Here is a 49,723-nt window from a genome sequence, read left to right as displayed (position 1 = left end):
ACACCACCCAACGCACCCATCCGACAAGCACCCACTCTCCAGAAACCACCTCTGACAAGCCAAAACACCGCCCTTCCAGGCAAAAACAAGAGGACGCTCCCTTTGCATCAAAATGAGCGTCCTAGTGGTGGAGGGGGAGCATCAGTGCTGCCCGTTGCGTGATTATGCTGCTAACTCCCAATTGCACACACCGTTATCTCGTATCAATAGCGACAACCAACGTTTCGAGACGATCGCCTCGAACGGTTCGTCGTCCCAGTGCTGCGGATCGGTGAGAGTATCGCCGTGCGCAAGGTGGAAGTTCTCGTAGTTGATGTCGTGCAAGAACATATTGATGCGCGCCAGGTTGTACGTGGTCAGATTGATTTCCTGCCCATAGAACCCCTGCCGAACGTTGTCTTTACCGAGCACCTTCGCAAACTTCAACAGCAGCGAGCCCGAACCAACGGCCGGGTCGCACAACTGGTCACGTTGGATACAAGACCCCAGTGCGGAGTGGTGCTATCGGATAGCGTCATTACCGGCTATGACCTGGGAATTCGTACCGTCGCCGTCGTTTGGAGATTAGGCTGCTTAACCGTTGAGTGTCCGGCACGCCGCTACCCCCGGCTGGCGTCCGTAGAGGGGTGAACCAGTCGGGATTTCGCGCGCAGTAATTGTTACTCCTGGTTGACGTCGTCCTCTCCATCGTCGTGAGGTTGTGTACTCTTTTCAGCCTGGTGGCGGAGTTCCCAGTAAACAAGGTCGGAGATCTCTTTGATGATCTGGCCCTTGCGATGAGCGCTTTCAAAGAACTTCTCCATGATGTTTTGCTGGGAGTCCTGGTGATCGAGCACCGCGTTCGTGACGGCGGTTTCGATCGTCTGAGACTCACGAAACTGCTCCTTGGTGTTTGCGTTGACCTGATCCTTAATCTCTTCATTTTGAACGAGAATCGTGACGACCCCCCTGTACCCAGGACTCCACTGAACCAGGATCAAAATCCTCGTCCTCAAACAGGGAATTGATGTTGTTCAGGATCTCTTCCCAGGCCACCAGGTGCGGGTCGCGCGAACGTCCACCGCCAACTCCCATCGGTTTGAGCTTCTCGCCGTCACCCTCGAGTGAAATAGCCCCTTCGCTCTGGCGCGTCTGCTTGATATGGGTGAGCTCGATGTTGTTGAAGTCAAGCTCTTCTGGAGTCTTGCGACCTGTAAGTCGCGGTCGCAGCAGTCGGAGGAACAGGGCAAGCTTCTCGAGGTCGGTGTCCTGATAGTCGACCACTTGAGACAGGAAATCGTAAAGGCGCACGAACGAGCCAACGTCCTTGCGGAAGAGGTCAAGCTCCTCGATCTCGGCCTTTGCGCTGTAAGTCAAGGCTGCCTCGTAGCGGTCATTGAACCGATCAGCGGCTTGCTTCAGCGATGCAGTGTGCTTACCGTGCTTCTTCTCGATGATGAATGCCTGCGCGAAGGAATCCACGTCATCCTTCGTATAGATCCCCGCAACTTCAAGCTTCCGCGCAAGGTCATGCACGAGATCAGGGTCGGTTGTTTCAATGATTTCGGCAGTGCGGTAGTACGGCAGGAACGCGTCGAGGATCGTGTCCGTGTCGTTGACGAAGTCAAGAATGTACGTAGTGTCTTTACCCTTCGACGGCAGGGTACGGTTCAGGCGGGAAAGTGTCTGGACTGCTTCTATCCCGTCGAGGCGTTTGCCCACTTACATCGCGCACAGCAGTGGCTGATCAAAGCCCGTCTGGTACTTGTTCGCAACAATCAAAACCTGGAACTGATCACCCGCGAACGCCTGTGGAATCCCTCGACCACGCAGACCAGGGTTCATGTTCGTTTCTGTATACGGCTCCTGCACGCCAGGCACAACATCATCAATCTGCTCAGCGGTCAAGCTTCCAGAGAACGCCACCAGGGTTCCCAACGGATAGTTGTTTTTCTCAACGTAGGCGTCGATTGCCATCTTGTACTTCAGCGCAGCGGCTCGGCTCGAGGTCACCACCATCGCCTTAGCGTGCCCATCGAGGAGCTCAGCAACATTCTCGCGGAAATGCTCGACGATGATCTGAACCTTCTGAGCAATGTTGGTCGGATGCAGACTCACTCACCGCATCAGGCCTTTTTTCGCGGTGCCCTCATCGACGAGCTCGTCAGTTCCAACCGCCCCACCGGCTTTCTGGGCGAGCTGGAAAGCCGTCTTATAAGTCGTGTAGTTACGCAGCACATCAAGGATAAAACCCTCCTCGATGGCCTGCTGCATCGTGTACACGTGGAAAGGCTGTGGCAAACCATCCGCACCAGGACGACCGAACATCTCCAGCGTCTTGCCCTTCGGCGTAGCAGTAAACGCATAGAACGAAATGTTCTGGGCTGTCGCCCGCGCTGCCATCTCAGCGGCAAGCACGTCCTCGACGCTTACTTCGCCACCGTCCTCGAGGGCTTCGACCTCTGCTTGTGAAAGGACCTGTCGCAGCTTCTGAGCACTTGTACCGCTCTGAGATGAGTGCGCCTCGTCCGCGATTACCGCAAACTTGCGATCCGCGAGCCCACCTTGCTGCGCAAGCGCCTCAAGCATGAACGGGAAAGTCTGCAACGTGACGATGATGATGAGCTTGCCGCTACTCAGTTCCTTGGCTAACAGGTCCGATTTTGAGGTCGCTGACGCTTTACGAACCTCGTCAGCGTTAATCGTTCCGACTACACCCTTCGTGCCCTCAATTGCCTTGATTGCCTTCTGAAGCTGGTCATCGAGCACGGTACGATCAGTCACGACGATCACCGAATCAAAGGTCTTCGAATTATCGGCGTTGTGGAGGTTCGCGAGCCCGTGAGCCAGCCACGCGATCGAGTTCGTCTTTCCTGATCCTGCAGAGTGCTAGATCCGGTACTTACTACCCGCCCCCTCAGCGCTCGTGGTCTCGAGCAAACTAGTGACGGCCTCCCACTGGTGGAAGCGCGGGAAGATGATCTGCCTACTACGCGAGCGAACACCAGTGATTGGATCGACCTTCTCAGTGATCTGCAGGAGTATCACTAGGACTGGCTCACCGGACCCAATCCGGGCTACGGCTTTGCCGGCGGGACCTATCCGCCTTCCACGCTGACGGATGAGGACCACATCGAGGCGATCCGCGACTTCCTCGCCGAGATCGACCCGGAGACCGGTTACCTCTCAGACGACTGAAGCCTCGGCCGGCACGACTTGGCCCTGCACCCCGCCGACGGAACACGCGCAAGCGCCGGGTTCAGCGTTCACGTTCCTCCCGGTCAGGTGCAGTCGCGCTGAGAGCGGTGCTGACGACCGATTCGGGCCCCGCAGCGGCCGACTCGACCGGCAGCACGGCGCGACCGGCGCCGTGGTTGAGCGTCTGCGTCCGGTATCGCCGCTGGTGCCACACGGTCAGTGCCGCGCCGATGGCGTAGAGGATGCTCGAACCGACGAACACCGACACGTAGCCCAGCTGGCCGGCCACAGACAGGGAGACCGCGCCAGCGCCGAAGGACACGAGCATGGCGAACGAGGCGAGCGTGGTGTAGTCCGACCCAGCGCTGCCCGGACGCGAGTAGTCCATGTTGATCGAGTACACGATGATGGAGCCGGCGGTGTAGCCGAGGAAGAACACGATCGTCACCGCGACGATGTAGACCGTGGATGCTACACCCGAGATGACGGGGAGGAACGCGACCATTCCGATAACCGCCAGTGCACAGCCGACCAGCAGGACGCGCTCCCTGCCGAAGCGCTGGATCAGCACCCCTGTGCCGAGGGCGGCAGCTGTCCCGCAGACACCAGCGAGCAGCGTAGTCAGGGTGGCTGTCTCTTCGGCGCTCCAACCTTGGTCGATGAGGCTCGGGGTGATGAGACTGTAGCCTGCAGTGAGGCCCATCCACGTTATCGGCACCACAAGCAGCATCCAGATCCCCGCGCCCCGCTGGCGCACCACCGTCCAGATGGTGTTCACCGAGATCCGCGCGGCCCGCACCTCGGCGCTGGCTGGGGGTTCAGGGCTCACGGCGATCAGCAGCGTCGGCAGGAGGGTGAGCACAGCAAGAGTCGCGAGGGCGGCGAACCAGCCGCCCCACCCGTAGATCACGGTCGTGAGTCCGCCTCCGACGATGAGGCCGATGTAGCTCCCGGCAACCTGGACGCCGTTGGCGAATCCGCGTTCATCACTGCGGATCGAAGAGATCGCCAAGGCATCGGCCGCTACGTCCTGCGTCGCCGAGAGGAGGATGTAGACGGCGGCCAGCAGCAGGAAGACCCCGAACTGTGCGCGCACATCCGGCAGGCAGGCGATGACCGCAAGGACGCAGGCGAGAAGCGGCTGAAGAACGAGCAGCCAGCTGCGGTAGTGGCCCCCGGCCCGGTTGCGGCCGAATCGGTCGACCACTGGTGCCCACAGGAACTTCACCGCCCAGAGCATCCCCAGGGCACTCACGGCTGCCATCGATTCGAGTGCGACCCCTTTCTCGCGGAGGATAGCCGTAGCGCCGGTCATGAGGAACCCGATGCCGAAGTACTGGGAGGCATACAGCGCAAGAAGCAGCAGGAAGCGCCGTTCGCTGAGCCGGGTTTTCGAGGATCCGTTGCGGATTCGTGTGTCAGAGGCGCGCACGACCAACCTTCCAGAAGCCCGAGCTCATCACCTGACGGCGGGGGACATCGCATTCCTTGACCAGGAAGCGCCGTCCGAGCGCGGCAGTCTTGGCCTCGGCACACACCCATCCGTAGTCGATCCTGCCCAACTGCTGCTGGCCGAGTTCAGCGGCGAGCGCAGAACCGGGGTCGTCTCCACCGCGGCACACGACGGAGATGCCGGCTTCGCGCGTACCCGGCAGGACATGGTCCTCGCTCGGCACCTCGACGATCGCACTGAAGCGTAGCTCGGGGTCCGATTTGTGAGCGGAGAGGATTTCGAGCACACCGGGAAGACCGGTCTCATCGGCGATCAGCACGTGGTGCCCGACATCGGGAGCACTGCCGTAAGGCGCGGTCTGAAAGCGCAGGCCGACCGGATCGCCAGGTTTCACCCGTGTGATCCAGCGGGCGCCGGGACCGTCGTGTCCGCGGCTGACGATGTCGATGTCGATCTCAGCGAGCGCCGCGCGATGTTCGCGCACTGTGTACCACCGCAGATCGGGGCGGGAGGCCTCCGGAATGCGCGAGAGAGTCGATCGTGGGTTGAGACCTGCGTAGTCGGGCATCTGGAGGCCCTGCCCGGGCGGCGGCATGAAGAGACCCACATACTCATCCGGACCCATCAGCGCCACGTCTGAGATCTCCGGGGCTGTGATCGTGACGCGGCGGAACGCCGGCGTCAGGTCGGTGACGGCGGTAACGCGAGCGGAGAACTGGGGGCAGTGGTCGCGCTCCGGTGGCAGCGCCATGGACCGCGAGTAGACCGCACGGATCGTCGACTTCGCGGTGCTCTCAAGCAGATTGCCTCGTTTGGACATGTAAGCCTTTCTTAGGTTAGCCTAACCTTAAGAGGGATCGTACACCGGAACCCACGGCGATGTCGACGCGACCGCGAGCAGCTTCTGGCGCTGCCTGGACAAACGGAATCCCGGAGGCCGGCAGCCTCCGGAAGAAGCAGGAAGCGGCGAGGATGCACCTCGCCGCTTCCGCATGTCGTTCTGTTCGAGCCCCTATGCCAGCATCAGCCGTTCCCGGCCTCGGCCACCACCGCGGGATCTGTCACGATCCGGCGCAGCACCTCGGTGAGGTGGTCGAGACCGGCGAGCAGGTCGTCGTCCTTGGTGAACTCGTTGAGGTTGTGCGAGACGCCTTCGAAACTCGGCACGAACAGCATCACCGTCGGCACAAGGTCCTTCATGGTCGTCGAATCGTGACCGGCCACGGTCAGCACCTCGCCATGGGACAGGCCGAATGCCTTGGCGACGGAACGCGGTACCCTCCGGCTGGTAGGGGTTCTGGTCCCAGGCGTGCTCGTGGACGATGTCGAACTCGACAGCGACGGTCTCCTCCACCTCGGCGATGGTCGTCCGCAGCTTCGCAGCCGCGCTGTCGATGACCTCCATGCTCGGTGAACGCAGGTCGAGCAGGATGCGGGCCTCGCTGGCTCCGACCGGGGAGTTCGGGTAGACGGTGATCTCACCGACCGCGGAATGCAGAACGCCCTCTTCGTAGTCGTCGACGAGCTCGCGGGCGGCAACGATGAGCGTGGCCGCCCCGAGCAGCGCGTGACGCCGTCCTCGTCCATGCTGCGGCCCTGCTCGACGTGGATCTCGGCATACGCGGCCAGGTCGAGTTCGACCGGCCCAAACTGGTTGCCGATCTCATCGCGGACGACCTTCATGCCGTGGCGCTGCAGGAGCCCTGCGAACCATCGGCGCTGCTGGCCGTCGGGCTTGGTGGCCTCCTGCCGGTCGACCCCGTGGGTGCCGGGCACCGCACCGAAAGTGCAGTGGACGTTCCAGTCGGCGAGGAATGCCTCAGCCTGTGACGTGTGTGTCATGGTCGGTCTCCGTTCATTACCCCGGCCGGCACCTCCGGGGAGGGGGCGCGCAGCGTCGGGTCGGTGATGACGTGCAGCAGTGCACCGGTCGGGCTCATCAATGCCCGTTCGACAGTGTCGACGATCTCATCGGTCGAGCGCACGGTTTCGCCGTGCAGACCGTAGGACTGCGCCATGAGCGCGAAGTCCGGGTTCGTCAGTAGTTCGCGCGCGTTTGTATCCAGCGTTGCATGAAAGTTACAATCAGAGTGCCGTGTTTACAACAGTCCTATCTAACAGACACCCGTCGCGGCCTTGAGTGCGTCCCGGAATTCGGTCATACGGTTCTCCTGGTTGTAGAACGGCAGCCCGATAATGCGGTAATCGGTGTTGTCGACATAGACGGTGTGCGGGATCGCGTTCTGCTCGATGGCGAGTAAGAAGTCCTCCTTCCACTTGTCAGTTTCGAGCAGGTGCGTGCCCTTCGGTTCCACGTAGAGCTGTTGCTGTTTGTAGGGCTGTCCCTTCTTGCGCAAGAAGAGGAGGAAGTCGGGCTCGAATCGCTCGCCGGTCTCGAACGAGTAGATGGCCAGCGGCGCGAGCCTTTCGTTACGCACCAGATAGACCTCGTCGTAGCGCTGCTTGAGGTCGTCGACAACGGTTGAGAAGTATTTGACGAAGGACTTCTCTTCGCTAGTGCCGTAGTTGTCGTTGTAGACATACCATTCAGCGCTCTCAAGGTTGACGCGACGGCTGGAATCAGGATCGCTAATCTGGCTGGTGCCGATCCCACCTTCGACCGGATTCGCGATCTGTAGGCGCTTGTTGCGTAGCACTTCGTTCAATCGTTTGGCTTCGAACTGGTGCGTGCCTCGGTAGGTGACCTTGATGCCTGCCAAGTAGCTGGCGACGGCTAGGAACACCTTGTCCAGGCCCGCCCGCAGATCGGTCGCGGTGAGGTCTTCCGTGTCGCTTTGGAAGGTGATCTCAGTGTCGCCTAGGTAGTCGCTAGACGTGATGAACTCACGGGCCGAGTTCAGATGAGGGAAATAGTGCTTAAGCACCTCGAAACGCAGTGCGTCGTAACTTGCCAACGATCCCAAGGCCACGTTCAACGGTATCTCGCTGATCTTTCGGCGGATCGTATGAGCCTTCGGGCTCTTGGGCGCATCTGTTTCCCCGCTGTCAGTCTCGAAGAGGCTCACAAGCCGGGAAGGTGCGTGTCGGACGTCGAGCTGATAGATCGCAGACTTCACCCGGTTATCCAGCTGGGTGACCTCCTCGCGGGAGACTTCCTCGCGGTGGTTACTGAACACCATCGCTTCGTGGTAGAAGTCTGTCTGTTTGAACGCCGGTTTGAGTTCGTAGGTAACTTCGGTGACTTCGTCGGGAAGCAAGCCTGTTTCACGTAACGCGAGGCGAAGCTCGGTGATGTACTTCGAGTCTTGCTTGGAGTGGTAGAGCAGGGTTTCAAGGAGTCGGTTCGGGCTATCAAGATCCTGATCGTACTTCCGGACGAACCTGTCCTCTTGATCACGTTCGATGGACTCATTCTCGAGCATAAACGGGAAGTAGCGGGCTCCGCGTCCGATCAGTTGCGCTTCCTTGATCGTGTACGCGCCGGGTTTTCCTGCTTTGCCTCCCTGCCGTGTTTCGTAGAGACGCACGATGTCGTAGAGGTTGAGAACGTCCCAGCCTTCGTTGAGCATGTCGACTGTGAAGATGATTCGATACGGGTTGGAGTGATCTTCGAGCGAGTTCACTGCCAGTTGCTTCTCCGTTGAGTTGTCTGTGGAGCGGTTCATGATGATGGCGTTTTCTTCGGCGAACCCTTGCTGGATACTCGATCGCAGGGAGCGCAAGCTCGGGTCCTTCGCTTGGAAGTAGCTAATCGCCTCTTTCATCAGACCGTCGGTGGCCATCTCGAGGATCTCGTTCTCGGTGAGTCGTTGGAGTCGCTGGAAGAACTCGTTGTAGAACGCTTTAGAGTCATCGATCCTTTGCGATTTCAATAGCACCACGGGCTTCGAGAAGACGCCGCCGTCGGCAAGCAGCGCGCGACGATACTCCGACAAGACAAGAGCTTGAAGAGTTCTACCCCATGGGTCGAGGACAGACTGGAAGTTCTGGAAGTCCTTGGTAAACCCGGACTCGCGGAACCGTGCCAGGGGGTAGTCGAAGACGATCTTGTCTTTGTACTTCTGCAGGATGTTACGGTCACGCAGATCGACAGTCGCTGTGAACTCCAACAACACATTGTCCCGGTTGCCCAGGAAGGCTGAGCTGACCGTGTACTCCCACGAGCGGTCCTCCTCGTCTTCAGCCTTCGTTGCCCTCTTGGTGCGCGTATTCACGTGGTGCGACTCATCCGAAATCATCACCACGGGTGCATCCTCGAAGTCATCGGTTGTGAGCGCATCTTCCTTCGGGTCGAGGAAATCCAGATGCAGCTTTTGGGTCGTCGAGAAGCAGAGGTTGATTGCGTTCGGGTCGGCCGCAGCAAAGTTGCCGACCTCGTTGATGGGAACCCGCATGCCGTCGATCTCGATTGACTCCGCGAAGAGATACTTCGCTGAAGCCGAGTCCAAGAAGTTGGCTTTGGTCTTCTCGATGATGTTCGTTTGGTTCACGAAGAACAGGAAATTACGGTAGCCGAGCGAGTAGTAATGCAGGATAAGGCCAGCCATCATCACGGTCTTACCTGAACCCGTCGCCATGTGATAGAGGAGATGGGTCTGGCGGTTCTTCGACAACTTGTCATTGCTCAAATACTCGAGCGTATTTGAGAACGCATGCGCTTGGTATTCACGCAGCTCGATGTGAGGGGCGAGATTCTGCTCGATGTGTGTGGGTAGCTCATGTCGCGCCCCGAAGTCATAAAAGAGATCGAGCTGCTGGAACAGAAACATGTCTTGGGTACTGGGGACGCTCATTATTCGCCCTTCTTGTAGAAGGACTTCGTGAACGCAATGTCACCCTCTGAAAGGCCTAATTCTTCGTCGTCAACATCAGACGCATTGATGTACAAACGATTCTTATCGATCAACTCTGCTACGATCTGCCTTTGCCTCTCAACCGTGAGCGATTCAAAATCTGTAGCCGTACCTTTCAGTTCACTCGGCAGTACGGAAGGGCGAAGCAAACCACGCTCGGTTGCACGATCCAGCACTGCCGCTACGTCAGCAGTTCCATGGGCATCCTCCAGTCGTCTCATAAGCTCTTCGCCTTGTTCGGCCAGTTCCACATAAACGAACGAGCCGCCACCTTTCCAGTTGTGAGCTTTTGAAACTCCGCTCTGCTCTCCATCGATAACCGCGCGTAACCGAGGGACCGTAATAGTCTGGATATACTCCATCTGTTCAACGCCAATATAACGACGCCCCAGTTTGTGCGCGACCGCAGCTGTCGTTCCAGAGCCAAGGTGAAAATCCATAACGAGATGACCCGGCTGAGAAAACATCTCGAGGTAAAACTGGATATATGCTTCAGGCTTCTTTCCATTCCTGAACGAAACGCCACCTTCACTATTCACAATGTTGTATTCCTTCACGAAATCAACGAAATTGGGGTACGGCTTTAGCGTCACGTCGCTGCTTAGCGGTTGACCCGGGTAGTAGAAGCCATTCTTATTGTTCCCCTGAGGGAGCTCAAAGATTCTGAAGTCGCGGCCGTCATCACCCATGTTAGGTACCGCGAATACAGTTCCCTTCGGGTATTTATCAATAAATGGTTCAAGGTGTGCGACATAAAATCTCCCACTTGAATTCTTTTCGCGGATGCTCCCACGAATAGACATGGACTTAAGCCCGCCCGCATGGCCGACTGATCTTGTTTTCTGCACTCGATCCGGAAAATAGACCTTGACTGATTTTCCGGCCAGCGTGAGTTGATCATTGGGTTCACCGAGGAACTCGAAATCGTACTGATAATCATCAGTAGTCTTCTTAATCTCTCTCTTTGGAACTTCAAATGATGGTGACTTGGAATAGATCAGGGTGTACTCGACAACGTCATTGAATCTCTTATCCCCAGTCAGGCTTCTATCGGGATGCCGAACTAGCGTATTCATGTCAAACTGGTGGCACTGCTCAGAGAATATCTCGTCAGCGACTACGCGCAGATAAGGGTACTGGTGAAAGCTGCACTGAATAAGTATGACACCGTCTTGAGATAGAAGCTTTCTGGCAAGCTCCAGCCTATTTTTCATAAAGACAAGCCATGAGGAGCGACTAAACCGGTCGTTGTAACCAAAGCTGTCAGATCCGGTGTTATACGGCGGATCGATGTAGATACACTTAACCTGGCCTTCGTATCGCTCTAGCAGCGAGCTCAGTGCGAGCAGGTTGTTACCTTTGATGAGGAGGTTTTCGTTCTCATCAAACTCTGTCAGGCGTTCCTCCCCTTCTGCTGTATATCGAGTCGCATTACAGAAAGCTTTCGGTGCGAGGAGCCTGGCCACCTCGTCTGGAGCGAGAGTTTCGTTGTAGAAAACCTCGTCACGGCGCTCGTCTTCTTTGTCTTGGCCGCCTTCAAGCACGCAGTCCTTGTATGGCCACACCAGCGTAACCTCGCTCGAGGCTGAGATGAGGTCGTGGTCGTTGGCTGAGAGACCGATTTTGTTTCGGTAGGCCGTGTAGCTGTCAGGTAGGAATTCCTTAGAGTTGACCACCCACATGAATTTCTCTTGGTCGAAGATGGTGATGCCGTCGACGATTTTGAAGAAATGCTCTTTGAGAATGGGGGCTGCCGCTAGGCTGCGGATTAGCGTGGCATCGAGCTGTGAAACGGCGTCGCGAACTCGTGGTTTGAGTAGTTGGCCGTCCTGTGAAACGAAGCGCTCATCGCTCTTGAGCACAGCTTCGAGTTCTTGTAGGAAATTCATTGTTCTACCTCTTTCTTGATGGTTTCGGACGTGGTTCGCCGCTGGTTGTTTCGTGTTGAGGGAAAAGATTGGTTTGCGTGAGACATCGCAGTGAATGCCTCGTTGTATCTGGACCGGCGATCGAAGCGACTATTACTCGATTCTGAGATGGCCGCGCAATTTGCCAGCAGGCTTTCTCGGCGGCATGCAACATGCTGGCTCATGTGTCTTCTTCTCCTTTCTCTTTGTCAGCGGGCAAAACCTCGACGATGTCTGCCATTTGGCAGTCCAGCGCTCCGCATATTCGTGCGAGCACTTGTGTTGTCACTGTCTCGTCGCATCCCATCTTGGCGATAGTGGCGCTTGAGAGGCCGGTTGCTTTGCGTAGGTCTTGTTTTGTCATGTCTTTGTCGATGAGGGTTTCCGGCTCTTCGCGTTTCGGAGTGCGTAGTTGACCATGGGGTGGGGTTCGGGGTGGCACAACATATAGGGGTCCTGGCCGGTACAAGATGAGAGTTGCGAAGCTTCCATCCAACCGAACCAGGACCCTACTGTGCAGCCTACTACTGGCAACCTCGTCGCCGACACCATCTGCCGGACCGCCGAGATCGGCCTGACGATCACCGGTGCCGCCGACGCCGGAAACATCACCATCATCGACACCGCACCAGTAGCGGTGCACGATACCTGCCCCGACTGCGGGCACCCCGGCAAGCTGCGGGATCACCCCCGCCGTCGGCTCGTCGACCTGCCCGTGGTGGGGTTCCCGACCCGTCTGCACGTCCGCGTGCCCCGCTTCACCTGTACGAATGGCTTCTGTGGCAGGAAGATCTTCCAGGCCACACTCAGCTGCGCCGATGACGGAGCGAAACTCACCCACCGGGTCACCCGCTGGATCCTCCAGCGCTTGACCATTGACCGGATGAGCGTGTCTGCCACCGCCAAGGCACTCGGGGTGGGATGGGAGCTGGTCAATCAGGTCGCACTCGATGCCTGCCGCAAGCTTGTCTACGACGACCCGCACCACCTCAACGGAGTACGTGTCCTCGGTGTGGATGAGCACGTATGGAAGCACACCCGAAAGCCAGGTCAACCGTCGAACCTGGTGACGACCATTGTGGACCTCACCCCGCTGGTGGATGGGCGGGGGCCTGCCCGTCTACTGGACATGCGTCCCGGCCGCAGTGCACAGGTGCTGCGCGGCTGGCTGCAGGAACGTGACCCCGGCTTCCGCAGCCAGGTGCAGGTGGTGACCATGGACGGGTTCACCGGCTACGCCAGTGCTGTGGACCAGGTCCTCCCGGACACGACCAAGGTGATGGATCCCTTCCACGTAATCCATCTGGCAGCCGACAAACTCACCGGGTGCCGGCAACGACTCCAACGTGAGACCACCGGGCGCCGGGGCCGTAAGGATGATCCGTTGTACAAGTACCGTCGCACCCTGTTGACCAGGACGAACTACCTCACCGAGCGGCAGAAACAACGCCTGGACATGCTGTGGGCCACCGACGATGACTACGTGGCACTCGAGGTCACCTGGATGTTCTACCAGGACCTGATCACAGCATACGGGCACCCGCAGAAATCGGAAGGCAAGAAGTTGATGGAACGGATCATCACCACCCTGCGCAAGGGAGTACCGAAAGGTTTGGAGGAGCTCGCCCAACTGGGACGCACTCTGTGGCGCCGGCGTGAGGATGTCCTGGCGTACTTCGATATCGGGGCGTCCAACGGTCCGGTCGAGGCGTTCAACGGACGGCTCGAGCACCTGCGGGGAATCGCGCTGGGGTTCCGGAACCTCAACCACTACATCTTGCGGTCACTGATCCACTCCGGCCAGATACACAACCGGATCAACGCACTCTAAATCGTGAAGAGCCCGTTACGGCCTCAGTGTCGCCCGCTGGGACACCGCTGCCTATCAATTCATCGGCGGAGTCACACTCGCGGGCGCACTCGACAGCGCCGCGGCACACCTGCGCAACGCCGTTGATCCCCATCCACTCGTGGAACTCGCTCTCACCAACCAGCACCTGATCGTAGTTACCAACCTCGCCGGCTCCGCCCCCATCAACATCGAATGGTCGTGCCCGCTGAGGATCGTAGGTGGTATTCGCCACGAACCACGCTGGAACCAACGCGGCCGCATCACCATCGCATTTACCGATGGCAGCCTCGTACGTCTCATCGCCGGGTACGTATTCCCCGGCAAAGCCCGCCGCTTCGTTGAAGCCAGCCGCACCCTCGGGATTCCGTCGTAGCTACGACACTCGAGCCCAGGCCCAAGAGCCTCGGCGCACGCGGCCACACGGGTTCCCGTACACCACACAACTCCAGAAACAACTAACGCCCGGCACAAGGCCGGGCATCAATCATTCGTGGACCTGACGGGACTCGAACCCGTGACCCCCTGCATGCCATGCAGGTGCGCTACCAGCTGCGCCACAGGCCCCGAACTCACTCGCGTGAGCAACTCCCCTACTTTACGACTAACCACCTGCAGAACGCAAATCGAAACGCATCCAATTTGCCGACGCATCCAACGCGCAACAGCGCCGCAAGCAAATTAGCCATCGACCTCGGCAACAGACCGCTCAGCGCGACGCTCCCGCCAGATCCCAATCAGCATTCGAACCAGCAACACCCCCGAGAACGCCGCAAACAACATGTTCGCCACAAACGGCGACATATCGCGCAGTAACGCCACTCCAACGGGCGCCGAAACCGCCGCAATCACGCCGATCAACAGCGCGGCCCGCACATCCACGTTCTTACGTTTCGCGTTCGCAACCGTACCGCTCAGACTCGTGGCGATGATCATCAGCAACGAGGTGCCCTTCGCCATGAGGTCACTGACACCAAAGCCCATCATCATGATCGGCACAACGACCATGCCGCCGCCGATACCCAACAGTCCCCCGCAAACACCCGCAACGAAACCGGCCCCAACCAGCGCCGCAGCACCCACCGGCGTGACCTCAACGGCCCCGCCGCGCACCGGTGCTTCGAGGAACATCGACGCGATCACCGCGAGCAAGAAGACCACATAAAACCAGTGCACCGTAATCGGCCGCACCTTCGACAGCACCCACGAACCCACAGGGGCACCGACAATCGAGCCAAGTGCCAACAAACCAGCGATCAGCACGTGCACATCGCCCTGCGAACCGTACGCGATGACACCCGAAATCGACGGAATCAGAATCGCCAGCAGCGACGTACCCGAAGCGAGTTTGATGTCGTATCCGAGCAAGAACGTGAGCGCCGGCACAACCAGCACCCCACCGCCAAGACCGAACAGGCCCGAGCACAGGCCCACCAGTACGCCCACCAGCACCAACACCACGAGGTTCCGACCGGGCAGTGCTGAGGGTTTGGCAGTCATACTAAAAACCTACCTGGCTTTGGCATCGACCCGCATCTGGTGCGTGTGCAGCGAACTCAGCTACGCAACGACAGGCGGCTCCACAACAGGCGGCTCAGCGCCCCAGTGACAGGTGCCGGTGACCGCGAGCAAACTACTCGGTGGCAGGCGCCGAGTCACCGGCAGCAGCCTCGTCAAGCCCCAGCGGCACGACCGGCGCATCGCGCCACAGGCGTTCGAGGTTGTAGTACTCGCGCTCTTCTTCGTGGAAGACATGCACAACCAGGTCGCCAAAGTCCAACAACACCCAGCGGCCAAGGTCGGTGCCTTCGCGGCGCAGCGCCTTCAGGTCATATCCCTCGCGCAGCTTGTCTTCGATCTCTTCAGCGATCGACAGCACCATGCGCTCGTTGCGGCCCGATGCGATCAAGAACACATCGGCGTACGGCAACGTCTCGCTCACATCCAGGCCAACGAGGTTCGTCGCCTGGCGTTCATCCGCAGCCTTGGCTGCTACCTGGGTGAGTTCGATTGCGCGTTCAGTTGCCGTCATGCTCTACACATCTCCAAAGTTGTGGTGACAAAAAATCAAATAGTGGCGGCAGGATGCACCGCATCGGGCAGCCGTTACAGGCTGCGTTGTTGGTCGGGACGATACAGGCGATTCTTGGCAATGTACTGCACCACACCATCGGGCACGAGGTACCAGACCTGCATACCCGAGCGCACGCGGGCGCGGCAGTCGGTCGATGAAATCGCCAGCGCCGGAATCTGCAACACCGAAACCTGCTCGGGCGAAAGACCCGTCAAGTCCAAGTCGTGGCCGGGGCGAGTAACCGCCACAAAGTGCGCGATCTTGAACATCTCCTCGGCGTCTTTCCACTCGAGGATCTGCGCCATCGCATCAGCACCGGTAATGAAGTACAGGTCGGCGTCGGGCAATAAACGATGAAAGTCGCGCAGGGTATCGACCGTGTAGGTGGGCCCAGGCCGATCAATATCCACGCGGCTCGTCTTGAACCGTGGGTTTGATGCGGTTGCGACCACCGTCATGAGGTAACGGTGCTCGGCCGGCGTCACGCCCGTCTTCTTGTACGGGTTGCCGGTCGGAACGTAGTACACCTCATCGAGGTCGAAGTACTGCGCGACTTCGCTGCCGGCCACCAAGTGGCCGTTGTGAATTGGGTCGAACGTGCCACCCATAATGCCAACCCGGCGGCGACGTTCCGCCACAGGCTGTGCGTCCTCGGATGTCACGAGCGACTCAAAAGCGTCTTAGTGGCCAGCTTCGATGCTGCCAGCCGACGAGTTACCGTCGGACTCAACAATCGGGTGACCCGGGTGACCAACCGGCTCGTACTTAGCTACGGTCGGGTTAACGGGGTGGCTTTCGCTCATGTTACGGAACGAGAACGTTACTGCAAGCAGCGCGATGAAGATCACGAGGGTGATAACACCGAAAACAACCGGCGGGAACCACATGTGGCCTGGGGTGATCTCAACGATCTCGGCAGCCTGAACTACTGGAAGCAACATCATGACCACCATCCTAGCGTGCATTCTCGTCGTCGTGGCCCGCATCCGCATTCGCTGCGGCTGCGGCCTCGCGCTGTTGTTGGTCGGCAACCAAGTCGGCGTCCTGCCAAAGTCCGGCGCGACGCTCCTGCTCGAGCTGCTCACGCGCAGCCGCCTTTGCATCCATCCACTCGTGGTAGGCAGCCTTACGTTCCGCGCGGGTGGCGCGGGTGCGCTCTTCCAGACGCGGGTCGGTTCCGTGCGCCGTCATGACTTCGGCAGCGGATGCGAGGGTCGGTTCCCAGTCGAAGATCTGGCCGTTTCCGGCACCGATGACGACCATTGACCCTGCCTGCGCACCGGCCTTGACCAGCGCATCCTCGATGCCCAGCTTCGCGAGACGGTCGGAGAGGTAGCCCACAGCTTCGTCGTTAGCGAAGTCGGTCTGCGCCACCCAGCGTTCGGGTTTGCGGCCCAGGATGCGGTAGATCGTGCCGTAGGTACCGCCTTCGGTGCGGATCTCGAACGGCTTGTTGTCGACAGCGCGTGGACGCACGACGATGCGTTCACGCTGGTCGGTTTCTTCGGCACGCTCGGCACGGCCCTGCTCGACCAGATCGCCCAACGCGAAGCCAAGCTCTCGCAGGCCCTCGTGGCTGACGGTCGAGATTTCGAACACCCGGAAGCCGCGCGACTCGAGATCGGCACGAACGAAGTCTGCGAGTTCACGCGCATCCGGCACATCAACCTTGTTGAGCGCGACGAGCGCAGGACGTTCGGTAAGCGGAATCTGACCTTCGGGAACTTCGTACGAGTCGAGTTCGCGCAGGATAATGTCGAGGTCGCTGAGCGGGTCGCGCCCAGGTTCGAGCGTGGCACAGTCGAGCACGTGCAGCAGCGCTTCGCAACGCTCAACGTGGCGCAGGAACTCAAGACCGAGGCCGCGGCCTTCACTGGCGCCTTCGATGAGCCCTGGAACGTCGGCGATCGTGAAGCGGTGGTTGCCGGCTTCGACCACGCCAAGGTTTGGGTGCAGGGTCGTGAATGGGTAGTCGGCGATCTTTGGCTTTGCGGCGCTCATTGCCGCGATCAGGGAGCTCTTACCGGCGCTCGGGAAGCCTACGAGCGCGACATCGGCCACGACCTTGAGTTCGAGCACGATCTCGGCTTCGTCTCCGGGAACACCGAGCAGCGCGAAGCCTGGCGCCTTGCGCTTGCTCGTTGCAAGCGCTGCGTTCCCGAGGCCACCAACACCGCCCTGGGCGGCAACGTAGCGAAGCCCCGGGGTGTCGAGGTCAATGATGACCTCACCATCGCTGTCGCGAACGACGGTACCGACCGGCACCGGCAGCTCGAGGTCGGCCCCCTTCGAGCCGTTGCGGAAGTCGCCCATACCGAAGCCGCCGGATTCGCTGCGCTGGTGCGGCGAGTGGTGGTACGTGAGCAGCGTGGTCACGTTCGGGTCCGCAACCAGCACGATGTCACCGGCGTCGCCACCGTTACCGCCGTCGGGCCCGGCGAGCGGCTTGAACTTCTCGCGCTTGATCGACATGCAGCCGTTGCCGCCGTCACCGGCGCGCAAATACAGGCGCACCTCATCTACGAACGTGGTCATGGCGACTCCTTATTGTCGTGGGTCGAACCTAGTTTGCTTCGTGATCGTGGCAATTCACTCGAGGGTGAACGCGGGTTCGGGCAATAACTTGCACAAAAATGCGGTTATGTTGCGCTCACAGCCTCATAAACGCGATTTTGAGCAAGTTACTACCGCTTGGCTCGAACGCAGCGCTCTCACCGCACGGTTCGGCAGCGGTTCGCGAGTTATGAAACGAAAAGAGGGGCGGAGTTCCGCCCCTCTTATTCGCCAGCTTGCGCTGAGAAATATGTTCAGCAGTGTGCACTGCCGAAGTCGTGTTCAGGCTATTCAGCAGCCGAAACGATGTTGACTACCTTGCGGGTACCCTTGTTGCCGAACTCGACCGTACCGGTCGACAGAGCGAACAGGGTGTCGTCGCCGCCACGTCCAACGTTAACGCCCGGGTGGATACGGGTGCCGCGCTGACGCACGAGAATCTCGCCGGCGTTGACTTCCTGACCAGCAAAACGCTTCACACCGAGGCGCTTTGCGTTCGAGTCACGACCGTTCTTGGACGAGCTCACGCCCTTCTTTGATGCCATGAGAAAATGCTCCTCGGATTACTTGATGTCAGTGATCTTGACGCGGGTAAGCTCCTGGCGGTGGCCAATACGCTTCTTGTACCCGGTCTTGTTCTTGTACTTCTGGATACGGATCTTGGGGCCGCGGAGGTCTTCGAGGACCTCAGCCGACACGGTGACCTTGGCGAGCTTCTCAGCGTCGGTGGTGACAGTGTCACCGTCAACGAGCATCACCGCGGGCAGGGTTACCTTGCCGTTGTCGTCAGCGACGACGCGGTTCATGGTTACTACCGAACCGACCTCGACCTTCTCCTGACGACCGCCGGCGCGCACTACTGCGAATACCACTTCAGTTACCTTTTCTCTGTGCTCACTCGTGAGAGCAAGCGAACGAATTTCCCGGATTAACCGGATCTACGTGTCCCGGCACGCGGGGCAACTCGCGGCATCGGCCGCGGTGCGTCATAAACGTGCAACAGCGACCAACTTTAGCCGAATCGGTGCCACAGCGTCAAGCGCCCCGCGTGCCGAATCTGCCACGAGCTGTGCGAACGAGCTACTCGTCGTTCGTATCCGATGCCTCAGTCGAAATCGTGCCAGTCGTCACGCGACGACGGCGCGGCTTCTTCTTCGGCTGTGCGGCGACGTCAGCAGCGTCCGAAACCGCCGGCGCCACCTCCCCTGCCGCGCGAGTCTGCACCGCTGGTGCGGACTCCTTAGCGGGCGCCTGTCGCGCCGCCGAGCTTCCCTGCGAGGCATCTGCCCCGCCACCAGCAATCTGGTCCAGCGCTGCGTCAAGCGACGCGAGCGTTGCCGATGCATCGGTGTTATGACGTGCGCGGCGCTGCTTCGGCTCAGGCAGTTCCAGCCCGAGCAGGGTTGGTTCGGATGCGGTCGCGGCGTCGCCGGATCCAGCGTCGCCGGATCCAGCGTCGGCCGTCAGCATGTCCGTGCTGACACGACGGCGACGCGGCTTGCGGCCAGCCGAGCTTTCCTGCTGCTGGGCGGCAGGTGCTTCCCGCGAGCGCGACTCCGTAGTGTCGCGGTGCTGGGAGGCTTGCTTGTTCTGCGTGGCGGGTTCGTTCGTGCGGTTACCGCCTCGGACCTCAGCAGACGACTCGCTCGGCGCGGGCTCGTTGGCGTCACGGTCGGAACGCGACCCCTCGCCCTGCTCGCCGTTGCTGCGCTGCTCGTCGCGTGCATCCTGGTTCTTGCCACGACCACGACGGCCGCGACGCGAACGCTTGCGGCCACTATCGCGCGATTCCTGGTCACGCGAGTCACGCTCGTTCGATTCAGGCGCTTCGCCTGCGGCCGCGAGGACTTCGCTGCCCGACTTGCCTGCTGCAGCAACCTGAACGGCCTTCGCCAGCTTTTCGGCGGCGTCGTTCGAGTCGTTCGACTCGTCCTTTTCGGCACCGGCAAGCGTGGATGCGGCGATCTTCGTCAGCGCGCTGCGGGCATCGTCGGTGATTTCGTGGGTCGAGCTCTGCGAACGCGACTGCTTCTGGTTGTTGCGGTTGCGGCGACTCGACTTGCCCTTGCCACTGGACTGACCGCCCTGGAATACGGGCTCGCTGTGCACGTGAACACCGCGACCGAGGCAGCTGCTGCACGGTTCCGAGAACGTTTCGAGCAGGCCAAGGCCGATTTTCTTACGAGTCATCTGCACCAAACCAAGGCTGGTGACCTCGGCAACTTGGTGCTTGGTGCGGTCGCGCGAGAGACCTTCGAGCAGGCGGCGGTGAACCAGATTGCGGTTCGATTCGAGCACCATGTCGATGAAGTCGATCACGATGATGCCGCCGATGTCACGCAGGCGCAGCTGGCGGACGATCTCTTCTGCAGCTTCGAGGTTGTTTTTGGTGACGGTCTCTTCGAGGTTGCCGCCGGAGCCGACGAACTTACCCGTGTTCACGTCGATCACCGTCATGGCCTCGGTGCGGTCGATCACGAGCGAACCACCCGAAGGCAAGAACACCTTGCGTGCGAGCGCCTTTTCGATCATGTCGTTAACGCGGTGCTGCGCAAAAATGTCGTCGCCGGTATAGCGCTCGACGCGGTCGAGCAGGTCTGGCGCAACCTGGCCCAAGTAGTGCTTGATCGTGTCGCTCTCCGACTGCCCCTGAATGATCAGCTTCTGGAAGTCCTCGTTGAAGACGTCACGAATGATCTTGATGAGCATGTCGGGCTCGGCGTGCAGCGTCTGCGGCGCCTTGGCGCCAGCACCCGAACGCTTCTTGATGTCTTCCCACTGGCGCATCAGGCGCTCAACGTCGCGCTGCAGCTGTTCGTGGGTGGCGCCTTCGGCGGCCGTACGAACGATTACGCCGACGCCTTCTGGCAGCACCTCTTTAAGGATCTTCTTGAGGCGCGCACGTTCGTTCTCGGGCAGCTTGCGGCTGATGCCGTTCATCGTGTTGCCGGGAACGTACACAAGGTAGCGGCCAGGCAACGACATCTGGCTGGTCAGTCGGGCACCCTTGTGACCGACCGGATCCTTGGTGACCTGCACGAGCACGCGGTCGCCAGGCTTGAGCGCGTTCTCGATCTTGCGCGGCTGGTTCGGTCCGAGATCCGATGCGGCCCAGTCGACCTCGCCCGAGTAGAGCACAGCGTTGCGCGCCTCGCCGATGTCAACGAAGGCGGCTTCCATGCTTGGCAGCACGTTTTGCACGCGACCGAGGTACACGTTGCCGATAAGCGATACGTCTTCGTTGCGGGCAACGTAGTGCTCAACGAGCACGTTGTCCTCAAGCACACCGATCTGTACGCGGTTATTCATGGACCGCACGAGCATGGTGCGGTTGACCGCTTCGCGGCGAGCCTGGAACTCGCTTTCGGTGACGACGGTGCGGCGGCGACCAATGTCGCGGTTGTCGCGACGACGGGCACGCTTGGCAGCAAGGCGAGTCGATCCCTTTACCGCCTGTGGCTCGGTGATCTCCTCTTCTTCGTCATCGTGCTCTTCGACGCGGGTGTCGTCCTGCTGCGGCTGCTCCTGCTTGGCGTTGCCACGACGGCCACGACGGCGGCCGCGACGGCCACGCGAGTCTTCTTGCTCTTCATCCTGCTGCTCGTCGCGACGGTTGCGACGTTCGCGCGACGCCTCGGGCATCGGCGGCAGATCGGGCTCGAGGAAGAATAGGGTGCGGTTGGTGATGACGGCCGGGATGCGCGGGTCGCGCTTGTCGGCATCGCCCTTAGCGTCGTCGGCCTTGCTCTCATCAGATTTGGTGCCGTCAGCCTTGTCCTCGGCGTCTGCCTTGGTTTCGTCGTTCTTCGAGTCGGCCGCCTTCGTCTCGTCGATCTTCGGCTTGTCGCTCTTAGCCTTGTCGCTCGGGGCGTCGGCTGCGGCGTCAGCGCCAGCAGCCGATTCGCTCGCGGACTGTTCATCAGCCTGTCCCGACTCCGAGTCAGCCTCAGCGGTGGCGGCTACGGCAATGGCCGCAGCAACGTCGGCGTCAGCGATTGCTGCTGCATCCGCTTCAGGTTCGTTCGCTTTGCTCTGAGCTTCGGCGTTAGCGAAGTCGCCTTCGTGAGCGTCAGCAGGGTGGTCGCCAGTAGCCTGCGTCGCAGCCTGTTCGGCAGCTGCGGCCTGGTCGCTAAAGGAAAGATTCGTCTCGTTGTGTTCTGCGGATTCGGTATTCGGGTTTTCCACCGTCACGGGGTGCTCCTGAGTGTCCAATGGTCGCGTTTGCGTTCCCATCAGACCGTCTTGGCCGCGGATCTGCCGCGGGAATTCTGCTCGCCGGTAATTGGCCTTGCCGCAGGGTGCGGCGTGGAGTCGGTGCTCCGAAAGTCTTTGTGCGTTTTTGCGCTCTCGTAGATTATCGCACGCGCTTCGACAATGTCTCGAGCTCCCTTTCCACAGGCCGCCGCTGACGCCGAGTTATCCACAACTTTTGGTTCGCAAGAATCGCACGGTCTGAATCCGACTACCAATGAGGTGCCACGGGTTGAACGCTGGGAGGAGGCACCTTGGCCAGCGAGATCACGAACGACACCGACCAACGTCTCACGGTCCTACTGATGCAGCAGCACGGCGTTGTCACGTTTGCGCAACTAGGACAGGCCGGAATCGGCCGAAGTCACATCGAGCGGCTTTGCTCAGTTGGCGCATTGGAACGCGTCCGCCGCGGGATATACGCCAATACTGCCAACCTCGACCCGATCGGGCTCGCCAAGCGACACGGTGGCGTACTCACGTGCCTTTCGGCATTGAAATACCTCGGAATTTGGACGCCACATCATTCGGAGCTTCACGTTCGTACCGCCCGGTACAAGCAGTTGATTGGCGCCAGCGGACATACCCTGCTCGGAACACCGTTGCCGCTCGACGGCATTGACGTGTTCACCGAAGCCATACGATGCGCCCAACGATGTTGTACGCGGGATGAGCTCGTCGCCATTCTTGACAGCGCGATCGCCCAGATCGGACGTGACAACGTGGAACTCAGCCTGGGCGCGATCGAAGGCAAGCTGCTGAGGGCCTGGGAGCTTGCGGGCGAGCGCGCTGACTCGGGAGTGGAGTCATTGCTTCGCGTGCGTCTGCGTGGGATGCGGCTTAAGCACGTAATGCATGCCCGAATCGGGAACTACGAAGTTGATGCGCTTGTTGGCAGCTACTTGGCGATTGAGGTCGATGGCTTCGCCTACCACAGCGCTCAGGCAGAGTTTCGGCGAGACCGTGAAAAGGATCGATTCCTGGCGGCCAAGGGCTTTACGGTGCTCCGCTTTACCTATTGGGAAGTCGTAGATGAATGGGAACGATGCTCGGCTTCGATCTTGGCCATGGTTCGGGCGAAACGACACCGCATTCCAGGGCGGATGGCGGCCTGATGCCTGTGCTCCTAGCTCGCAGCAAATTAACTTGCTCAAAATCGCGTTCATATCGCTGCCAGAGCAACATGACTGCGATTTTGAGCAGGTTAGTTCGTACTCCAAGCGGTTCCCTCCATGGCTGTGGATAACTCGGTGACGACGTTGCCTAGATCAGCTACCTTGCCCTGCAGTTTGGTTGTTGGAGGGTGAATGAAACGACAGTTCCTAGCGATTGCCAGCGCGGCAGCAATCATTTTCGGATGCACCGGGTGCACGGTGGATGCGACGCAGACCGCTGCGACGACGGTTCCGTCGCTCTCCCCCACAGACGGCGCGGCACCGACACCAACGCTGATGTCGGACGAAGAAGCGCTTCGAATTGGGGTAGAGACGTTTGATGCGCTTCTCGCGGCAGAATCGAACCTGGTCAACAATCCCGAGTACGAGTTGGCACTTATTGAAGACCTAACTACAGAATCGCTAGCCGACTACAGAGCGGCTCTAAGAGACCACGCTCAACAGAACTACACCGCACATGGTCAGCTGAAATCCCATAATTCCGAATTGCAAGGCGTAACGGCCGACGAGATCACCTTCTACACATGCATAGACCTGTCCAAGGCGTACGTGACTAACCCAGCGGGGAACGTAGTCGGGGGCGACCGAACCGGCAAAGTCGCTTCAGTACTTGTGCGTTTGTCTCTTGGTTCTGACGGCAAATGGCGAATTGATGGAAAAGACAAATGGACCGCTACAAGTCGCTGCTAGTCGTAGGACTCATTCTGTTGCTGACGTCGCTCAGTCCTTGGGCACCAACTACCCCTGCGTCCGGGAGCCCGTGTGAGGGTGACACATTCATGTTCGATGTTTGTGCAGGGACTGACGGCACATCCGTGGACGTGACCATTACGGATACGCAAACAAGCCCTGGCGGCAGCTATGACGCATCCGACGAAAACAGCGACAACACAAACGACGCCGGCGGCGAAGATTTCACCGCTTCCCCCGCCGACCCCAATGCGCATTGCGAGGCGCTCGTCGGCAAGGGCTCGCAACGCTGTGTCAGCCGCATCCCCCGCACACGCCCTCAGCCGGTAAACGACGCGCCCGCCCCACCACCGCTACCGAGCACCATCCAGGTCAGCGCACTCGCAAACATCGCACCCCACACCGCAACCCTGCACATGGAACCAAACGGCTGGGCAATCCTTGGCCGACCGGTCAACTTCTGGACCGACGCCAAACGCCACACCCAGAACGCTACTGTCCTCGGTCACCAGGTCACCATCACCTTCACGCCCGACCACACCGTCTACAACTACGGCGACGGCACCACCCAAACCGCGTACGAACCCGGCGGCAGCTGGGCCGAACTCGGAGTCCCCGAACTCACCGACACCCACACCAGCCATCGCTACAGCGAAAAGACCACCCACAGCGCAACCGCGACGATCCACTACCGTGCCACGGTCAATGCAGCCGGCCGCAGCATCCCAGTAGCCGGCACCATCAGCACCACCACAAACGCCCTCACCTTCCAACAATGGGAGGTCGACATCCACCTCGTCTCGCCATAAGCCATGACCGGCAGGTGCCCCAGCAGCAACGCACGCAACGCAAACGGGGCGATCTGTCCAAAGCCAAACCACCCCGATGCGTATCCGCTCGCGCGCCGTCAGACGCGCAGACCGTTACTTAAACCAGATTGCAAGCTCGCGCTCAGCCGAGAGCGTCGAGTCTGAACCGTGCACCACGTTCTCGATTGCAGCGGTTCCCCAGTCACGACCGAGGTCACCACGGATCGTGCCCGGAGCCGCCGTCGTCGGATTCGTCTCGCCAGCAAGCGAACGGAAACCCTCAACAACACGGTCACCTTCAACACGAATCGCAACCATTGGCCCCGACATCATGAACTCCAGCAGTGACGGGAAGAACGGCTTGTCGACGTGCTCCTCATAGTGCTCACGAAGCAGCGACTCGTTCGGCTGCACAAACTTCAGGTCAACAATCGAATATCCCTTGCGCTCGATGCGCGCGATTACTTCGCCAATCAGGTTACGGCGAACGCCGTCGGGCTTTACAAGAACCAGAGTCTGCTCAGTCATTCCTACTCCTCAATATCTGCCGGCCGCGTTCGCAACAGGCTCAACACGACGCTACTTGCTTGAGCTTTCCGCAGCTTGGGCACGTTCGTACTCGGCGATTACCGGTGCACGCTCAGCATCAATCTTGCCGCCGCGCACCATGCAGTACAACCAAATCGCCAAGAACAATCCGCCAACAACGTACATCGCACCGTTCACGAGACCGGCCATCACCAGAGCGAGGTGCAGCGCCAACACGTACCAACGACCCCAGGAAAACCGCAGCACGTAGACGCCCACGAGCATCAGCACGATGAACAGTGCCGCTCCACCAAGTGCAATCCACGCCGGCAGCGCCCGCAAACCAAAAATCGCCAGCCCACAAAGCCCGACCGAGAACACCTCAAAAATCAGCAGCAGGGATCCGAGCTGCTCGGTAATCGTGCGATATCGCTTCGCCATTATTGTTCCGTTCCGTCCCAATCAAACCCGCCAAATTCATCCGCACCCGAGCCCCCATCGGCCGAGTCTCCCGCAACAGCCGAATTAGCACGCCACTCCTCGGCAGCCGCAAGCGCGGCCGCCTCACCGATCAGCGTCACCGAACCAGTCACGAGCACACCCGCGGTCCGCGCCGGTGCATCACCCGCGGCCTCCTCGTTCAGGGCTTCGGCCTCGGAGCGAGCCAACAACAGCGCATCCTCGGCGTTCGACACGACCTCGACACGCAACAGCTCGGCGCGCTCGTCACCAATCGCATCCCGCACCAAATCGGCCAACTCGTACGCATCAATGGCGCGCGGTGAATCGGACTGCGTCACAATCACTCGGTCGGCAATCGCCGCCAGCGGCTTCACAATGCCCGACACGTTCTTATCGCCAAGCACGCCCAACACGAGCGTGAGGTGATCGAACTTGTACGTTTCGGTTACGGCCTGCGCCAAGTGTGCGGCACCGTGCGGGTTGTGCGCCGCGTCAATAATGACCGCGGGGTTCGTGCCGATGAGATCGAGACGGCCAGGCGAACGCGCCTGCCCAAGTCCGGCTTCAACCGACTCTTCGGGAAGCGCACGCTCGCCGCCAAAGAAGGCCTCAACTGCGGCAACCGCTAGCGCCGCATTGTGCGCTTGGTAGTCGCCCGCGAGCGCCAATGGAATCTCGCGGTACTCACCCACGATGCTGCGCAACGAAATCAGGCGGCCACCGACGGCCATCTGGTCGCCGGTCACCGAGAAGTCGCGCTCTTCCACGAAGAGCTTCGCGTCTCGCAGCTCGGCCGCGCGCTCGATCTCGGCCAGCGCTTCCGCCGGCTGTGATGCGGTGACCACGGCAGCTCCGGGCTTGATGATGCCCGACTTCGTGCGGGCGATCTCGCCGAGCGTCGAACCGAGGCGTGCCTGGTGGTCCAGCGCGATCGGTGTAAAGACCGAAACCGCACCGTCGGCAACGTTGGTGGAATCCCACTCGCCGCCCATGCCAACTTCGACAACCGCAACGTCAACCGGCGCATCCGAGAAACACGCGAACGCGAGCACCGTCAGCGCTTCGAAGAACGTCAAGCGAGGCTTACCCTGCTGCTCGAGTTCCGTATCCACAAGCGAAAGGAACGGCTCAATATCGCGCCAGTTCGCAACCAATCGCTCGTCCGAAATCGGCGCACCGTCAATGCCGATGCGCTCGTTCAAGCGAACCAGATGCGGCGACGTCAGTACACCCACCCGCAGGCCGTGCGCCTGCAAGAGCGATGCCGTGATGCGCGCCGTCGACGACTTACCGTTCGTACCGGTGATGTGAATCATCGGCCAAGCACGGTGAATGTCGCCGAGCAGTTCGCAGGCGCGACGAGTCGCATCCAGGCGCGGCTCGGGCTGGGCCTCGCCCACGCGCTCCATGAGTTCGTCGAAGACGCGGTCAGCCTCGTATTCCCAATCGGTTTCTTCGAGGCGACGGCGCTCGGCCTGTTCGCGTTCCGACAGCAGCACGACCTCGTCGGCGAAGTCTTCAGCGAAGTCTTCGTCGTAATTGAGGGCGTCGTCGAACGGGGCGCCGCCCAGCAGCTTCAGCAGTTCGTCAGGCGATAGCTCTCCCGAGTTGCCCTGGCCATCGGCCGCGTCCCGAGCGTCGTACGACTCATCGGGCGACTCGTTGTTGCGTTCGCTCATGCCTTTGCTACCTCAATCTTCAGCGCGCCATAGCTGTGCGGGATGGATGCGCGTTCCGGGTCGACGTCGAGTCCACCGGTCACCGTCACGCTCAGCGCGAGGGTTTCGGATGCGATCAGCTCAGTTTGTGCGCTCAGTGCCTCGAGCGACGCGTCGTCACATGCCAGCTGCAGGTTGATACGGTCGCTGACCTCGAGACCGGCAGCCTTACGTGCATCCTGGATCGCGCGGATCGCGTCACGAGCCACACCTTCGGCCGCGAGTTCGTCGGTGACGTCGGTGTCGAGCACAAGGATGTCTCCGGAGTCGAGCAGACCGAGAACCTCGTTGCCCTGCGCTTCGGCGATCTGCAGATCAACTTCGTATTCGCCGTCTACCAGGGCGATACCGCCAGCAATAACGGTGCCGTCAGCGTCGATCGACCAGTCTCCCGACTTCGACCCCTTGATCGCTTGCTGCACCTGCTTTCCAATGCGAGGACCGGCCGCGCGAGCGTTTACACGCAGCACGCGCGAGACGCCGTAGGCAGCCGAGGCTTCTTCAGTGCGCTCGGCGAAACGAACTTCGCGAACGTTGAGCTCGTCGGCGATGATCGACGCGAACGGTTCGAGTTCGGCGACGCGCGTGGTGAGCACGGTCAGGGATGCGAGCGGCAAACGGACGCGCAGGTGGTGCTGCTTGCGCAGCGCCTGGCCGTTCGAGACCACGTCACGGACCGCATCCATCGAAGCCACAAGCGCCGTGTCTTCGGGCAGGTCGTCAACGGTCGGCCAGTCGGTCAGGTGCACCGAACGTTCGCCGGTGAGCCCCTGCCAAACGGCTTCGGTGAGGAACGGCGCGAGCGGCGCAGCAACACGGCAGAGCGTTTCGAGCACGGTGTAGAGCGTGTCGAATGCTTCGCGCGAAGCAGCGTCCTGCGCGTCGGTACCAACCCAGAATCGGTCGCGCGAACGACGCACGTACCAGTTGGTGAGTACGTCGGCGAAGTCACGCAGTCGGGTCGTGGCGTTGGATGCATCCAGCGCGTCGAGATCGGCTTGTACCGCGAGCACCGTGTCGCGAAGCTTCGCGAGAATGTAGCGGTCGAGCAGGTCGGTCGAGTCGGTGCGACGCTGCGCTTCGTAGGCCGGGCCTTCCGGTCCATTTGCGGAGTTCGCGTAGGTGGTGAAGAAGTAGTAAGTCGACCACAGCGGCAGCAGGAACTGACGCGTGGACTCGCGAATACCCTCTTCAGTCACGATCAGGTTGCCGCCGCGAAGTACCGAGCTTGAGAGCAGGAACCAGCGCATCGCATCCGAACCGTCACGGTCGAACACCTCGTTGACATCCGGGTAGTTGCGCAGCGACTTCGACATCTTGCGACCGTCGGAGCCGAGCACGATGCCGTGCGCTACGACGCGCTCGAATGCCGGGCGACCAAACAAGCCCGTGGACAGCGCGTGCATGACGTAGAACCAACCGCGGGTCTGGCCGATGTACTCAACGATGAAGTTCGCCGGCGAGTGGGTGTCGAACCATTCGCGGTTCTCGAACGGGTAGTGGCACTGGGCGAACGGCATCGAACCCGAGTCAAACCACACGTCGAGCACGTCAGGGATGCGACGCATCATCGACTTGCCGGTCGGGTCATCGGGGTTCGGGCGTACGAGCTCGTCGATCGCCGGGCGGTGGAGGTCGGTCGGGAGCACGCCAAAGTCGGCTTCGAGTTCGTCGAGCGAACCGTAGACGTCAACGCGAGGGTAATTCGGGTCGTCACTCTTCCACACCGGGATCGGGCTACCCCAGTACCGGTTGCGCGAGATCGACCAATCGCGAGCACCCTCAACCCACTTGCCGAACTGGCCGTGCTTGACGTTGTCGGGCACCCACTCGATCTGCTCATTACCGGCGAGCATGTCCTCGCGGTAGTCGGTGACCTTCACGAACCAGCTCGAAACCGCCTTGTAGATCAGCGGGTTCTTGCAGCGCCAGCAGTGCGGGTACGAGTGCACGTACGACTTCTGCTGCAGCAGGCGGCCGTCGGCCTTGAGCTGCTGGATCAGCGGACGGTTCGCGTCGAACACCTGCTGCCCGGCAACCGGTGTCACGACGTCGAAGAAGCGACCGGCTGCATCCACCGACAGAATTGTGGGGATGCCTGCCGCGTCACAAACGACCTTGTCATCCTCACCGTAGGCCGGGGCCTGGTGCACGATGCCGGTACCGTCCGAAGTGGTGACGTATTCGGCGACGAGGATCTGCCACGCGTTTTCGGTGCCGTACTCTTCGCTGGCAAAGAAATCCCACAGGCGCTGGTAGCGCACGCCCTCGAGCTCGGCACCCTTGACGGTGCGAGTAACTGCGGCAGCCGCATCCTTGCCCTTGGCGTAGCCGAGATCCTTGGCGTAGGCGTCGAGCCGGGCGGATGCGATCAGGTAGTTTGCTTCGCCCTCGGTAGCGCCGTCGGCAGCGCCCTTGGGGCCAGCCGGTACGACCACGTAGTCGGTCTCGGGACCAACCGCGAGCGCGAGGTTCGTCGGCAGTGTCCAGGGCGTGGTGGTCCAGGCGAGTGCGCGAACGTCGGTGAGGTCGAGTGCGGATGCGCGTTCTCCGACAAGCGGGAAGGTGACGGTTACCGTGTTGTCCTGGCGGTCTTGGTAGACGTCATCGTCCATGCGCAGTTCGTGGTTCGACAGCGGGGTTTCGTCGTGCCAACAGTATGGGAGCACGCGGAAGCCTTCGTATGCGAGGCCCTTGTCGTAGAGCTGCTTGAACGCCCAGATAACCGACTCCATGTAGGAGATGTCGAGGGTCTTGTAGCCGTTTTCGAAGTCGACCCAGCGTCCCTGGCGTTCTACGTAGTCGCGCCATTCCTGCGTGTAGCGCAGCACTGACTCTTTGGCGGCGTTGTTGAATTCACCGATACCCATCGACTCAATGTCTTCTTTGGTGTTGATGCCGAGTTGCTTCATTGCTTCAAGCTCGGCGGGCAGGCCGTGAGTGTCCCACCCGAATACGCGCTTGACCTGGTGGCCGCGCATGGTGTTGTAACGCGGGAAGACGTCCTTGGCGTAGCCGGTGAGCAGGTGGCCGTAGTGCGGCAGGCCGTTGGCGAACGGAGGGCCGTCGTAGAAGACCCATTCGGGGGCGCCTTCGCGCTGATCAATCGAGGCGCTAAACGTGTTGTCGGACGACCAGAACTTGAGGACCGCTTCTTCGATGGTGGGAAGTTGCGGAGTGGGCTGAACTGCGCCTGGGCCGAAGGCAGACTTCGGGTACGACATGCGGGGGCTCCTGGAGGTTGATGTGCCGACTGGCTGCTCCGGGGACGCTTGCGCGCGGTACCACCCCGATTACGACGGTTGTCGTCTCTCGTTCGTTGGCGATGACGGGCCAGCCCCGTTCGGTTCTACTTGGCAGGATGCGGTCCCGCGGTTCTTCCGAAGACTCCCCGTTGATAGCGGATCACAGTCGATGGACTCATCCTAGCGTGCAACCGCGACGCCGAACACCCAACACCCCGCGCCCGTTCCCGCACTGCGTTGGGGCCGACTTTGCACGGTTCACGATCTGAATACTGTGCAAAGCCGGCCCCAAATCGCTCATGACCCCAAATTTTGGGCCAACTTTGCACAGTCGACTCACCAGTAGCAGTCACTCACCCGCCCCTCGAAACTGTGGATATCGCGTTATCCACAGTTTCGAAACCCAACCGCTCGCGAGACTCGTTCCCGCATACGGTACGAAACGTGTCGAGACCTCCATCACCGCTACCACATTCACTACCCGCCACCGGCTTCACTTGTGCGCAAGCCCGCGCTGTCGGCATTAGTCGGAGCCGGCTCCGTGCATCAGACCTACACTCCCCGTACTGGGGCATACGTGCAGCCACTCGGACGTTAGACCCAATCGCTCGAATTCGTGCGGCCGAACCGCTCCTCACACACGGTCGTGCATTAGGCAGCATTAGCGCGGCTCAATTTCTGGGGCTTCCATTGCCTCATCACCTACGTGACCACGAGAAACTAATCGTTGCATCGCCCGCTTCCACGCATCGGATCAAGCGCAACGGGATTCGGTCTATCCGCATCCGGGACGACCGTTTCGAAACTGTCCGCTTCGATGGGATTCCGCTACTCGCGCCAAAGACTCTCGCAGCTTCGCTGGCGCGAGACCTTTCGCCGATGGAACTCACCGTTGTTCTCGACGCGATGCGCAGTGGTGCGGCGAACTACCCAGGCCGCCGGTACCTTCCCCAAGCATTGCTTGACCCCCGACAAATCCGCAGCCTTCCTGGACAATTTGCAGGCATGCATGGCATTGCGACCCTTCGTACCGCTTGTGCACTGTCTGCAGACGGCGTCGAGTCTCCAATGGAGACCGTCTTGCGAGTACGACTAATCGAATCGGGGTTTCCGGTACCCGAAGTGAACTCGACAATTCAGTTGGGCAATGGCCGATGAGTCCGCCCCGATTTGCTGTATCGCGAGGCTCGACTACTCCTGGAGTATTTGGGTGATCATCACCGTACCGACCGCCCCACATGGGAGCACGACATCGAACGTTCCAGAGACCTCGCGGCTGCTGGATACATTGAAATACAAGTAACGGCGAGCGATCTTCAAGAGCCCCGTTTCAGCCGCTTGGTATCCCGCCTACGACAGCTACTGTGACGCATCCTTTTTATCTAGCGAGCAATGCTGCGTTGCAGAGCCCATTACCAACACCGCCAAAGCGGGCCTTAAGCACTTTCCGCGAACACAGTTAAGGCCGACTTTGCACGGTTCATCACGTGGATACTGTGCAAAGTCGGCCCCAACAATTGGGTTACGCGGATGCGCGGGGGTACCCCGGGGCGCGCGGGGTTAGGCGGATGCGCGGGGTGCGCGGGGCTACGCGGATGCGCGGGGCGCGGGAATGCCCTGCTTCACCTGGTGCGGTCCTGATGCCGACGGACGCACGTCGAAGTCGAAGATCGCCGTCGGTAGGTACACGGTTGCGCAGGAGTTCGGGATGTCCACGACACCCGAGAACCGACCTTCAATCGGAGCCGCACCCAGCAACAGGTATGCCTGCTCGCCCGAGTATCCAAACTTCTTGAGGTAGTCGATCGCGTGCAGGCAGGCGCGCTGGTACGCGAGTTGCGAATCCAGGTATTTCTGCTCGCCCTCAAGCGTCACCGACGTTCCCGAGAACGCCAGCCACTCGCTGAATCGCGGCTCAACCTTGCCCGGCATGAAGATCGCGTTTTCCGATACACCATAGGTCTCCATGCCGTTCTTGATCACGTCAACGCGCAGCTCAATGAAACCGCTCATCTCGATCGCACCGCAGAAGGTGATCTCACCATCACCCTGCGAGAAGTGCAGGTCACCAACCGACAGGTTGCCGCCATCCACGAACACCGGGTAGAACACACGCGAACCCTTCGAAAGGTTCTTAATGTCCTGGTTACCACCGTTTTCACGTGGCGGCGCGGTGCGCGCACCTTCGCTCGCGATTCGGTCGAAGTCCGCTTCAGCAACGCCACCGAGGATTGCACCGTTCGGCTCCGGTGGCAGCGCCAGTGGTGGGACACGGTGCGGGTCGGTCGCGATCAGGTCGCCTTCACGCTTATTCCAGCGCGCCAAGAGCTCGGCCGAGGGCGCAGTACCCATCAGACCCGGGTGGATGATGCCTTCAAACGCGACACCAGGGATGTGACGGCTCGTGGCGACCTGGCCAGTGAAGTCCCACACGGCCTTGTATGCATCCGGGTACTGCTCGGTAAGGAAACCGCCACCGTTGTGCTTCGCGAAAATACCGGTGTAGCCCCAACCTTGTCCGGCAAGGGGGCCTTCTTCCATCGGGATCGGGCCGACATCCAAGATGTCAACGACCAACAAGTCGCCGGGCTTTGCACCTTCAACGCGAATCGGCCCGGTGAGCTTGTGCACCTCGTGCAGCGGCGCATTCAAGATGTCTTCGGCACTGTCATCGTTCTTAATCGCACCGTCAAACCATTCACGGCAATCCACGCGGAACGAGTCGCCCGGCTTCACCGAAATTACCGGCGGGATCTCTGGGTGCCATCGGTTGTGGCCAAGCTTTTCCTGCTCGGTAAACGGCTTGGAGGAGTCGAGGGGGAAGAGATTTTCTGGCATGAACGTTTTCCTTTCATGGCCTGCGAGCGTGGATGCACGCCCGCCACGTTCCGCGGTCAGGGTCGCGGAAGCTTCTGGTGCAGCGGGTTAGTGGTGTAACCACCGCCGTGCTGGTGACCGTGAGATCCACCGCCCGCGCCGCCGTGCGGCAGCCTCGTCACCACATCCGGCTCATGCGCGGAACGCTCCGCCGCACCGAGTGCTTCGTATCCGGGTGCGCTTGCACGCCCCAGGTGCGGAGCTCGGTACACGCGACGTGCACGGATGCTGCAATCGGGACAGTCGATCGAGCTCGGTACTTCCGCCATAGGGAATCGCACCTGCGACGCATGATCCGCGGGGCACTTAAATTCATATGTGGGCATACCGACCTCCGAATGCAAGACGACTTCGATGTCGTCGCGTACAACGCTAGCAACGCCGAATGCGCATTCCTGAATGCATGTGCAGGCGCCGCACCGTACGCAGTCAACGCGAGGCGGTGCATCCGCATTAACCGTGCATCAACATATATAAGGAATGCATCGACGCGGATGCGGGCACACAGACTTCGCTACGGCCAACGGCGGAGCACATGCAACCGAGGTATACATCTGCCTAACAATGCTCGGTTACGCGCTGGATCTGGGATAAACTTCCAACGTTTTGCCCGCCGATTTGTCTGGAGCTTTCTGTTGCAGAAGCGTGTTCGTGCCTTTGCCGCTGCCGCCGTTGTGACAGCGACGCTGATGCTCGCCGCTTGCAACGTTGCCCCACCAACCGGCGGACCGAGCGGCCCCGATGAGACCAGCACGGTCGAGACCCACCCGGTTCCAACATCGGTGTCGTGCGCAACCATCGAGAGCGAACTCGCCTATGCGAACAAACTTGTGACGTCGGCGTCCAAGGGTTTCGGCGAGGACCCGTACGCAGCGCTCGACAAGATCCGCGATGCCATCAAGTACATCGAGCAGCTCCGCGAAGCGGCCACCGATGTTCGCCTCGAAGACGCACTGAACGACATTGCATTCGAGAGCCGCGAATTGGCCGACACCCTTGAACGCGTCATGCGCGAAGGCACATTGCTGACCGCTTTCCACGACATCGCCGACTCGGCTGACCGTGTCGAAGAGGGCTTCAACACGCTCCTCGACTACTGCCGTTTCTAACCTCTCGGTTGCCGCTTGGCGTTCCGCCTGAGGGATGAATTCGACGCTACCGGGATTCCCCCACAAAGGACGTGGAATACTAGGGAGACATTCGCCATGCGCCTTCGTGCCGTTTGCACACGAAATCAGGCAAGCCGGTGAAAGCTCCAGCCAACGACAAGTGAAAGTAGCTACACCATGACCTCTCACTCGCCCGTAGTCATCGATGACATTCCACAGTTGTCGGCCAACGAAAAAGTCAACGCTTGGGTGGTGAAGGTTGCGCAATTGACGCAGCCGAACGAGGTTGTTTGGTGCGACGGGTCGCAAGAAGAGTTCGACCGCATCGCCACAGAGATGGTTGAAGCTGGCACGCTCATCAAACTGAACCCCGAGCTGCGCCCGAACTCGTTCCTCGCCCGCTCCGACGCTTCCGATGTCGCCCGCGTCGAGAGCCGCACGTTCATCTGCTCGAAGGAATTCGAAGACGCCGGCCCCACGAACAACTGGCGCAATCCCGATGTCATGCGTGCCGAACTCAACACGCTGTTCGCCGGCTCGATGCGTGGCCGCACCATGTACGTCGTCCCCTTCGCCATGGGCCCGCTTGGCGGCAAGATCACGCAGTACGGTGTTGAGATCACCGACTCCCCCTACGTTGTACTGTCGATGGCGCTCATGACTCGTTCGGGTAGCGAAGCCCTCAAGTACATCGAGCCAGAGTCGCAGTGGGTTAAGGCCCTGCACTCGGTCGGTTACCCGCTGGTGGATGCAGAGGGTAACGAGCGCGAGGACGTCGCGTGGCCGTGCAACGACACGAAGTACATCACTCACTTCCCCGAGGCTCGCGAAATCATCTCGTACGGTTCGGGCTACGGCGGCAACGCACTGCTCGGTAAGAAGTGCTTCGCCCTGCGCATCGCCTCGGCAATGGCACACGATGAGGGCTGGATGGCCGAGCACATGCTGCTCATTCAGGTCACCAACCCGCAGGGCAAGAAGTACACCATCACTGGTGCCTTCCCATCGGCAACCGGTAAGACCAACCTCGCCATGATGCGTCCGAAGGTGGACGGCTGGAAGGTTGAAACCATCGGTGACGACATTGTTTGGATGCGCCCCGGTGACGACGGCCGCCTGTACGCGATCAACCCCGAATATGGCTTCTTCGGCGTTGCCCCAGGCACCGGTTACTCGACTAACCCGGTCGCCATGGACACCATCAAGAAGAACACCATCTTCACCAACGTCGCGCTCACCGATGACGGCGACGTCTGGTGGGAAGGCATGACTGACACGGCACCGTCGCACCTGATCGACTGGCAGGGCAACGACTGGACGCCAGGCTGCGGCTCCCCCGCTGCCCACCCGAACGGTCGCTTCACTGTCACTGCCGACCAGTGCCCCACGATTTCGCCCGATTGGGAAGCCGCCGACGGTGTGCCCGTCGACGTCATCCTGTTCGGTGGCCGCCGACGCACCAACGTGCCGCTGGTATTCCGTTCGAAGAGCTGGGAACACGGCTGCTTCCTCGGCGCCACGCTTGGTAGCGAACAGACTGCCGCTGCTGAAGGCCCCGTTGGCGTGTTGCGCCGCGACCCGTTCGCAATGCAGCCATTTGCTGGCTACCACATGGGCGACTACTGGAACCACTGGCTCACGATGGGCCGCAAGCTTGGCAAGAAGGCCCCGGCAATTTTCCAGGTCAACTGGTTCCGTCGCGACAAGGACGGCTCGTTCCTGTGGCCGGGCTTTGGTGAGAACATTCGCGCTATCGAATGGATCATCGACCTGCTCGAGGGCGAAGTCGAACCAGTCGGCACGCCAATTGGCCTGCTGCCAAAGACCGAAGACATCAACGTTGACGGCATCGATGTTGACGAAGCAACGCTCAAGAAGATCTTCGCTGTGCCCGCCGAAGGCTGGGAGAAGGAACTTGACGTCACCGAGGACTACTTCAACTCGATCGGCGACCGCGTTCCAAACGCCATGTACAGCCAGCTTGCGGCAGTGCGCGAAGGCTTCGCCAAGCTGAAGTAACCACGCGTAATCGCGAGGAACATAACGAACGGGCGGTGGTATTCCACCGCCCGTTCGAGCGTTTCCGGATGCATCCGAGGCGCAATCTGCTGCCCCAGTTGTTGTCGTTAGTTATCGGATGCGTTCGGCTCGGTTTTCGCAGCCGCTTCAGTGCGTGCGAAACGAGCGGCTGTTGTCACGCTTCGGTTTGGGCGTGAGCTTCGGGTACCAATTCAGCGCGAGTGGCGACAGCGGAGCGAGCCAAGCGGTGTCGTGCTTGGGAGTTTGCTCGTTCATGCTGTTCTCCTTACGGTCAGGGGTCTGTGATGGTGCCAATGTGTTCGCGCGATCTAGTAGTTGGATGCCGTAGCCCCCGAGAAAGTTCCCAACGCAAGGAAAATCGTCCGCCCGTTAACCTCAGGTTCGCGCCCATTAACCAGGATTTAGGAGTCTTGTCAACGCGCCTTTCTACTGTGACCGTCATCGTTCGGGCTCGTTGCGGTGCCCAACGGTTTGGCTGGGCTCGCCGCACAAGTACGGCGCGCATTCGCGCCAGAACTTGCAAGTGCTATTGAGGGGCCGTAATGAATCTCGACGTAATTTCCGATGATTTCTCGCACCTTTCGCGCGATCTCGACGACGCCGCATCCGAAGCGGCAACGGCGACGCTGCGACAGATCGCTTCTGCGGTAAGTGATGCCATGCCCGGTGCATCGTCTGGATCGACGATGTCCGAAGCAGCGGGACACTTCGACGACAACCTGCAGCTGTTTGCTGAGGCACTGACGAGTGACTCCGAGGCTGCCGCCAACGCCAACCGCGACTTCATCGCCACCGACCAGCACAGCGAAGCCGCATTCCAGCCAGCCGTGTTCGACGGTGTCGCGAACTCGATGCAGTACGGACGGTAGGTCGCAACATCATGGTTTCTTGGTCAGACGTCACTCGCTGGGACGCCGGTCCCCTCAACGAGGCCGCACAGACGGTCTCGCACCGCGCCGAAAAGCTCACGGATGTTCGCGACGGCCTCGATCGCGCCCGCAGCCGATTCAGCTCGAAAGGCAATGCTGCCTCGTCAGCACACAACTCCCTTGGCGACCACGACGGCACAGCGGCCGGCTTGCTCGGCCGTCTAAACGGCTACAACAGTGCGCTTGGTGGCGCAGCCACCGCAGTCGCCGGCATCCAGCAGGCGGTCACGCAGACGCAGTCGTTTGCCACGGCAAATGGCCTGATTATTGACACCAGCGGCAATGTTTCGATCGGGCCGGGACCACGCGCCGCCGCGACCGCGCAGGCGGTCTCCATGCGCATCCCGCCCGCATCGACGCCGGCTTGGACTAAGGCGCTCGCCGACCAAGCGACGGCAGTGAGCATGGTGCGCTCGGTACTCACAAGTGCAAATCAGGTGGATGCATCGCTCGGCAACAACATCGTGGCCGCGAGTGAGGGCGTCGAGACGTCAGCGAAGGGTCAGGAAGTACCGATCCAGCTGATGTCAGAAACGTTCGACCTGGGCGAATCGGGCACCGCCACGGGTGATGCGCCAAGCCTGCCGCTCAACGAGAAGGACTACTGGAACCCGCCTAAGGCGGACAAGGAAGTCAAGTTCGACCGCGAACTCGGTAAGGACGAGACGTTCCCGCCAGACGGCACGAAGCTCGAACCGAACACCCGCTATGAAGTGCATCAGGGTGGCGGTGCCAAGAGCGACATGTCGCGCGGTTACTACTACACGGATGCGGACGGTAACGTCACGCACGTTGACGCTAACGTCAATCGCGAAGAGGGATCAGCGCTCAACTACGACCTGCGCGAACCTGCACCGAACACGACGTACCGCGTTGACAACGTCGTCTACAAGACCGACAGCCAAAGCCGCACCGAGCTTGCGGTGATCGAAGACATCAGCCACGAGATCAAGGGTGGTCGTCACCAGGGCATTCAGGGGTCGGTAGGCCGCGAAGCGGACCTCACGATTGATGGCAAGAAGGTGCTCGACTTTGACGGTGGCCACATCAACGCGGCAATGTCCGGTGGCATCCGTGAGGAGATCAACTACACGCCGCAAAATGTGGATGTGAATCAGTCACGCAAGGGTGTAGAGAATTACTACGCGCTCGAGCAGAAATGGAAGGACCTGTCGCCAAACAACAAGGTCGATGTGGTCATTCGCAACATTTACGAGGAAGACGTGCAGAAGTCTGCCGGCGTCAATAGCAACGTCCCCACCAAGTACATCGTCCAATACGATGTCAACGGCAAGGACCCAGTAGAGGTGGTAATGAACAATGTCGGACAATAACGAGGTTCAGGGCGGTCTCCTCGCCGAACGCGAGGCCATGGTCGCGGTTGCTAAGGAACTTTGGGCACTGCTACCGGACGACTGCGAGCGCATCACCTGCGAGGCGCTGCTGTTCGCTGACTACGCTGAGTACCGCAAGACGGCGTTTACGGAGTCGGGCGAATCGCGCAATATCGGCTCGCACCTGCCCCTGGTGAAAGCTATGGAGAACTTGCGCAAGGTGATGTACAAGCCCGGCAAGGGCACCTGGTACACCTCGTACTTCACCGTCATGCGTCCGGGCAAGGTCACCACAAACTACGACTACGACACTGAACCAAATTGGTCGGTGAAGCCCGGTGACGCTACCTACGTAGCCGATCTCGAACGCTTCCCCCGTGAGCCACAGCTCATTCCTGTGTGGATGCAGGACAAGCTCGGTGCGTAGTCGAACGGCAACTAGGGCACTCTAATCCGCAACACATAAGCAATGCGTGCATGCATATAGTTGTAAACATGGCTTGGTAGTTGTGGAGATGGCTCGAGGTCGTTGGGTCACACAAGTGGCATCGAAGTTGCAGCGGCTGTCAAGAGCTCGATCAAAGGAGTCCTCCCATGAAGGCTGCCGTTGTCCGCAAGTTCGGCGACAATCTCGATGTCAGCGAGTTTGAACGGCCCGTCCCTGGCCCCAACCAGCTGCTCGTAAAGCTCGTAACCTCCGGTGTCTGCCACACCGACCTGCACGCTGCACAGGGCGACTGGCCAGTTCGCCCAGAACCTCCGTTTATCCCCGGTCACGAAGGTGTCGGCGTTGTCGAAGAAATCGGCGAAAACGTTGACGACTTCCAGATCGGCGACATGGTCGGCAACGCCTGGCTGTGGAGTGCCTGCGGCAAGTGCGAATACTGCCGCAAGGGCTGGGAAACCGTCTGCGACTCGGTCACCAACGGCGGCTACACCGCAAACGGCTCGTTCAGCGAGTACATGCTCGTTGACGCCCGCTACGCACCGCGCATCCCCGAAGGCGTCGACCCAGTCGAGGCTGCACCGATCCTCTGCGCCGGTGTCACCGTCTACAAGGCCATCAAGGAAACCGAAGCCAAGCCGGGCGACTGGGTAGTCATCTCGGGTATCGGTGGCCTGGGCCACATCGCCGTGCAGTACGCCGTTGCCATGGGCATGCGCGTTGTTGCGGTTGACGTTGCCGAAGACAAGCTCGAGCTCGCCAAGAAGCACGGTGCCGAAGCAGTCGTCAACGCGGCTGTCGACGAGCCCGGCGAAAAGGTCAAGGAAATCACCGGCGGCGGCGCCCACGGCATCGTTGTTACGGCGGTACACCCGAAGGCATTCGGCCAGGCAATCGCCATGTGCCGCAAGCTCGGCACCATCGTCTTCGTTGGTCTGCCTCCTGGAGCCACTGACGTCGAGATCTTCTGGGTCGTTCTCAACCGCCTCACCATCCGCGGTTCGATCGTTGGTACCCGCCAGGACATGGTCGAAGCACTCGACTTCTTCGCGCGCGGCAAGATCAAGCCAACCGTCGCCACCCGCAAGCTCGACGAGATCAATGACATCTTCGACGAAATGAAGAAGGGCGCAATCGACGGCCGTCTGGTCATCGACTACCGCTAAGTGAACCTTGCGGTAACCCGGATGCTGACTGACCGCATCCGGTAGCAATCACCACGAAGCGGCTGTGTTCGAGCGTTTGCTCGGCACAGCCGCTTCGTTCATTTGCCGGGCTTGTGCGATTTTGCGCGTGCTCTGACGCATCAAAACGAAGTGATTCACCGGATTTTCACCAACAACCACGAAAATGATGAGTCGCAGCACATTCGTACTTGCCGTCACGGTTCGCGCTGTCACAAAAAGCCGGCAGCCTTCACCAAAATCGACTCAATTACGCCGAAATTGTGACTGTTGAAACACGAACGCGTCGTCTGACTCATCAATCTGCCCGTTTCGGAACCAATTCCGGTCGATACGCCAAGAAATGATGAGCCAAACGACGCCGCGGCAACACCGTGTCTACGCAAACAGCGCTTCGACACCAGCCCGCGCGAAGTACAGCGCAAATCCAGCACTCACGAGCCACAGCAGCCAGTGAATCTTGCGGCCGCGTCCCGTGGCGGCGTGGATGATCACCCAGGACAAGAACCCCACACCAATACCGTTGGCGATCGAATACGTCAGCGGCATCGTGGTGATGCAGAGGAACGCGGGCAAACCAACGGCGAGGTCCTGCCAGTCGATCTTTGCGACCTGCATCATCATCATGGCTCCAACAATCACCAGCGCAGCCGAACCGACTTCCATCGGCACGATCACGGCAAGCGGCGTGAAGAAGAGCGCGGCCAAGAACAGCAGACCAGAAATGACCGAGGCCAGGCCCGTCCGAGCACCCTCACCAATTCCCGAGGCCGAGTCAACGAACACCGTGTTCGATGAGCTCGAAGTGGCGCCACCAAGAACCGCACCGAAACCCTCGACGACGAACGCCTGTCGGATGCGCGGGAACGCCCCGTGTTCATCCGCCAACTCAGCATTGCGCGCAAGGCCCGTCATCGCGCCCATCGCATCAAAGAAGTTCATGAAGACCAGCGTCAGCAGCAGCATCGAAGCCGCCGCCGGACCAATGCGGGCAAACGCACCAAACGGGTCGAACGCACCGACCAGCCCGAAGTCGGGCATGGCGACGATCTGTTCGGGTAGCGCCGGCACCGTCAGGTTCCAACCGCCCGGGTTCTCCGGTCCACCGGGGCCGAGCCCGAGCATGGCTTCGGTCACGATGGCGAAAACCGTACCGACAGCGATGCCAATCAGAATGGCGCCGGGCACCCGTCGAATCATCAGGATGCCCATGAGCAGCAGCGTGATTACAAAGAGCACGGTTGGCAGCGAGGTGATCGAGCCACCAAGCCCGAGCTGCACCGGAGGGCCGCCCTGTGTGCGCGTGACGAACCCGGCGTTCACCATGCCAATGAACGCAATGAAGAAGCCGATACCGACGGTCGTGGCGGTCTTTAGCGCATCCGGAATCGCGTTGAAAATTGCCGTTCGAGCACCCGTTACCGCGAGCAACACGATCACCACACCATTGATGAGCACGAGCCCCATCGCCTCGGGCCAGGTGACCTGATGCACCATCGTGACCGCGAGGTACGAGTTGATCCCCAACCCTGCGGCCATGGCAAACGGCAGGTTCGCAATCGCGCCGAACAGCAATGTCAACACACCCGCAGCAAGCGCCGTTGATGACGCAACCTGCAGCGGGTTCAGGGCAGTCCCTGCGAAATCTGCCGAGGCTTCACCGCCGAGAATCAGTGGGTTCAGGATGAGGATGTACGAGATCGTGACGAACGTCACAAGTCCCCCGCGCACCTCACGGCCAACCGTCGTGCCACGCTCGCTGAGGTGAAACCACCGTTCCAGTAGTGCCGGCACGGATGCGGCGGGCTTGCTTGACGATTCAGGTGCGGGTTTCGTTTTGGTCACTCCTCAAGCGTAGATCGGCGACAGGCCTGCGCGAAGCAACCGAACCGCATCCTGAAATACCCCGCGTAATCGGGTATCTTTCGAGGGTGTAGATAAGGCACCTCATGACTCGGTGCCGCTCATAGCGAAAGGTAGCGATGACCACCGCCAACATCCCGGACCGCCCGGCCCTTGAAGGACTCGAGTCGAAGTGGGGTGAATCGTGGGAAGCTCAAGGCACCTACGCGTTCCGCCGCGACGGCGCGACCCGCGAGAACGTCTACTCGGTAGACACTCCCCCGCCAACCGCATCCGGTTCGCTGCATATCGGCCACGTGTTCTCGTACACGCACACCGATGTCGTGGCCCGCTACCAGCGCATGCTTGGTAAGCATGTCTTCTACCCAATGGGCTGGGACGACAACGGCCTGCCCACCGAACGCCGCGTCCAGAACTACTACGGCGTGCGCTGCGACCCAACCCTCCCCTACGTCGAAGATTTCGTACCCCCGCACGAGGGCGGCGATGGCAAGTCGATCAAGGCAGCCGACCAGCAGCCAATTTCGCGCGAGAACTTCATCGAGCTGTGTCTGAAGCTTTCGGAAGAAGACGAGCGTGCCTTCGAAGCGCTGTGGCGCCAGCTCGGCCTCTCGGTCGACTGGACACAGACCTACCGCACCATCGACGACAACTCGCGTCGTGCATCCCAGCTTGCGTTCGTGCGCAACTACGCGCGCGGCGAGGCCTACCAGGACATGGCTCCAACGCTGTGGGACGTCACGTTCCGCACCGCGGTTGCCCAAGCAGAGCTCGAAGACCGCGAGCAGCCAGGTGCGTACCACAAGGTCGCTTTCCACGGGCCCGATGGTGATGTGGTCATCGAAACCACCCGCCCGGAGCTGCTCCCTGCCTGCGTGGCCCTGGTCGCGCATCCAGACGACGAGCGCTACCAGCCGCTGTTCGGCACCACCGTGCGCACGCCACTGTTTGACGTTGAAGTCCCCGTACTCGCGCACCCACTCGCCCAGCCTGACAAGGGCTCGGGTATCGCCATGATCTGTACGTTCGGTGACGTCACCGACGTGATCTGGTGGCGCGAGCTGCGCCTGCCGAACCGCTCGATCCTGGGCGAAGACGGCCGCATCCTGGCGGAGAAGCCCGAGGTCATCACCAGCGAAACCGGTTCGGCACTCTTCGCCGAAATGGTCGGCAAGACGGTGTTCTCGGCGAAGAAGATCGTTGTGGATGCACTGCAAGCATCGGGTGAGCTGCTCGAGGAGCCGCGCAAGATTTCGCACCCGGTGAAGTTCTTTGAGAAGGGCGACAAGCCGCTCGAGATCGTGTCAACCCGACAGTGGTACGTCCGCAACGGTGCCAACAACGAAGACCTGCGTGCCGAGCTGCTCAAGCGCGGTGAAGAGCTGCAGTTCTGGCCCGACTTCATGCGCGTGCGCTACGAAAACTGGGTCAAGGGCCTTGCCGGCGACTGGCTGATTTCGCGTCAGCGCTACTTCGGTGTGCCGATCCCCGTCTGGTATCCGATCGATGCCAAGGGTGTCACGCAGTACGACTCTCCCATCATCCCGACCGAGGCACAGCTGCCGGTCGACCCGTCGTCGGATGCACCGGCCGGGTTTGACGAGTCGCAGCGCGGCCAGGCGGGCGGTTTCGAAGGCGAACTCGACGTCATGGACACGTGGATGACTTCGTCGCTCACCCCGCAGCTTGCCGGTGGTTGGGAACGCGACCCGGAGCTTTTCGACCTCGTGTACCCGTTCGATGTTCGCCCGCAGGGTCAGGACATCATCCGCACCTGGCTGTTCTCGACGCTGCTGCGTAGCCAGCTCGAAGAAGGCAAGCGGCCGTGGAAGAACGCCACGATTTCGGGCTTCATCGTCGACCCAGACCGCAAGAAGATGTCGAAGTCGAAGGGCAATGTGGTGACCCCTGTCGGTCTGCTCGACCAGCACGGATCGGACGCGGTTCGCTACTGGGCCGCATCGAGCCGTCTGGGTACCGACGCCGCGTTTGACCCGCAGCGTCCGACGCAGATCAAGATCGGTCGCCGCCTGGCGATCAAGGTCCTGAACGCCACCAAGCTCGTGCTCGGTTTCGATGCCACCGGCGCCGAAACTGCGGCGATTACCAACCCGCTTGACCGGGCGATGCTCGCGGCACTCCGCGACGTTGTGGCGCAGGCCACTGCCGCGTTCGACGAGTACAACCACGCTCGCGCGCTGGAGGTCTCGGAGTCGTTCTTCTGGACGTTCTGTGACGACTACCTCGAGCTGGTGAAGGAACGCGCATACAGCGACGATGCCGCGGGCCGCGCCTCGGCCGTTGCCGCGATGCGCCTGGCTGCAAACGTGCTCGCACGCCTGTTCGCCCCGTTCATCCCGTTCGCAACCGAAGAGGTGTGGTCGTGGTGGCAGCAGGGTTCGGTGCACGAAGCCGCATGGCCGACGGTCGAGGAGATTCCGGCCGATGGCGACGCGAACGCGCTCGCTGTTGCATCGTCGGCGCTGACCATCATTCGCGGTGTCAAGACCGAGGCCAAGGTCTCGCAGAAGACGCCGCTGATTCAGGTCACGGTAGCCGCACCTGCCGAAACGCAGCCGCTTCTGGAAGCCGTCGCCGACGACCTGCGCGCCGTTGGCCGCATCCAGTCGCTCACGATCGTTGCCGGTGACCAGCTCGCCGTTACTGAATCGGAGCTCGGCGAGCCTCCGGTCAAGGAACCGAAGCAGGCCTAGCGTGCAGATCGGCACCCGCTGGCCGTTCGGCACTCCGGCCCCGCAATCGTTACCTGCAGCAGTGCGCGATGCGCTGCTGCAGGTCGAGCGCGAAACGTCGGCGCCCCAATGGTGGACGCTAACCTGGCTTGAGGGCCGACCGGTGGTGACGGCAGACTCTGGCATCTCGGTGACGGTGGATGCATCCGGTACCGTCCGCACCGCATCCACCCCGCAGCTGCCGGGTGACGACGATGACGATGACGGTTGGTTGGCGGGTTAGCTTCCGCGCCAACCCACGCCGCATTGGCGGCTCACCGCTACACGGCATCGCGTCCAAATACCAATGAGGCCGGTACCCCGTTTCGGGGTACCGGCCTCATTAAATCTAGCGACCCAACCGACCTAGATGGTGGTGTCGCAAGTGGCCTTGAGTTCGAAATCTACCGTGTCGGCAAAGTTCATCGCGCCCTTGCCCGACGCGGTCAGGGTCTTGCCGTCAAACGATACGGTTGCCTGACCGTCCGAGCTCGACCAGTAGAGCGAGTCGGACTTACCGATCGGGCCGCCCGACGAGATCGAGATCGAGCTCGGCTTGTCCTTGTCAAACAGGACGTAAAACGATGGCGCTTCAATGTCGTAGGTACCGTCATTGCCCGACACCATGGCGCTATCGCCAGTGATGCAGGTGATGGTCCAGTTGATGTTCGACAGATCGTGCGTTCCGAAGCGGACGACGTCATTGCCGCCGCCACTACCGCCACTACCGCCGCTGCCGCCGCTACCGCCGCTACCGCCTGGACTGGTGGTCGATCCACCGCCACCGCCGTACGGACTATCGCTGGTAGGAGGGGTGCCGCCGCCGCTGCCGCCGCCGCTGCCGTCGCCGAAACCAAATGGCAGGCCGCCACCGCCACCGTCGCCGTTGTCCTTCTTGCGCTCCTTCTTTGGCGCTGACGGCTCATCGCTGGCGCATCCGGAAATACCGGTGAGTGCAACTGGAACGAGTGCGATGATTGATGCGGCCTTGAGCAGCGGGTGAATTTTCGCCATGAGCAACCTTTCTCGGCGTGAGGACACAACGAATTGAATATATCCGAATGCTATTGCTCGAATACGCGAATTTAATCGCCCTGCAGATGCATGTTTTCCCACTCTTCGGGTGGAGACGCGTTGTCTAGGCATCAGGCCGAGGCACTGCTAGCGGTCAAGCTGGCAGTACAGCTCGGTCTCGTACTTCGTTGTCGTGTTTGTCTTACCGTTGCTGGCCTCAATATCCGGCCCATACGCCACACCGGCACCGTTGGATTTCAACGTCCCGCCGTCGACGATCAGTGAACCATTGCCCTGCTTCGTGCCGGGAGTTACTGTCAGCCCGCTCTTCGCTTGCAGGCCCTCGCCTCTACGGCCCGAAGTGAACGTGAACGAACTGAGTTCATCCGGGTTGCCGAGCATCACGAGCGTGAACGAGTGCTCGCCATCTTTGGCGGTGGCGATGATGGAAATGCTGCCTTCGGTAATGCCGGAGCAGCTCACCTGCCAGTCAAGTTCGCCATAGTCCTCGTCGCCAACGCGAAGCTTCACCATTTCGGATTCACGATTGTCTTCGATTGGCTGCGGAGGTGTCATCGGCGCACCGCTTGGATGCACCACTCCGCCGAACGGATCCGGCGTAGGCGCGTCAGTGGGACTCACGGTGGCTTGCGGCACGAGTCCAGAACTTGTTGGTCCGGCCGCGCCCGGAACATAAGTGCAACCGGCAAGCACGGCCACCGCGACAGCCGCGGTGGTGCCGAACGTCGTCCAACGCACGGCGCTCGCTGCCGAGGCGACCGATTCGTGCACATCAGTATGCGGCGTCGATTGAGACGGATGGCGCGCGCTGGCCTGTCCGTGAGGATTCTGGTGCAACATGTTGCCGTCCCGCCCGATTGCAGCTTGTGGTGCTGGATGCATGTGGTTCTTGACGTTGGTCGGTTCAATCGCGGTGCCCGCAAGGGTTCCGGGCACCCGCACGGGGGTATCCGCCGCATCCACGTTGCGAACCATCTGTCGCAGGCTGCGGCATCGTCGGTGCGCAGGCGATTGTACGTCTTTGCCCAATCTTACGTTGTGCTCGAAATTCGCTCACCCTGCGAGAGCATGATCTTTGGCAAGTGTGGCCCTACCGCCGCACATTGGCACCGTTTCAGCCGCTCCGTGCGGTAAAACGAGGCGCACGAGCGGCAACCGGGTCACGCGAACGTGACGCGGTGCATCCACCCGCTACGCGGACTTTTCGCCGCGCACCGGCTGCGGTTTTTTAGGCACGAGGTTTGGGGCAGCATTCTTGCGAACGACATCGGCGGTGATTTCAACACGTTCGATGTCCTCGCGCGACGGCACCTCGAACATGACCGGACCAAGTACCTCTTCGAGAATGGCTCGCAGACCACGTGCACCCGTCTTGCGTTCAACCGCGTGCGCGGCAATCTCGCGCAGGGCTTCGTCCTCAAAGTGCAGTTCGACACCGTCGAGCTCGAAGATCTTCTGGTACTGCTTTACCAGCGCATTGCGTGGCTCAACGAGGATGCTCACCAGTGCGTCTTCATCAAGGGGTTCAACCGTCGTCAGCACCGGCAGACGACCGATGAACTCGGGAATCAATCCAAACTTGTGCAGGTCCTCGGGCTGAACATCCGAGAACACGTCTTCGACGATGTTAGGCGAGTGCAGGGGCGAACCGAAACCGATGCCCTTACGACCGGCACGCGAAGCGATGATCTCTTCGAGTCCAGCAAACGCACCCGCGCAAATGAACAACACGTTGGTGGTGTCGATCTCGATGAACTCTTGCTGCGGGTGCTTGCGACCACCCTGTGGCGGTACCGATGCGGTAGTGCCTTCAATGATCTTGAGCAGCGCCTGCTGCACACCCTCGCCCGAGACATCGCGGGTAATCGAAGGGTTCTCAGCCTTGCGGGCAATCTTGTCGATCTCGTCGATGTAGACGATGCCGGTTTCGGCACGCTTGACGTCGTAGTCGGCAGCTTGCAGCAGCTTCAGCAGGATGTTCTCGACGTCTTCACCAACGTAGCCAGCCTCGGTCAGTGACGTGGCATCGGCGACCGCGAAGGGCACGTTGAGGCGGCGTGCGAGCGACTGCGCCAGGTAGGTCTTACCGGTACCGGTGGGGCCAATGAGCAGAATGTTCGACTTGGCGATTTCGACGCCGTCGTTGTCCTGTTCGGATTCGTCCTTAACCGCGGTGATTTCGTTGCGGGCACGGATGCGCTTGTAGTGGTTGTAGACCGCAACCGAGAGTGCGCGTTTTGCGGCTTCTTGGCCGACAACATACTGCTGCAGGAATTCAAAGATGTCGCGTGGTTTGGGCAGGTCGAACTCCGAGACCTCTTCGGTCTGCTCCTCAGCGAGGCGCTCGCGAATGATCTCGTTGCACAGTTCGATGCACTCATCACAGATGTAGACACCGGGGCCGGCGATGAGCTGCTTCACTTGCTTCTGGCTCTTTCCACAGAACGAGCACTTCAGCAGGTCGCCGCTTTCACCAATGCGTGCCATGAGTTCCTCTCTCGGCGGTCAGATGTCTCTCCACAGTATCGCCAGCGGCGGAGAATTCCGTGTAGCACCCGCCAAACGATTGCGGGTGCATCCACGGAATGCTCAGCGTTGTGGACGAACCACCAAATTTCCGTTGGCCGGATGCGGGAATACTTCGACCGGTGTTGCGTACACGTCGCTGAGGAGCTCAGGGTCGAGCACGGATTCCGGCGGACCGTCGGCGAGCACGCTCCCCCGGTGGAGCAGCACCAAGCGGGTGGCCCAACACGCGGCCGCGTCGAGATCGTGCAGGACGACGACGGCGCTACCGCCCGCATCCGTCATCGCCCGTACCGTGCGCAACGCTTGCTCTTGGTGTCGAATATCGAGTGCGGCCGTGGGCTCATCAAGAAACCACCAGGGCGTCTGCTGCGCGAGCACTCGCGCGAATCCGGTGCGCGACACTTCGCCACCCGATAGCCACATGGCGTTGCGGTCGGCAAACTGGTGCACTTCGGCGGTGCGCATGGATTCCGCAATGATGCGCTGGTCATCGTGGGTGTGCTCCGTGTGGCGCCACGGCGAGCGCCCCATGGCAACCACTTCGGCGACGGTGAATCCGAAGCCAACCCCAGGCTGCTGTTCCAGTACGGCCCGTTGCTGCGCCAGCGCAATCGTGGGCATCTGCGCAACCGCATCATCACCGAGCTGCACACGGCCCGCATCCGGCACCGTGTCACCCACCAGTACCGACAGCAATGTGCTCTTGCCAGCGCCGTTCGGGCCGATAAGCGCCACGAATTCACCGGGACCGATATCAAGGTTGATGTCGTGCAAGATGGTTCGGCCGCCACGCTGCACACCGACTCGGGATGCGCGCAGTCGCATCATGCGGCACCTCCCGTTCGCTGCGAGAAGGTTTGTCGCAGCAGCACCAAAAATACCGGCGCACCGATCAGCGAGGTCATCATGCCGATTGGTAGGTCGACCCCGTAGATCAGGGT

Annotated in this window: 45 protein-coding genes, 1 tRNA gene and 2 pseudogenes (1 of these 48 only partly in view); 14 read left to right on the top strand and 34 right to left on the bottom strand. The window is 60.6% G+C overall.

The features are described from left to right. Window positions 1-225 precede the first annotated feature (225 nt). From ZBI01S_RS03395 to ZBI01S_RS09460, 8 genes and pseudogenes are all read right to left on the bottom strand, one after another. Window positions 226-468, bottom strand: a pseudogene (locus ZBI01S_RS03395) (N-6 DNA methylase); the annotation flags it as partial. 191 nt (window positions 469-659) lie between these two features. After that, the gene (locus ZBI01S_RS10000) at window positions 660-980 is read right to left on the bottom strand and encodes a hypothetical protein (RefSeq protein ID WP_222822359.1); all 321 of its coding nucleotides are present in this window, start codon (window positions 978-980) and stop codon (window positions 660-662) included. Next, window positions 919-1,701, bottom strand: coding sequence for a hypothetical protein (locus ZBI01S_RS09995; protein WP_222822358.1), 783 nt, complete (start codon window positions 1,699-1,701; stop codon window positions 919-921). Before ZBI01S_RS09995 ends, ZBI01S_RS10000 begins: the two co-directional genes overlap by 62 nt. Next, window positions 1,702-2,097 (bottom strand): hypothetical protein, encoded by a 396-nt coding sequence (locus ZBI01S_RS09990; RefSeq protein ID WP_222822357.1) that lies wholly within the window; start codon window positions 2,095-2,097, stop codon window positions 1,702-1,704. It lies immediately after the preceding gene. After that, a pseudogene (locus ZBI01S_RS09985) lies at window positions 2,098-2,856 on the bottom strand (DEAD/DEAH box helicase family protein); the annotation flags it as partial. Between the two features lie 382 nt (window positions 2,857-3,238). Further along, window positions 3,239-4,609 carry an MFS transporter gene (locus ZBI01S_RS03385; RefSeq protein WP_159421370.1) on the bottom strand — a complete coding sequence of 457 codons (1,371 nt, stop codon included), beginning with the start codon at window positions 4,607-4,609 and terminating at the stop codon, window positions 3,239-3,241. Beyond that, window positions 4,596-5,450: a siderophore-interacting protein gene (locus tag ZBI01S_RS03380; protein ID WP_066056333.1), complete on the bottom strand. Its 855-nt coding sequence runs from the start codon at window positions 5,448-5,450 to the stop codon at window positions 4,596-4,598. Before ZBI01S_RS03380 ends, ZBI01S_RS03385 begins: the two co-directional genes overlap by 14 nt. Window positions 5,451-5,653: 203 nt before the next feature. Next, window positions 5,654-6,217 carry a M20/M25/M40 family metallo-hydrolase gene (locus ZBI01S_RS09460; RefSeq protein ID WP_245610527.1) on the bottom strand — a complete coding sequence of 188 codons (564 nt, stop codon included), beginning with the start codon at window positions 6,215-6,217 and terminating at the stop codon, window positions 5,654-5,656. An 18-nt stretch (window positions 6,218-6,235) separates the two neighbouring features. Here ZBI01S_RS09460 and ZBI01S_RS10070 point away from each other — a divergent pair, with 18 nt between their 5' ends. Beyond that, window positions 6,236-6,460: a hypothetical protein gene (locus tag ZBI01S_RS10070; protein ID WP_066056329.1), complete on the top strand. Its 225-nt coding sequence runs from the start codon at window positions 6,236-6,238 to the stop codon at window positions 6,458-6,460. Between the two features lie 8 nt (window positions 6,461-6,468). Here the strand turns inward: ZBI01S_RS10070 and ZBI01S_RS03365 are convergent, their stop codons facing one another. The 4 genes from ZBI01S_RS03365 to ZBI01S_RS03350 form a co-directional block, all read right to left on the bottom strand. Continuing rightward, window positions 6,469-6,696 (bottom strand): thiamine pyrophosphate-dependent enzyme, encoded by a 228-nt coding sequence (locus tag ZBI01S_RS03365; protein ID WP_110477028.1) that lies wholly within the window; start codon window positions 6,694-6,696, stop codon window positions 6,469-6,471. A gap of 48 nt (window positions 6,697-6,744) precedes the next feature. Then, complete coding sequence (locus tag ZBI01S_RS03360) at window positions 6,745-9,360, bottom strand: DEAD/DEAH box helicase family protein (protein WP_222822356.1); 2,616 nt, start codon at window positions 9,358-9,360, stop codon at window positions 6,745-6,747. Window positions 9,361-9,383: 23 nt separating this feature from the next. Beyond that, window positions 9,384-11,333, bottom strand: a complete 1,950-nt coding sequence (locus tag ZBI01S_RS03355; RefSeq protein WP_066056320.1) for a DNA methyltransferase — start codon at window positions 11,331-11,333, stop codon at window positions 9,384-9,386. Window positions 11,334-11,532: 199 nt separating this feature from the next. Then, on the bottom strand, window positions 11,533-11,793 hold the full coding sequence (locus tag ZBI01S_RS03350) for a helix-turn-helix domain-containing protein (protein WP_281173215.1): 261 nt from the start codon (window positions 11,791-11,793) through the stop codon (window positions 11,533-11,535). A gap of 72 nt (window positions 11,794-11,865) precedes the next feature. Between ZBI01S_RS03350 and ZBI01S_RS03345 the strand changes: the two genes are divergently transcribed. Further along, window positions 11,866-13,182, top strand: a complete 1,317-nt coding sequence (locus ZBI01S_RS03345; RefSeq protein WP_066056313.1) for an ISL3 family transposase — start codon at window positions 11,866-11,868, stop codon at window positions 13,180-13,182. Window positions 13,183-13,321: 139 nt separating this feature from the next. Further along, on the top strand, window positions 13,322-13,576 hold the full coding sequence (locus ZBI01S_RS03340; RefSeq protein ID WP_066056310.1) for a hypothetical protein: 255 nt from the start codon (window positions 13,322-13,324) through the stop codon (window positions 13,574-13,576). 118 nt (window positions 13,577-13,694) lie between these two features. On the opposite strand, the gene ZBI01S_RS03335 is transcribed toward ZBI01S_RS03340, so the two are convergent. The 9 genes from ZBI01S_RS03335 to ZBI01S_RS03295 all read right to left on the bottom strand — a co-directional run bounded on the left by ZBI01S_RS03335 (window position 13,695) and on the right by ZBI01S_RS03295 (window position 22,018). After that, a tRNA-Ala gene (locus ZBI01S_RS03335) sits at window positions 13,695-13,767 on the bottom strand. 114 nt (window positions 13,768-13,881) lie between these two features. Continuing rightward, complete coding sequence (locus ZBI01S_RS03330; RefSeq protein WP_066056307.1) at window positions 13,882-14,700, bottom strand: sulfite exporter TauE/SafE family protein; 819 nt, start codon at window positions 14,698-14,700, stop codon at window positions 13,882-13,884. A gap of 133 nt (window positions 14,701-14,833) precedes the next feature. Then, window positions 14,834-15,232, bottom strand: coding sequence for a ribosome silencing factor (gene rsfS, locus ZBI01S_RS03325; protein WP_066056304.1), 399 nt, complete (start codon window positions 15,230-15,232; stop codon window positions 14,834-14,836). 74 nt (window positions 15,233-15,306) lie between these two features. Then, a complete protein-coding gene (gene nadD / locus ZBI01S_RS03320; protein WP_083524469.1) occupies window positions 15,307-15,912 on the bottom strand; it encodes a nicotinate-nucleotide adenylyltransferase in 606 nt (201 codons plus the stop codon). A 42-nt stretch (window positions 15,913-15,954) separates the two neighbouring features. Then, complete coding sequence (locus tag ZBI01S_RS03315) at window positions 15,955-16,218, bottom strand: hypothetical protein (RefSeq protein ID WP_159421369.1); 264 nt, start codon at window positions 16,216-16,218, stop codon at window positions 15,955-15,957. A gap of 10 nt (window positions 16,219-16,228) precedes the next feature. Further along, window positions 16,229-17,809 (bottom strand): GTPase ObgE, encoded by a 1,581-nt coding sequence (obgE, locus tag ZBI01S_RS03310; protein ID WP_083524460.1) that lies wholly within the window; start codon window positions 17,807-17,809, stop codon window positions 16,229-16,231. Between the two features lie 305 nt (window positions 17,810-18,114). Continuing rightward, complete coding sequence (gene rpmA, locus ZBI01S_RS03305) at window positions 18,115-18,372, bottom strand: 50S ribosomal protein L27 (RefSeq protein ID WP_066056295.1); 258 nt, start codon at window positions 18,370-18,372, stop codon at window positions 18,115-18,117. Between the two features lie 18 nt (window positions 18,373-18,390). Further along, window positions 18,391-18,699 (bottom strand): 50S ribosomal protein L21, encoded by a 309-nt coding sequence (gene rplU, locus ZBI01S_RS03300; protein ID WP_066056292.1) that lies wholly within the window; start codon window positions 18,697-18,699, stop codon window positions 18,391-18,393. A 208-nt stretch (window positions 18,700-18,907) separates the two neighbouring features. Then, entirely contained in the window at window positions 18,908-22,018 is a 3,111-nt protein-coding gene (locus tag ZBI01S_RS03295; RefSeq protein ID WP_245610521.1) for an Rne/Rng family ribonuclease, read from the bottom strand. A gap of 314 nt (window positions 22,019-22,332) precedes the next feature. On the opposite strand from ZBI01S_RS03295, the gene ZBI01S_RS03290 reads away from it, so the two are divergent. The 3 genes from ZBI01S_RS03290 to ZBI01S_RS03280 all read left to right on the top strand — a co-directional run bounded on the left by ZBI01S_RS03290 (window position 22,333) and on the right by ZBI01S_RS03280 (window position 24,752). Then, window positions 22,333-23,193, top strand: a complete 861-nt coding sequence (locus ZBI01S_RS03290) for a type IV toxin-antitoxin system AbiEi family antitoxin domain-containing protein (protein WP_066056289.1) — start codon at window positions 22,333-22,335, stop codon at window positions 23,191-23,193. 192 nt (window positions 23,194-23,385) lie between these two features. Next, window positions 23,386-23,943 carry a hypothetical protein gene (locus ZBI01S_RS03285; RefSeq protein ID WP_066056287.1) on the top strand — a complete coding sequence of 186 codons (558 nt, stop codon included), beginning with the start codon at window positions 23,386-23,388 and terminating at the stop codon, window positions 23,941-23,943. Window positions 23,944-24,032: 89 nt separating this feature from the next. Continuing rightward, window positions 24,033-24,752, top strand: coding sequence for a hypothetical protein (locus ZBI01S_RS03280; protein ID WP_159421368.1), 720 nt, complete (start codon window positions 24,033-24,035; stop codon window positions 24,750-24,752). A 114-nt stretch (window positions 24,753-24,866) separates the two neighbouring features. Here ZBI01S_RS03280 and ndk read toward each other — a convergent pair whose 3' ends face one another. The 6 genes from ndk to ZBI01S_RS10205 form a co-directional block, all read right to left on the bottom strand. Then, window positions 24,867-25,280 (bottom strand): nucleoside-diphosphate kinase, encoded by a 414-nt coding sequence (gene ndk, locus ZBI01S_RS03275; RefSeq protein WP_066056280.1) that lies wholly within the window; start codon window positions 25,278-25,280, stop codon window positions 24,867-24,869. Between the two features lie 51 nt (window positions 25,281-25,331). Continuing rightward, window positions 25,332-25,721 carry a DUF4233 domain-containing protein gene (locus ZBI01S_RS03270; RefSeq protein WP_066056278.1) on the bottom strand — a complete coding sequence of 130 codons (390 nt, stop codon included), beginning with the start codon at window positions 25,719-25,721 and terminating at the stop codon, window positions 25,332-25,334. Next, window positions 25,721-27,421, bottom strand: a complete 1,701-nt coding sequence (locus tag ZBI01S_RS03265) for a bifunctional folylpolyglutamate synthase/dihydrofolate synthase (RefSeq protein WP_083524458.1) — start codon at window positions 27,419-27,421, stop codon at window positions 25,721-25,723. The genes ZBI01S_RS03270 and ZBI01S_RS03265 overlap by 1 nt, the downstream gene beginning before the upstream one ends. Next, window positions 27,418-30,684, bottom strand: coding sequence for an isoleucine--tRNA ligase (gene ileS, locus ZBI01S_RS03260; RefSeq protein WP_066056275.1), 3,267 nt, complete (start codon window positions 30,682-30,684; stop codon window positions 27,418-27,420). The genes ZBI01S_RS03265 and ileS overlap by 4 nt, the downstream gene beginning before the upstream one ends. Window positions 30,685-32,292: 1,608 nt before the next feature. Then, window positions 32,293-33,543 (bottom strand): formamidase, encoded by a 1,251-nt coding sequence (gene fmdA / locus ZBI01S_RS03250; protein WP_066056269.1) that lies wholly within the window; start codon window positions 33,541-33,543, stop codon window positions 32,293-32,295. 56 nt (window positions 33,544-33,599) lie between these two features. Then, window positions 33,600-33,908, bottom strand: coding sequence for an FmdB family zinc ribbon protein (locus tag ZBI01S_RS10205; protein ID WP_110477027.1), 309 nt, complete (start codon window positions 33,906-33,908; stop codon window positions 33,600-33,602). 309 nt (window positions 33,909-34,217) lie between these two features. Between ZBI01S_RS10205 and ZBI01S_RS03240 the strand changes: the two genes are divergently transcribed. Then, a complete protein-coding gene (locus ZBI01S_RS03240; protein WP_066056264.1) occupies window positions 34,218-34,691 on the top strand; it encodes a hypothetical protein in 474 nt (157 codons plus the stop codon). Window positions 34,692-34,868: 177 nt separating this feature from the next. Further along, on the top strand, window positions 34,869-36,710 hold the full coding sequence (locus ZBI01S_RS03235) for a phosphoenolpyruvate carboxykinase (GTP) (RefSeq protein ID WP_066056261.1): 1,842 nt from the start codon (window positions 34,869-34,871) through the stop codon (window positions 36,708-36,710). A gap of 147 nt (window positions 36,711-36,857) precedes the next feature. Here ZBI01S_RS03235 and ZBI01S_RS10140 read toward each other — a convergent pair whose 3' ends face one another. Further along, window positions 36,858-36,986 (bottom strand): hypothetical protein, encoded by a 129-nt coding sequence (locus tag ZBI01S_RS10140; RefSeq protein WP_281173214.1) that lies wholly within the window; start codon window positions 36,984-36,986, stop codon window positions 36,858-36,860. A gap of 287 nt (window positions 36,987-37,273) precedes the next feature. Here ZBI01S_RS10140 and ZBI01S_RS03230 point away from each other — a divergent pair, with 287 nt between their 5' ends. The 4 genes from ZBI01S_RS03230 (at window position 37,274) to adhP (ending at window position 40,605) form a co-directional block, all read left to right on the top strand. After that, window positions 37,274-37,600 (top strand): hypothetical protein, encoded by a 327-nt coding sequence (locus ZBI01S_RS03230; RefSeq protein WP_066056259.1) that lies wholly within the window; start codon window positions 37,274-37,276, stop codon window positions 37,598-37,600. 11 nt (window positions 37,601-37,611) lie between these two features. Continuing rightward, entirely contained in the window at window positions 37,612-38,994 is a 1,383-nt protein-coding gene (locus tag ZBI01S_RS03225; RefSeq protein WP_066056257.1) for a DNA/RNA non-specific endonuclease, read from the top strand. After that, window positions 38,981-39,421 carry a hypothetical protein gene (locus tag ZBI01S_RS03220; RefSeq protein ID WP_066056254.1) on the top strand — a complete coding sequence of 147 codons (441 nt, stop codon included), beginning with the start codon at window positions 38,981-38,983 and terminating at the stop codon, window positions 39,419-39,421. Before ZBI01S_RS03225 ends, ZBI01S_RS03220 begins: the two co-directional genes overlap by 14 nt. A 167-nt stretch (window positions 39,422-39,588) precedes the next feature. Beyond that, entirely contained in the window at window positions 39,589-40,605 is a 1,017-nt protein-coding gene (gene adhP, locus ZBI01S_RS03215; RefSeq protein WP_066056251.1) for an alcohol dehydrogenase AdhP, read from the top strand. A gap of 396 nt (window positions 40,606-41,001) precedes the next feature. On the opposite strand, the gene ZBI01S_RS03210 is transcribed toward adhP, so the two are convergent. Next, window positions 41,002-42,468: an NCS2 family permease gene (locus ZBI01S_RS03210; protein ID WP_066056248.1), complete on the bottom strand. Its 1,467-nt coding sequence runs from the start codon at window positions 42,466-42,468 to the stop codon at window positions 41,002-41,004. 137 nt (window positions 42,469-42,605) lie between these two features. On the opposite strand from ZBI01S_RS03210, the gene valS reads away from it, so the two are divergent. Next, window positions 42,606-45,200, top strand: a complete 2,595-nt coding sequence (gene valS, locus ZBI01S_RS03205; protein WP_066056245.1) for a valine--tRNA ligase — start codon at window positions 42,606-42,608, stop codon at window positions 45,198-45,200. 1 nt (window position 45,201) lies between these two features. Beyond that, window positions 45,202-45,462: a hypothetical protein gene (locus ZBI01S_RS03200; RefSeq protein WP_066056242.1), complete on the top strand. Its 261-nt coding sequence runs from the start codon at window positions 45,202-45,204 to the stop codon at window positions 45,460-45,462. Between the two features lie 122 nt (window positions 45,463-45,584). On the opposite strand, the gene ZBI01S_RS03195 is transcribed toward ZBI01S_RS03200, so the two are convergent. The 5 genes from ZBI01S_RS03195 to ZBI01S_RS03175 form a co-directional block, all read right to left on the bottom strand. Next, window positions 45,585-46,232, bottom strand: a complete 648-nt coding sequence (locus ZBI01S_RS03195; protein ID WP_066056238.1) for a hypothetical protein — start codon at window positions 46,230-46,232, stop codon at window positions 45,585-45,587. A 147-nt stretch (window positions 46,233-46,379) separates the two neighbouring features. After that, complete coding sequence (locus tag ZBI01S_RS03190; protein WP_066056235.1) at window positions 46,380-47,228, bottom strand: hypothetical protein; 849 nt, start codon at window positions 47,226-47,228, stop codon at window positions 46,380-46,382. A 216-nt stretch (window positions 47,229-47,444) separates the two neighbouring features. Further along, window positions 47,445-48,740 carry an ATP-dependent Clp protease ATP-binding subunit ClpX gene (gene clpX / locus ZBI01S_RS03185; protein WP_066056231.1) on the bottom strand — a complete coding sequence of 432 codons (1,296 nt, stop codon included), beginning with the start codon at window positions 48,738-48,740 and terminating at the stop codon, window positions 47,445-47,447. A gap of 102 nt (window positions 48,741-48,842) precedes the next feature. Next, window positions 48,843-49,610 carry a heme ABC transporter ATP-binding protein gene (locus ZBI01S_RS03180; RefSeq protein WP_066056228.1) on the bottom strand — a complete coding sequence of 256 codons (768 nt, stop codon included), beginning with the start codon at window positions 49,608-49,610 and terminating at the stop codon, window positions 48,843-48,845. Then, window positions 49,607-49,723 carry the end of a FecCD family ABC transporter permease gene (locus ZBI01S_RS03175; protein ID WP_066056225.1) on the bottom strand. 1,014 nt of this gene lie beyond the right edge of the window, so the window shows 117 of its 1,131 coding nt (coding positions 1,015-1,131); its start codon lies off the right edge, out of view — the gene reads right to left on this strand; the stop codon is at window positions 49,607-49,609. Before ZBI01S_RS03175 ends, ZBI01S_RS03180 begins: the two co-directional genes overlap by 4 nt.

The sequence above is a fragment of the [Zimmermannella] bifida NBRC 103089 genome (assembly GCF_001570925.1).
Lineage (GTDB): Bacteria > Actinomycetota > Actinomycetes > Actinomycetales > Microbacteriaceae > Gulosibacter > Gulosibacter bifidus.
This window is presented reverse-complemented; position numbering and strand designations above follow the sequence as displayed.

Bases quoted from the DNA above. Each gene is read 5' to 3' on its own strand.
- ZBI01S_RS03235 (WP_066056261.1), top strand. From the start codon at position 34,869: ATGACCTCTCACTCGCCCGTAGTCATCGATGACATTCCACAGTTGTCG.
- ZBI01S_RS03270 (WP_066056278.1), bottom strand. From the start codon at position 25,721: ATGGCGAAGCGATATCGCACGATTACCGAGCAGCTCGGATCCCTGCTG.
- ZBI01S_RS03380 (WP_066056333.1), bottom strand. From the start codon at position 5,450: ATGTCCAAACGAGGCAATCTGCTTGAGAGCACCGCGAAGTCGACGATC.
- ZBI01S_RS03280 (WP_159421368.1), top strand. From the start codon at position 24,033: ATGTTCGATGTTTGTGCAGGGACTGACGGCACATCCGTGGACGTGACC.
- ZBI01S_RS03225 (WP_066056257.1), top strand. From the start codon at position 37,612: ATGGTTTCTTGGTCAGACGTCACTCGCTGGGACGCCGGTCCCCTCAAC.
- ZBI01S_RS03190 (WP_066056235.1), bottom strand. From the start codon at position 47,228: ATGGTTCGCAACGTGGATGCGGCGGATACCCCCGTGCGGGTGCCCGGA.
- fmdA (WP_066056269.1), bottom strand. From the start codon at position 33,543: ATGCCAGAAAATCTCTTCCCCCTCGACTCCTCCAAGCCGTTTACCGAG.
- ZBI01S_RS10140 (WP_281173214.1), bottom strand. From the start codon at position 36,986: ATGAACGAGCAAACTCCCAAGCACGACACCGCTTGGCTCGCTCCGCTG.
- ZBI01S_RS03180 (WP_066056228.1), bottom strand. From the start codon at position 49,610: ATGATGCGACTGCGCGCATCCCGAGTCGGTGTGCAGCGTGGCGGCCGA.
- ndk (WP_066056280.1), bottom strand. From the start codon at position 25,280: ATGACTGAGCAGACTCTGGTTCTTGTAAAGCCCGACGGCGTTCGCCGT.
- ZBI01S_RS10205 (WP_110477027.1), bottom strand. From the start codon at position 33,908: ATGCCCACATATGAATTTAAGTGCCCCGCGGATCATGCGTCGCAGGTG.
- clpX (WP_066056231.1), bottom strand. From the start codon at position 48,740: ATGGCACGCATTGGTGAAAGCGGCGACCTGCTGAAGTGCTCGTTCTGT.
- adhP (WP_066056251.1), top strand. From the start codon at position 39,589: ATGAAGGCTGCCGTTGTCCGCAAGTTCGGCGACAATCTCGATGTCAGC.
- ZBI01S_RS03195 (WP_066056238.1), bottom strand. From the start codon at position 46,232: ATGGCGAAAATTCACCCGCTGCTCAAGGCCGCATCAATCATCGCACTC.
- ZBI01S_RS09460 (WP_245610527.1), bottom strand. From the start codon at position 6,217: ATGGACGAGGACGGCGTCACGCGCTGCTCGGGGCGGCCACGCTCATCG.
- ZBI01S_RS03315 (WP_159421369.1), bottom strand. From the start codon at position 16,218: ATGATGTTGCTTCCAGTAGTTCAGGCTGCCGAGATCGTTGAGATCACC.
- ZBI01S_RS03220 (WP_066056254.1), top strand. From the start codon at position 38,981: ATGTCGGACAATAACGAGGTTCAGGGCGGTCTCCTCGCCGAACGCGAG.
- ZBI01S_RS03330 (WP_066056307.1), bottom strand. From the start codon at position 14,700: ATGACTGCCAAACCCTCAGCACTGCCCGGTCGGAACCTCGTGGTGTTG.
- ZBI01S_RS03230 (WP_066056259.1), top strand. From the start codon at position 37,274: ATGAATCTCGACGTAATTTCCGATGATTTCTCGCACCTTTCGCGCGAT.
- ZBI01S_RS03285 (WP_066056287.1), top strand. From the start codon at position 23,386: ATGAAACGACAGTTCCTAGCGATTGCCAGCGCGGCAGCAATCATTTTC.
- obgE (WP_083524460.1), bottom strand. From the start codon at position 17,809: ATGACCACGTTCGTAGATGAGGTGCGCCTGTATTTGCGCGCCGGTGAC.
- ZBI01S_RS03355 (WP_066056320.1), bottom strand. From the start codon at position 11,333: ATGAATTTCCTACAAGAACTCGAAGCTGTGCTCAAGAGCGATGAGCGC.
- ZBI01S_RS03360 (WP_222822356.1), bottom strand. From the start codon at position 9,360: ATGTTTCTGTTCCAGCAGCTCGATCTCTTTTATGACTTCGGGGCGCGA.
- ileS (WP_066056275.1), bottom strand. From the start codon at position 30,684: ATGTCGTACCCGAAGTCTGCCTTCGGCCCAGGCGCAGTTCAGCCCACT.
- ZBI01S_RS03265 (WP_083524458.1), bottom strand. From the start codon at position 27,421: ATGAGCGAACGCAACAACGAGTCGCCCGATGAGTCGTACGACGCTCGG.
- rpmA (WP_066056295.1), bottom strand. From the start codon at position 18,372: ATGGCATCAAAGAAGGGCGTGAGCTCGTCCAAGAACGGTCGTGACTCG.
- rsfS (WP_066056304.1), bottom strand. From the start codon at position 15,232: ATGACGGCAACTGAACGCGCAATCGAACTCACCCAGGTAGCAGCCAAG.
- valS (WP_066056245.1), top strand. From the start codon at position 42,606: ATGACCACCGCCAACATCCCGGACCGCCCGGCCCTTGAAGGACTCGAG.